Source organism: Wocania arenilitoris, from assembly GCF_021728535.1.
Lineage (GTDB): Bacteria > Bacteroidota > Bacteroidia > Flavobacteriales > Flavobacteriaceae > Wocania_A > Wocania_A arenilitoris.
Map to the genome: position 1 here is coordinate 57,672 of NZ_JAKKDU010000003.1, position 57,671 is coordinate 115,342.

The window sequence follows — 57,671 nt, forward strand, 5'->3', positions numbered from 1 at the left end:
ACACATCTAAGATATCTTTTAAGATACTCTTGATAGGTAGCTGAAGTGTACTCATCTTCTGTCATATCATCGTTAATGTACTTGGTTTTGTCAAAATCAAGATTGGATTTTGTGATATGATCCCACAATCTCTGTCCTTTGTGTCGGATATGATTTCTTCTTGAAACTGAAGAGCCTATAACGTGAATTAATGAATCGTTAACGCCCCTTACAGCTACTGAACCATGATTCCCAGCTTCATACAGGCTGGCTGGCTCAGGTATAAATGTATCTTCAAGGTATTCATGATACCTAGGAGCATAGTCAAAATCATCGTGTGGTGCTTTGAAATGATGCATAAGAAAAAATGGTTTTTCTTTATTTCTGTTTTTTAACCATTCTATGCTTATATCGGTAATCACATCACTTGAATGACCAGACTTTTGAATTGTATTTGTAGGCCAAGGTTTATTACCTCTAACCCTGAAAGTAGGATCATGGTATTTGCCCTGTCCAGGTAACACGGTATAGTGATCGAATGCTGCAGGTTCATTCTTAAGATGCCATTTGCCAATAATTGCAGTTTGGTACCCAAGCTTTTTGAATTCCTGAGGCAAATATTGCCTTTCTACAGGAAGATTACCATCCAGATCAAGTACTCCATTTGTTTGGCTGTATTGACCAGTCGTTATTGAAGCTCTACTGGGTGTACAAATGCTGTTGGTAACAAAACAATTTTCAAAAACCATGCCTTCATTAGCAATCTTATCCAAATTTGGAGTTGGATTGAGATCTGCAAGACGACTTCCATAAATACCAAATGCCTGTGTGGTATGGTCATCGGACATTATGAAAATGATGTTTGGTTTTTGTTGAGGCTTACTACACGATAGCCCAAACATTAATATGCTCATTAACCCAATCAACACATACTTTTTACTTTGAAAGTCTTTGTAGCGTTTCTTTAATTGAAAATCGGTAATGATGAATGTTTTCATACTAAATCATTTTTTTACGATATATATCTAATTTTTTTAGTGAACTCATCTTGACTTTTTCTATTTCCTAAAAAAATGGCTGAAATTCACCCATGTTTTATTACTTTTCTTACCCGTAGCACTGCTATGGATTTCAAAAAGTGCCTCATCTGGTCAAATTTCAACTCATTTTCAGTTAAAAACAAAAAGTCAAGATGAGTTCAGTAATAAATGTAATGTATAGATAAGGTTCGTTGGTAATGAACTTTATCGGTTGTTAAACAAACATATAGTTTTTTTCTGATAAAGCCAAGTTAACAAAGGCATTAAATTTTAGATATGATTCCTGCCCTAGCAGAAAGATATCATTTCTCAACCACAACCCATTTACCTTTTGTTCTAACCAAATATTCATTATCGTACATCGCTTCAGCTTGAATTCCTGGTAAATAATACGTGCCTAAATACGATGCATTAAGCATCACATTAAATGTTTTGGTACTGTGTTTTCCTTTTTCAGGTAAATCAAAATAAAAGTTTACACGGTCGTCTCTAATATCTGTAAATCTAGCTTGACTCTTTGTTGCACTACTAAAATCTGTAAATCGGGTATTTACAATTTCCCAACCCGATGAAAAAATTTGTGTTAAAGCTACATTGTTAACACGCTCATTTTTTAAATTGCTAACGCTAACAGTTGCTACAAAATCTTGTCCTTGTTGTAGTTTTGATACATCAATTTTATTACCTTTTAAATCTTTATAAGCGTACGATACACTTAACCCGCGTTGTTCGGCAAGTTCTTCGCCTAAAGGTAATTTCCCTGAGTTTAAAACACGCACGTAAACCACATTGTCTTTTTGGTTTGTAAATAGCACCCTATTTGCACCATCATTTACTTGTAACTCACGTTGTGCAATGGCACTTTTGGTGTCTATACTTTCCGTTTTTCCGTTAATGGTATAATTTACTTTTAATGCTTTTCCGCCATTAGCATTTACCATTTTTGCCATAGCCAATAAACTATATGCTGCTGTTTGTGTACTCATCCAGAGGTTACTCGATAAATCTTTGGCAATATATTCGGCAAGTTCTCTAGTTTTCGGGTTTTTGGTAAGGACCATAGTTTCTAAAGCCATAGCACGATTTCTATCTCTTGAGCCATAAGTGTAATAATTATACTTAACAGGTTTAAATTTAATATTTGCAGATTGCGAAATATTATCACTCGCTTCTTTTTGTCCTGCTAAAGCATAAGCTGCAGCGAGCCGCCATTTGGCCTCGTTTGAAATTTCAGAGAACTCACGCAATCTATTCATACTTGCTAAATCTGGACTTCCTGCCAATGCCAATGTATATAATCTGTAAGCTTGTGCTAAATCAGAATTGTGAGTTCTATAACTTGGTCGCCAATTGCTTGCGGCTTGTTTTTGGTAGGTAATCCAACTGCTTTTAAAGGTTAATGGCAATACATAACCTTTCTTTTCGGCTTCAATCATAAAATGTCCTGCATAACTAGTGCCCCAATCATCGGCGGTGTTTTCTCCCATCCAGTAGCTTAATCCGCCATTTGATGTTTGGAAATGCCCTAGTCGTTTAATGCCGCTTTCAATATTATTTTGAATGGCTTGTTTTTTCTTGAGCGTTACATCAAAAATATCGGCTAAAAATAACTGCGGAAACACGCTCGATGTGGTTTGTTCTACACAACCATGTGGATACTGAATTAAGTACTGTAATCTGCGTGAAAAATCCATTGGCGGTAAGGTTGAAAATTCTAAAGTAGCCGAATTGCTACCAACGACACCAAAGGTTGATAATTCTAAATTTTCAGTAGCATTAGCAGCTATTGTTTTATCGATAGTTTTTGAGGTAATAGGATTCGGGTTAACCACATTCAACTCTACTTTATAGGATGATTTTTCTCCGTTTCCAGAAGCAATAACTTTAACCGTATTACTGCCTTTTGCCTTGCTTACATCCAATTCAAAATATGTCATTTTTTCATCAGGTTTTGCAAAGTTTAAAGTTTTTGTTTTTTGACCAATAATTGAAATCCCATCGCTTAGTTTCAGGCTAATGCTAACATTTTTTACTTTTGGTTCCATCGCAAAAATAGTTACCGGAAGTGTTACTTTTTCTCCAGGGCTTAATTTCCGCGGAAGTGTTGCTAAAACCATCAAGGGCTTTTTAACTTCAACAGATTTATCGGTGCTTCCGTAAGCTTCATTTTTGTTATCTCCAGCAATAACCATTGTGCGTACAGCGCCAATGTAGTTTGGGAGTTTTATAGTATGCGATTTTTGTTCGCCTGCATTTAAATTAAAAGGCCCTAAATAAGTCACTACAGGTTTAAAGCGGTTGGCTTTTTTGTTCTTTCCTTTAGCAGCACTTCCGTCGCCACCAATGGCAAAAACTTGATCAATGCTACCAGAATATGCGCCAATAACATCATCAAAAATATCCCAGGTTTTAACACCCAAAGCTTCACGTTTGTAAAACTCATCCCAGGCATTTGGGGTTTTAAATCGGGTTAAATCGAGTAAACCTTCTTCAACCAAAGCTATGGTATAGGTCATGGATTTCTTGTTTTTTTCTGAAATCGTTACTTTAAAAGTTTCCTTGGGACGCAATACATCAGGCATTTTTAGCTGAGGTTCTAATTTGGTGTTTGGGTCTTCCACCATTATAGGAATAACACCAAATAAGCGAATTGGTAAATCGTTTGCCGAAATTGCGTGTGGTTGTAAAAGCGAAATATTTACAAATACATTTGGTGCCATTTCTGAAGTGATAGGCACATTAACAGTAGTTTCACCTTGTTGTGTTTTTACCCATTTGTAATCTAAAACTTCGGTGCCATTTTCAATACTTACTAAAGCACGACCTTCGCTACCCGATTGAAAAGTGATTTTTGCTGTTTCGCCAACATTGTATTTTTCTTTATCTGCAGAAAACACAAGCATTTTTGCAGCTTCTTTATCTCCAGTACTAGAGTTGCCCCACCAATTTTTATAAAAATAAGCGGTTCGTCCTGTAGCGTGACCACTTACGGGATCGATAATTCTGATGAGGTAACGACCGCGATCATTATCTGGAATATTTATTTTGAATGTGCTTTTTCCGTTAGTATCAGTGTTTATTTTCTGGCTTAAATAAGGTCTGTGATAACTACTAGACACATAGCTTGATAGGTTATCGTAAGAGGAATTCCACCACCAGCGCCATTCAATTTTATATACTTTTACTTCAAGATTGTTTCGCTTTACTGGTATGCCTTTTGCATCAACCACAACGACATCAAATGTTTGGTTTTCATCCGTAAAAAACGAACCATAGGCATTTCCTTTTGGAGAACCTAGGCCAACAAACGACTTGTAAGGCGCGTATTGTTTTGTAAAGGCATCCATTGAGAAATCACCACCATTTTCAAATGCACGAACCAAAAATTGAGCATTTAGCATTCCTGGAGCATTTTTGCCAACATTTAATTTAGCGTTTATTTTTGCTAAACCATCAGCATCAACGTTGCCTTTAAAAACATTAATTTCTTCGGTATTAAATTTACGAGTAGGGTCGTTAAAGATGTAATTTTTATAACCTTTAAAGCTGCTGTAAGACGGTGTGAATTTCGCTTTAATTTCTGCTTTTAAATTTTTTCCTGGCGAACCGTGAAGCCATTTTACATCTAACCCCCCTTTTAGTGGCGCTGTATTTGTTAGGATGTCGTTTTCAAAATCTACTTTAATTTTTAATCGATTTGGCTTAACAGTTTCAATTTTTAAACCTTTATAAAAGGTCGCACCACCAACCGAAACTTTAGCATTATAGTTTCCTGTTTTATCCTCTTGAGATGTTGGTACTGTGAATTTGTAGAAATTATTAAGATGATCGGTAGCAACATTTTTATAAACTAATTTTCCATTTGGGTTTGTAATTTCCATTTTAACGGGATGCCCCTTGGGGAGTTTGTTGTCAGTATCATTTAGCATAAAAGTTAAATGTAAGGTGTCACCTGGTCGCCAAACACCACGTTCGCCATAAACGTAACCTTTAAGTCCGCGTTGTAAACGATTTCCAGAAACATCAAACTTGCTTAGCGATAACGAATTGCCATCTTGAAGCTTCACGTAGGATGTGTTTTGTCCTTTAGAAACAATGGCAAAATTTGCATGCTTATTAGCATCTATTGTAATTAAACCTTGTTCGTCAGTGGTTCTGCTTGCTATTTCTTGTTGCTGAAAATTATAAAGCGTAACCTTTACACCGGCTTCTGGATTTGTGTTTAAAATATTAGTTATCGCAAAATAATAGGAGTTGTTAGTGCCTCGTTTTGCAATAACACCAAGGTTTGAAGCGAGTAAGTTTTGAGAGACTATTTTGTGCTCGTTGTAATACGCATCATGACATGGGTTGTTTTCTTCTCGCCAATTATAATTGTAGTTTTTGTAGCGATATATTAAATTATCCCAATACTGTTCTTCGCGTAAATCTTCATTCTCTAATGATATTTCGTCTAAATCATTTTCATAATAATCATCTTCGTAATATTCATCGTATTCATCATTTTCGGTGTTTTTAATATTTGTGTTAGCTTCGCAATCGAATAAAGAATAACTCTTATTGTAGCTTAATTCAATGCGGTAAATGGCTCCAGCATCAGCTTTAAAAAACTTAGACAAATCTATGCTATACGCTTTCCACTTACCTGTATTTTCTTCTGCTGTTTGGAGTTGAATAGTTTGTTTTGCTATACGTCGCCCCACTTTTTTAATGTCGTATCGGTTATTACTATTTAAATTATTGTCTTGTAAAAATTGAAGCACATTATCTTCAAAAATTTTAATAACCCTTACATTAACAGCACTTAAATTAACAGCTTCAAAATTAAATTTTAATTCTTGAGAATTAGGTAAAATGGAGCCATTACTTATTAAACGCACTTGTGGTTTTAATTCTTCAAAAGCAATAATTTCTGAAAACGGTTTCTTTAGTTTGTAATCATCGGTATTTTTTATGCCTTGAAAAATGGCTACCTGAATATTGCCCACTAATTTGCTGTCTGGGTATACTTTTAATATGTTTCCGTCTACAATATATTTTGGATTTTTAACCTTTTGAATAGTTACTAAGCCCTCAAAATTTTGTTGTTTTTTTAGGGGATCTGAGAAATTAATTGATAGGTGTTGTTCTGGCGATTGAATAACATCAAGATTAATAATAGTAAAATTATTTATTCCAGGAATGTTAATGGTGTTTTCGCCTTTATTTGATGTTTTTATGTGTTTTCCATTCCATTTTATATCAATTTTACTGTCTTCTATTTGTCGATTGATACTATCAATTTTAAATTCAAAATATTTTGAGTTTTTGTTGGCTTCGTTAAAAACAAGATTCAGGCTTTTGCCATTTTGAGATGCTTCAACTAAAGTTTTAGCATCATTAATTGATATTACATCAGCAGATTTTATAACGCCCTCAAGATATTGCCACTTTTTGCTGTAAGATTGTAAATGATTTGTAACAACGTTAAAATTTGGTGTAATGGTTTTAAACTGAAACGTGTAATAGCTAAAACCATTAGGCATGTTTTTATAAATAGCTCCAAGCTTAACGGTAACGGTATATTCGGTATCAGGTTCTAAATGTTCATCTGGAGTAAAAAGTAAGGTGTGTTTATTAGCAATGGTTAGATTTCCTTGAACATGAGGTTTAATAGAAACAATTTCATCGGTAATTTCAGCACCCATTTCCCAGCCTTTAACATTGTTAACTAGGTTAATTTGAATAGGGCTAGCAACTGATGTCATTCCCGAAGTGGTATAACTTATATAGTCTCTAAATTTGAAAAGATTATCGGTTTCTGTTACTTTCTTTTTACAGGAAGAAACTAGTGTAAGAATTAATACGGTGGCAAAAAACTTTTTAAATAACATAGGCAGAGGTTTAAATGTACAAATTAATTAAAATAACCGAAAGAATAGGTGTGGTATCGTTAAATAAATTACGTTATAAAAATGCCATTTAGTCTTTTCGATATGTTAAATAAGTCTTAAGATTATACTCAATAATTGAGACTAAATAGTATCAAACTAAAGTTAATTATTAAACCATTTTCAAGATTATTTCCAAATAAAATTATCGACAAAATACCGGTTTAATCGATAACAAGTATTTTAAAATTAAATTTCATCGATCTATTATTGTTTTTTAGTCTGTGAAAGGAAGATATGTGTATAATTACACAAAATTAAATATTTATGAAAACCTACTATTATAAAGCATGTTTTATTTTCTTATGGTTTACGGTATTGTCTTGTATTGTTTCATGCTCTAAAGAAGACTCGTTAGAAGATATAGAAAAGCTTGAATCACTTTCTGTAAGCGAAGAAATTCTTGAGCTACTAAATGTACATAGAGCTAGTATTGGTGAAGATCCCCTTGCTAAAAACGATTTAGCAACCCAGTTAGCTGAAGAACATACGCGTTATATGATAGCGCAAAATGATATTAGCCATGATAATTTTAATGAAAGATCTGACAGATTGTTTAATGAAGAAAATGCTACAAGAACAGGAGAGAATGTTGCTTATGGTCAGCAATCTGCTAAATATGTTATGGAAGCTTGGATAAATAGTAGTAGTCATCGCACAAATATCGAAGGAGATTTTACGCATATTGGCATTGCTGCTATAAAAAATAGTTCTGGGGTTTATTATTTTACACAGATTTTCTTGAAGAAAAAGACAGAAACAAATATTTAGTTTTTAAAAACACCAATAGTTAATTCGCCTTTATCATTCATTGTAGCTCGGTACATACCCGCAGTGTTAAATTTGGCGACCATATATTTCCATTTTTATCAACAGCAACAATCCCGCCATTGCCAACAAGTTAGTTTAGTTAATTTGTTTTGAATGACTTCTTTTGAAGCATCTTTAAGCGATATCCCCTTGTATTCCATTAGTGCAGAAATATCGGCGACCATTGCTCGAATAAAATATTCGCCCCAAACCAGTACTAGATACGGCACAAGTGTTGTTATTTGCATAAGTGCCAGCTCCAATTATTGGTTCATCGCCAATGCGCCCCCAGCGTTTGTTAGTCATGCCTCCACTAGAAATTCCTGCATTTAACGTTTTTCCATCCATAATAGAAGCATCATGTTCATTGGTTTCTTTATGAGTAAAAACAGCACCCTTACCTGCATTAAATAGGAGTGAATCTTCCATAACATTTATAGTTTTGGTAACAGCGTCTAAACTTGTACCGCCATCTTTTAAAACAGAATAACCCACTCTAATGGCTTTTTCTAATTTCTGCTTATAAGCAGCTTCCATTTCGTTAGACATGTTTTTTTCAAAATAGTTCCTGCTCCACTATGAATAATAATTGCAAATTACTGTTTAGAGTTTTCTTTTAGTAGTGCCTCGGCTTTATTTTCAATAGTATTACAAGCGCTAAAGATTAATAAAAAAGAAGTAGACAAAATTTTCATAATAAAATAAGTCAAACAATTTTAAAGACTGTGCTTAATGTATAATTCTGAAATATAAAAACTATAAATTAGTATATTCGCAACAAATATGAATAATAATATTAAAAATATAAAGACATGAAAGTGGTAGCAACTGATTTTGGAATAAAAGAAGCCTTGAATGAGTTGGGGTTAAGTGCAATTAATGAAGGAACTTCAATAGGGTCAAATAATTTTTCTAATGGAGAAATTATTGAATCATATTCTCCTGTTGATGGAAAATTAATTGGAAAAGTAAAAACGACAACAAGAGCAGATTACGAAAGGGTAATGGATGCTGCAACAACAGCCTTTTTATCTTTCAGAGATATACCAGCTCCACAACGTGGAGAAATTGTGCGTCAATTTGGAAACAAATTAAGAGACTTAAAAGAACCATTAGGAAAATTAGTTTCATACGAGATGGGTAAGTCTTTACAAGAAGGATACGGAGAAGTTCAAGAAATGATTGACATTTGTGATTTTGCTGTTGGACTATCAAGACAATTAAACGGGCAAACCATTCCGTCGGAACGCCCTGGACATGTTATGCGAGAGCAATGGCATCCAATTGGCGTTGTTGGGATTATCTCTGCTTTTAACTTTCCAGTTGCAGTTTGGGCTTGGAATACAGCTTTAGCATGGATTTGCGGTGATGTATGTGTATGGAAAGCTTCAGAAAAAGCTCCATTATGCTCTGTTGCTTGTCAAAACATTATAGCAGGAATTTTAAAAGAAAACAACTTGCCAGAAGGCATTTCTTGTATTATTAATGGTAATTACAAAGTTGGTGAAATGATGACTACAGACCCTAGAATTCCTTTGGTTTCTGCAACAGGTTCTACAAGAATGGGACGACTTGTTGGCACAACAGTAGCTGAGCGTTTTGGAAAATCGTTATTAGAGTTAGGAGGCAATAATGCCATAATAATTACACCAACTGCTGATTTAAAAGTAGTTGTTCCTGGTGCGGTATTTGGTGCTGTTGGAACTTGCGGACAACGTTGTACATCAACTAGAAGATTAATTATTCACGAATCGGTTTACGATAAAGTAAGAGATGCTATTGTTGGTGCTTATGGTCAATTAACTATTGGCAATCCTTTAGATGAAACCAATCATATAGGACCATTAATAGATAAAGATGCTGTAAACACTTATTTGGCAGCTATTGAGAAGGCAAAAGCTGAAGGTGGAAACGTATTAGTTGAAGGCGGTGTTTTAGAAGGTGAAGGTTACGAATCTGGATGCTACGTAAAACCGGCTATTATTGAAGCTGAAAATCATTTTGAAATTGTTCAGCATGAAACTTTTGCACCTATTTTATACTTAATGAAATATTCTGGAGAGGTAGAAAACGCCATTGCTATTCAAAACGGTGTTGCTCAAGGATTATCATCTTCAATTATGACTAACGAAATGAAAGAAGCAGAAAAATTCTTATCCTACGCTGGTTCAGATTGTGGAATTGCTAATGTAAATATAGGAACTTCTGGTGCCGAAATTGGTGGTGCTTTTGGAGGTGAAAAAGAAACTGGTGGCGGACGTGAATCGGGTTCTGATGCTTGGAAAATTTATATGCGCCGTCAAACTAATACGATTAACTATTCTGATGAATTGCCTTTAGCACAAGGGATTAAATTTGATTTGTAAAGAACTTCGTATAAAAAAACCTTGTCTCAAATTCCAGAAATGTACTGGCAGAAACAAGGTTTATATCTAAAAAGATTAATAGCAGTGCAAAAATGCTTATAATTAATAGTTTATGCAATAGGCGAAAGTTAAATTAACATTAATTTTATCAACAATAAATTAACTGTATTTTACTTTTCTTAAAATTCGCAAAGCTTCTTTATATAAGCTATATATTTCTTCACTGTAGTTTTTTAAGTAAGGCTTTGCTTCGTTAAGTTTATCTATAGCATCATGAAAAAGGTTTAGATAACAAATTAAATAGGTTACTGGTAAATTTTTTAAATCTTGCTCTTCATTTCTTGTAAAAGGAAGCCCTTTTTTTAATTTTTCTAAAATAGCATTATTAGCATTGTAAATATGATGCAATACTTTTTTATCAAATTGAGGTGGCTCAAATAATAACTTGGTTTCAATATTATAGTTGGCATTGTCTTCAAAATAAATAATGGTTTCTTCTAAAGGGTAATATTTATTGGTGTTTTGAAGCCCTAGATTTACATATTCAATAATTTTAAAACTATCGTTATTAATAGCAATTGAAACTTCGTCTAAAGCTGAAAAAAACAATCGCACTTGTTCGTTAATCAATTCAATATCAACTCTGGAAAAAAAAGTTTCGTCTTTCACTGTTTTTTTTTGACCAGCCCAACACACCACAAAATATTCTTTAAAAACTTTGTACTGTGCATTGTAATCTTTACGGGTATTCATAAAATAAAAAACAGAATCAAGTGTGTGTTCAATATTGTTTTGGGCATGATTTTCAATGGCTTCAACAATTTTAGAATTGATGTCTTTTATTTCTACATCAAACACCTTAGGCATACTCATGCTACCATCTCTAAAAAACACTGAGCCACCATAATATTTCCAAATGTTTTTTCGTAACGATGTTATTTTACCTGTTGGCCTTATAGTTACCAACCCAACTACTTTATCGTCTGGTAAATGCGGAAACGGAATATTTTCGTATTGTACAATGGGTGGATGACTTAAATAGGCATTGATGAGGTTTTGAATTTTACTATCGTCAAAAAAATCGACACCAATAATGTTATTGTCTTCATCTTCAACTCCAATAACTATGTATGAGTTATTCTTTGGATTACTGTTTGAAAGTGCACAAATATGTTTTAAAAATTTAGCTTTTCCTTCTTTATGGCTAATATCTATTTTACGCTTTTTATCATAAAAACTATTCTCATCGTTATGAGCTAAAAGGTGTTTTATAAGTAAGCGTTTGTTAATCATAATTTTTATTCCTGCGAACAGAGAAATCAAATAAGGTTAAAATTAAATTGTTTTCGTTACAATAGTTGAACTCGCCTGCGCAGTCGGAAACACTAACAAATCTGCAATATTCACATGTGGCGGACGCGAAATCGTAAAATAAATAATTTCTGCAATATCTTTTGCTTGTAAAGCTTTAAACCCTTTGTAAACATTATAGGCAATAGCATCACCTTTAAAACGTACTTGCGAAAACTCGGTTTCAACCAACCCCGGGTTTATAGCACCAACTTTTATTCCAAACGGGTTTAAATCAATACGCATACCTTCAGTAATGGCTAAAACAGCATGTTTGCTGGCGCAATACACATTGCCTTTTGGGTAAACTTCTTTACCTGCAGACGAGCCAATATTGATAATGTGTCCCGATTGTCTTTCTGTCATTTGTGGAATAATAGCTTTACTAACATAAAGCACCCCCTTTACATTAATATCCATCATAGCATCCCAATCCTCAATACTTCCAGTTTGTATTGGGTCTAATCCGTGAGCATTTCCTGCATTATTAATTAAAATGTCAATGTTTTTAAATTCTTTTGGAAGAGAAGTGATGCCTTTTAAAGTTTCATCTTTATCGCGTACATCAAAATTTAAAATATGCACATTACTTAACCGCTCTAAAGTTTTTTGTATAGTGTTTAAACGTTCTAATCGCCTTCCGCAAAGTACTAAATTTATGCCTTTTTTTGCAAATTCGTATGCTGTAGCTTCTCCAATGCCACTTGTTGCTCCTGTTATTAGGGCTGTTTTTGTCATATTCAGTAATTTATTTATAAAAATACTTAAACATATTAAATAGTTTTTATTAAAAAAACGACATTTATTATAAACTTATCATAATTATACGCTAAACGTTACAACCATTATATTTCACTCAACTTTTAACCAATTTTTAACAGCTTTACAATAAAAATTTTAACAATTTGCAATGCTTAAAATAAGAGTAGTATATTCGAGCTTTTAAAAACTAAAAAATATAATGGAAGAGACAGGTACAATTGATATTAAAACAATTAACGAGAAGATTGAAAAGGAAAGCGCTTTTGTTGATTTATTGATGCTTGAAATGAACAAAGTTATAGTAGGGCAAAAGCATATGGTAGAGCGTTTGCTTATTGGTTTGTTAGGACAAGGGCATATTTTACTTGAAGGTGTTCCTGGTTTAGCAAAAACCTTGGCTATTAATACCTTGGCACAAGCTGTAGATGGGAGTTTTAGTAGAATACAATTTACTCCAGATTTATTACCAGCTGATGTTACAGGAACATTAATTTACAACATGAAAGTGAATGACTTTTCAATTAAGAAAGGTCCAATTTTTGCCAATTTTGTGTTGGCTGATGAAATTAACAGAGCACCAGCAAAAGTACAATCGGCTTTATTAGAAGCTATGCAAGAAAAGCAAGTAACCATTGGTGATGAAACTTTTATTCTGGACAAACCATTTTTGGTAATGGCAACCCAAAACCCAGTTGAGCAAGAAGGCACATATCCATTACCCGAAGCTCAGGTTGACCGTTTTATGCTAAAAACAGTTATTGATTACCCAAAATTAGACGAAGAGCAACTCATTATGCGAGCTAATTTAAAAGGTGCTTGGGATAAAGTAAATCCTGTAGTTTCTGTGTCACAAATATTAAAAGCACAAGAGGTAGTTCGAGAAGTTTATATGGATGAAAAAATTGAAAAATACATCTTAGATATCATATTTGCTACACGTTACCCAGAAAAATATAAACTAGCCGATTTAAAACCATTAATTTCATTTGGTGCATCGCCTCGTGGTAGTATTAATTTAGCAACTGCTGCAAAATGTTTTGCGTTTATTAAGCGCCGTGGTTATGTAATACCAGAAGATGTTCGTGCTGTGGTTCAAGATGTTTTAAGGCACAGGATAGGGATTACTTACGAAGCTGAGGCTGAAAATGTAACTTCAGAAGACATCATCAACAAAATTGTAAACGAAATAGAAGTACCATAAAACTAGTTCTCAGTATTCAGTGGCAGTTAAACAGTTTTTCTGATTACTAAAACTGAATATAATTTACTGCAAACTGAGACTGTAAATTGTTTACTAAAAGGGAATGGATACTAAAGAATTACTAAAGAAAGTACGAAAAATTGAGATTAAGACACGCCGATTGTCTGATCACATTTTTGGAGGCGAATATCATTCGACTTTCAAAGGACGTGGTATGACTTTTTCTGAAGTACGTCAGTATCAATTTGGAGACGATGTAAGAAGCATCGATTGGAATGTAACCGCACGCTATAACGAACCTTTTGTAAAAGTTTTTGAAGAAGAGCGAGAACTTACCATGATGCTTATGGTTGATGTTTCTGGCTCAGAATTATTTGGTACTCAAGAGCAATTTAAAAATGAAGTGGTAACAGAAATAGCAGCAACCTTAGCGTTTTCTGCAACTCAAAATAACGATAAAATAGGGTTGATTTTATTTTCTGATAAAGTAGAACTTTATATTCCTCCAAAAAAAGGGCGGTCTCATGTATTGCGTATTATTCGTGAGTTAATTGAATTTCATCCAGAAAATAAGCAAACCAACATAGCTGAAGCATTAAAGTTTTTATCGAATGTGATGAAAAAGAAAGCCATTGTATTTGTAATGTCTGATTTTATAGCAGACGATTATCATCAAACCATGAAAATTGTTTCGGGAAAACATGATGTTACAGGCATAAGGGTTTACGATAAACGCGAAGAAGAAATACCAAACTTAGGCATGGTACAAATGCAAGATGAAGAAACAGGCGAGTTGATGTTGGTTAACACATCATCAAAAACAGTAAGACGTAATTACGGAAAATTCTATCGAGAAAAAGTAGGTTATTATAAAGAAGCATTCACAAAATCTGGAGCGGGAACCATTGATTGTTGTGTAAATGAAAGCTATGTAAAAAAGCTGTTAGGATATTTTAAAAGAAGATGATAATTATTAAAAGAGATGTCAGGTTGAGCGTAGTCGAAACCTTTTAAAATGAAGAACATAAATTCAAATATAATAGCATCAAGAATCAAAAATCAAAAATCAAAAAGGTTTTTATTTTTAAAAAAAACTACTTTGTCTTTTGTCTTGGTTCTAACATCTTGGTTCTTAAACGCCCAAGTTACTTCAGCAATAGATTCAGCTGCAATAAAAATAGGCGAACAAATCACCTATCACATTCAAGTTGAAACCGATACTACTAGCTTGGTGGTATTCCCAGAAGGGCAAACATTTACGCCTTTAGAAATGATCGATTCTTATAAAATAGACACTTTAAAAAATAATAACAAGTACAACCTTATTAAAAAATATGGTTTAACTCAATTTGATTCTGGAGTATATACTATCCCGAGACAAAAAGTTATTATTGGAGAAAAAACATTTTTTACAGATTCGCTAAAAGTTGAAGTTAATAATATTGTTGTAGATACGACAAAACAAGGGCTTTACGATATTAAGCCGATTATAGAGGTTGATAAAAAAGGGAGTAATTGGTGGAAATATTTACTGTTTACATTATTAATAATCGGTATTGCTGCATTTTTAATCTATTGGTTTGTTTGGAGAAAAAAACCACTTACAGAAGAAGAGGTAATAGCATTATTACCCCCTTACGATAGAGCAAAATTAGCTTTAAAAAAATTAGATGAAAGTCATTATTTAGAGCACGAAAACTTAAAAGACTACTACTCGGAGCTCACATTTATTATCAGGAAGTATCTTGATGAAAAGGTATACGATCGCGCTTTAGAAAGCACAACCGATGAGTTAATTAGCAGACTAAAACTCCTCAAAGAAGGTAATCAAGTAGATATAAGTAAAGAAGATATTAAAAATTTAGAAAGTATTTTAAAACGTGCCGATCTAGTAAAATTTGCTAAAGGCGCACCAGACGTTGAGCTAGCCAAAATAGACAGAAATACGATTGATATTGAAATAGATCATGTAAAAGAAGCATTACCAGAACCTACTGAAGAAGAAAAACTTTTAGATCAAAAATATAAAGAAGAACAAGAGCGTAAAAAGAAGCGCAAAAAAGTTATAATTACTGTAGCTATTGGCGTGCTTCTTTTATTAGGAACTTTTGTTGGCTTTGGTGTAAAGTATGGTTTTAGTTATGTTAAAGACACTATTATAGGTCATGAAAGTAAAGAACTTTTAGAAGGCAATTGGGTAACTAGCGCATATGGGTTTCCGCCAGTAACTATTTCTACGCCAAAAGTTTTAAAGCGAACAGAATTAGCAGTTCCAGACGAAGTGAAGGCTCAAGTAGATATGACATCTTTCATTTATGGTACCTTGTTAGATATTTTTAGTGTTACGGTTAATACCTCTGCATATAAAAATATGGGTGAAAATAAAATTGATTTAGAGCAAGCTTCAGAAAGGAGTATAAAGTCAATGGAAGGCCTTGGAGCCAAAGACATAGTGGTATTGCGAGATAAGTTTGTTACACCTAATGGTGCCGAAGGCTTAAAAACTTCGGGCACAATGCAAATACCTGGTATAGCTTCAAAAGAGCTTAGAAGTGCAAAATATGTTTTACTACAGTTTGCTTCAGAAAATGTAATTCAACAAATTATAATTACAAGTCCTGAGGACGACACCTATTCAGAAAAAATAGTTGAGCGTATTTTAAATTCAGTCGAACTTAAAGCAGTAGAAGAATAATGTTTGAAGGAATTCAATTTTTAAATAAAGAATTGTTTTGGTTATTGCTACTCTTACCACTAGCCATAATTTGGTATGTGCTAAAATATAAAAAGCAAACGGCAGAACTTAAAATATCAAGTTTAAAAGGTTTTAAAATTACTAACTCGTGGTTGCCAAAAGTAAAACACTTATTATTTGCTTTAAGATTACTTGCTTTGGGGCTATTAATAATAGCAATTGCAAGACCTCAAACGGTTGATGTCTCTACTAAAACAAAAACAACCAAAGGGATAGACATTGTAATGGCTATTGATGTTTCGGCAAGTATGTTGGCTAGAGATTTAAAACCAAACCGATTAGAAGCTCTAAAAAAAGTGGCTGGAGAGTTTATTAAAGGTAGACCTAATGATAGAATTGGTTTAGTTGAATATGCTGGAGAAAGCTTTACGAAAACACCAATTACTAGTGATAAATCTATAGTTTTAAGATCGTTAAAAGATATAAGATACAATAACATTATTGAGGGAGGAACAGCAATTGGCATGGGTTTAGCAACCGCTGTAAATCGCTTAAAAGACAGCAAAGCAATTAGCAAAATAATTATTTTATTGACAGACGGTGTTAATAATTCCGGATTTATTGACCCCAAGATTGCTAGCGAATTAGCTTTAGAATACGATATAAAAACCTATACTATTGGTATAGGCACCAACGGAACAGCCTTAACACCAGTAAGCATACTATCCAACGGGAATTTTCAATATGCTCGTGCACAAGTAGAAATTGATGAAGAATTACTTAAAGAAATAGCTGAAGTTACTGGAGGAAAATATTTTAGAGCAACAGACAATAAAAAGTTAGAAGAGATTTATAATGAAATAAATAAACTCGAAAAAACGGAGATAGAAGAATTTAAGTTTTATAATTACGAAGAAAAATATCGCTCATTAGTTTTATTAGCAGGCATACTATTGCTATTAGAGTTATTATTGCGTTTTACATTTTTTAGAAGTTTTATTTAGAAAAATAAATGATTATTAGTGAATTCGTGGTAAAACGACTAAATAAATCCACGAAAAACAAATAAACAATACATGCAGTTAGAAGAAAAAATATGGTTTTGGGCACTGGGAATTATACCAGTAATAATGCTATTCTTTTTAGTGCTTCAAGTTTGGAAACAAAAAGCGCAAAAAAGGTTTGCCGACAAAAAGCTGCTAAAAAGGCTAAGCCCAAACCAATCTTTATTCAAATCCATTTTAAAAATAGTAGTACTAAGTTTAGCTTTTGCGTGTTTAGCAATCGCTTTAGTTAATCCAAAAATTGGTACAAAACTTGAAACTGTAAAACGCGAAGGCGTCGATATTGTTTTCGCAATTGATGTTTCAAAAAGTATGCTGGCTGAGGATATTGCACCTAACCGTCTAGAAAAATCGAAACAATTGGTTACGCAAATCATAAATAATTTAGCGAGCGATCGTGTAGGAATTATTGCGTATGCAGGAAAAGCGTTTCCGCAGCTACCAATAACTACAGATTACGCTTCGGCTAAAATGTTTTTAAGCAGTATGAATACCGATATGCTTTCATCTCAAGGAACAGCTATTAACGAAGCGATTAAATTGGCTAAAACATATTTTGATGATGAAGAGCAAACCAATCGTGTACTTATTATAATTTCTGATGGCGAAGATCACAGCGAAGAAGCTGCTGCAGTAGCTGAAGAAGCAAACGAAGAGGGTATTAGGATTTTTACTATTGGCGTGGGCGATGTAAAAGGAGGTCCAATTCCAGAAAAACGTAATGGCATAGTATTAAATTACAAAAAAGATAGCCAAGGCGAAACGGTTATTACCCGCTTAAATGAAGAAACCTTAAAAGGTATTGCCGAAGAAGCTAATGGCGCATATATTAATGGAAAAAACACTACTAACGTTGTTGAAAACATAAGAGAAATATTAAACAAAATGGATAAAACAGAGTTTGAAGCAAAGCAATTTGCCGAATTTAAAGATCAGTTTCAATGGTTTTTAGGCTTTGGTATTTTCTTTTTACTATTAGATATTTTTCTTTTAGAACGAAAAACGGAGTGGTTAAAAAAGTTGAATTTATTTAATGAGAATTTATAAATTTTTTAACTAACATAAATTGAAAGGTTTTCTATATTAGAATTTAATAAAAGATGAAAAACTTAGTAATATTCATATTAAGCTTATTTACAGTCTGTTCTTTTTCACAAGAAAAGGAACAATTATTAGCTCAAAAAAACGCCAATAACTTTGTTTATGAGGGTAACGCTTTAGTAAATGAAGATGATTTTGTTTCGGCTGAAATGGCATATAGAAAAGCCATATCAGAGCAGCCAACAAGTATAGCAGGTATTTATAATTTAGGAAACTCCTATTATAAAAAAGGAAACTACGAAGAAGCATTATACCGTCATCAACAAGCCATAAAAAATGCGGGTTCAAAAACTGAAAAGCATAAAACGTTTCATAATATTGGGAATGTTTTAATGCAAAATAAAAAGTGTAAAGAAGCTGTTGAAGCTTACAAAAATGCCTTAAGAAATAATCCGTCTGATGACGAAACACGCTACAACCTTGGATTAGCAAAAGAATGTGCAGAGCAACAAAAAGATCAAGAAGATCAGGATAAGAACGACGAAAACAAAGATAATAAGGACGATAAAAAAGACCAAGATAAGAAAGAGAACGAAGATAAAAAGGAAAAAGAGGGAGACGATAAAGAAGAGAAGAAAGACGAAGGCGATAAAGATAAAAAAGAAGGGGACGATAAAAAAGATGACGAAGGAAAGCCTAAGGATGAAAAAGAAGATAAAGGAAAAGGAGAAGACGACAAGAAAAAAGAGCAACAAAAACCTAAACCACAACCAGGACAATTATCGCCACAACAAATAAAAAGTTTGTTGGAGGCTATGAATAATCAAGAAAAAAAGGTTCAAGAAAAAATGAATGCCGAAAAGCAAAAAGGCATAAAAATAAAAACCGAAAAAGATTGGTAAAAAAGCTGGAAGTTAGAAGCCAGAAGGCCGAAGATTAAAAAACTTTAATACTAATTATTTTGTCATTCCTGCGTAGGCAGGAATCCATTTTGGAAAAAGAGATGAAATTTAAGAAATACATATCGATTTTATTATTAATACTTGTAACAAGTTTTACTTTTGCACAGGTAAAATTTGAAACAAAGGTTAGTAAAAAGAAATTAGGCATTAATGAGCGGTTGCGTGTCGATTTTGTAATGAATCAGGATGGGGATAATTTTATTCCGCCAAGTTTTGAGGGGTTTACCGTTGTTGGCGGCCCAAACCAATCGGTAAGTAATTCATGGATTAACGGTGTTAGAACTTATAAAAAAACATACAGTTATTTTTTAGCGCCAAAAAAGCGGGGTAATTTTACAATTAATCAAGCTACCATTTCTATTGATGACGAAACCTATAAAACTTTACCTGTTAAAATTGCTGTTACAGCCGCGGTTGATAAACCAAAGGACCCCAACGACCCTAATTATCTTGCCTCCGAAAATATTCATTTAGTTACTGAGGTATCAAAAACCAACCCGTATTTAAATGAAGCTATTACGGTAATTTATAAGCTTTATGTCGCACCAAATACGGGTGTTAGTAATTGGCGCGAAATTGATAGCCCAAGATATAACGATTTTTGGAGTCAGAATATTGAAATAAAAGGCTTAAAAGAGGAACATGGAACTTATAAAGGAGAAGATTACAGATTTGTAGTACTTCGTAAAACAGTACTTTACCCTCAAAAAACAGGAAAGTTAAATATTGAGCCACTAAGCCTAGACCTTTCAGTACAAGTACCAACTAACAGACGCGATATTTTTGGTAGTCGTTTAATGACACGAGTAAACAAAACAATCTCCGCTGGAAATAAAACCATTACGGTTAAACCCTTGCCAGAAAACGGCAAACCAATTGATTTTACTGGAGCTGTGGGTGATTTTAATTTTAATGTTTCGGCCTCAAAAACTGAGTTGGATGCTTCAGAATCACTTCAAATAAAAGTTGGTGTAAGCGGTAAAGGAAATTTAAAACTGTTTAAGTTGCCTAAAGTGTCTTTACCAAGTTCTTTAGAAGTTTATGAGCCAGAACATACTGAAAATGTAAAAACAAATTTAGCAGGCATGCAAGGTCGTATTTCTGATAGTTATACAGTTGTACCTCAATATAAAGGAAAATACCCAATACCTAGTATTTCATTTTCCTATTTCGATTTAAAAACAGAAAGCTATAAAAGATTATCTTCTAATGAAATTGTAATTGATGTTTTAGATGGACCAACTAATGATGATAATTCAAATTCTGTTGCTATAAATTCAGGTAAACAACAAGTTGTTTTGAGCAACGACCAGTTTGCGTTTATAAAAACAAAAACAAATTTTACGCCACTAATACAAACCTATTTCTTTAAAACACCGTTGTTTTGGAGCGCTTTATTGTTGCCTTTTTTAGCTATTCCGTTAGCCATAGCTATCAGAAAGAAAAAGACATCTAGAGATGCAGATGTTTATGGTAATAAAATAAGAAAAGCCGATAAATTAGCTAGAAAATATTTAGGTAATGCTAAAAAAGCATTAGGAAAAAAAGAAGCTTTTTATATCGCCTTAGAGAAAGCATTGCACAATTATTTAAAAGCAAAATTACGTATTGAAGCAAGTGATTTAAGTAAAGATAGAATCGTTAATTTACTTAAAGACAAACAAGTTGAGGATAGTGTGATTTCAGACTTTGTAAGCATTATTAAAAATTGCGAATTGGCACGTTATACGCCAATAACAAATGTAGAAATGCAGCAAGATTATGAAAAAGCTGCAAAAACCATTTCGTTAATTGATAAACAAGCACGTTAAAAATGAAAAACCTTATATACATTTTTACGTTTTTATTTAGTACAGTGATATTTTCTCAAAATAGCACCCTTTTTGAGGAAGCAAACACTTTATATAATCAAGGCAAATACGCCGAAGCTATAGATAAATACACAGCGATTTTAGATACTGAAAATCACTCTTCAGAATTATATTTTAACCTAGCTAATGCCCATTATAAACTAAATAATATTGCGCCAAGTATTTATTATTACGAAAAAGCATTACAATTATCACCTAATGATAGTGAAATAAAAAACAATATGGCATTTGCAAAAAACATGACTATTGATGCTATAGATGTTATTCCAGAAACAGGGTTATCTAAACTCATAAAAAATATAACAAACATGATGAGTTTTGATGCCTGGGCAAAAACATCGGTTGCTTTTGTATTCTGTTTTGTGGTACTTTTTTTAATTTACTATTTTGCTTATTCAACCCTAAATAAACGGCTTACATTTATAGGTAGTTTAATAAGTTTATTTCTACTATGTGTTTCTTTATCTTTTGCTTTTCATAAATTTAATATTGATAAAAATGATAGACCAGCTATCATTTTTGCACAAGAAAGTAAAATTAAGAACGAACCAAACTCAAGAAGCGAGGAAGTCTTTAGATTACACGAAGGCACTAAAGTTCAGGTTTTAGATACCGTAAACAATTGGAAAAAAATAAAATTAGACGATGGCAAAACGGGTTGGGTCATTTCTGAAGACATAAAATTGTTGTACAATTTTTAATATATATTAAACAAAATAAATTTAAAGTGTTATATTTGTAACCATTCAAAATTTCAAAACTTAATGTATAGAAAAGTTGTTTCTACATTTTTTTTAATAATTTTTACAGCTTTTGTATCAGGACCAACCATCATTCTTATGGTTGATGATACGATAGATGTTTCTGCCTTTTATGCATCATCTGAAGAAGAAGAAAAAGGGAATGAAAAGGAAAAAGACAAAGAGCTTTTGTTTTTTGAGACACTAGATAGCGATTCTAACATATATTCTAACAGAGAAACTATTGGACTCGTTTATTTTTTTAAAAAATATTCTAAGCCTCATCTTAATCTTATCTTACCACCACCAGAGCATAGCATTATTTAAAAACAGGTTTTATAGGCATCTAAGCCTTTTATTTAATTTTTAATTGTTCTAAAATTTAATTAGGACATAAATATTTATTGTTATGTTTAAAACAATCAAAAATGATTTACCGGCAAGTATTGTCGTATTTTTTGTAGCATTACCCTTATGTTTAGGTATTGCTTTAGCAAGTGGAGCACCACTTTTTTCAGGGCTTATAGCAGGAATTGTTGGTGGTATAGTTGTAGGTTCGTTAAGCGGATCTAAAATAGGTGTTAGCGGACCTGCAGCAGGTTTAGCAGCTATTGTTTTAGCAGCTATTACAACTTTAGGAAGCTATCAGAACTTTCTTTTAGCAGTCGTGCTGGGTGGAGTAATTCAACTATTGTTTGGAGTATTAAGGGCAGGTGTTATAGGATATTATTTTCCATCTTCTGTAATTAAAGGCATGTTAACTGGAATTGGGATAATAATTATAATTAAACAAATTCCACATTTTTTTGGATATGACAAGGCCTTTACTTTTTTCAATTCAACCGAAAGTTCAGCTTCTCAATTATTTAACATTGTAGACCATATTCAATTAGGCTCTACAGTAATAGGGTTTATTGGACTTGCTATTTTATTGCTTTGGGATAAGGTTTTGTTGAAGAAAGGTAAAATATTTCAACTTATTCAAGGACCAGTAGTAGCTGTAGTTATTGGTATTATTTTTTATTTATTAACAGGTAATAATGAAAGCCTTGCTATTGAACAGTCTCACTTAGTAAGTGTACCCGTTCCAGAAGACACTACTTCATTTTTAGCACAATTTAGCTTTCCTAATTTTGAAGCAATATTGAACCCTGATGTTTGGATTATTGCCTTTACAATTGCCTTAGTGGCGAGCCTAGAAACACTTTTATGTGTTGAGGCTACAGATAAATTAGACCCACATAAAAATGTAACCCCTACAAACAGAGAGTTATTGGCCCAAGGAACTGGAAATATTATTTCTGGAATGATAGGAGGTCTTCCAATTACACAAGTAATTGTTAGAAGCTCGGCTAATATTCAATCTGGAGGAAGATCAAAAATATCTGCAATAATTCATGGTTTCTTTTTGTTAATATCAGTGATTCTTATTCCTAGATTATTAAACATGATTCCTCTTTCCGTTTTAGCTGCTGTTTTATTAATAGTAGGATATAAATTGGCTAAACCAGCCTTATTTAAGAAAATGTACAATCTGGGGTGGAAGCAGTTTATTCCTTTTACTGTTACAGTCTTAGGAATTATTTTTATAGACTTACTTTACGGCATAGGCTTAGGTTTGGCTGTAGGGATTGTAGTTATTTTAATTAAAAGCTTCCAGAATTCTCATTTTTTACACATTGAAGATAAAAGTAATGGTAAGCATAAAATTAAGATGACATTAGCAGAAGAGGTTACTTTTTTCAATAAAGGAGCTATTTTAAGAGAGTTAGATAGTTTGCCAATTGACACTTATTTAGAATTAGATGTTAGGAAAACCAGATATTTAGATAATGATATTATTGAAATTTTGGAAGACTTTGCATATAAAGCTAAAGAAAGGCACATAGATATTAAATTAATTTCGGAGCGCGGTATTATTGAAAACCCAGAAAGTTTTATTGAGTTTTTTAAATTAAGACCAAAATCTGCATAAAAAAGCATATTATGAAAAATATAAAATATAAAATTTTACTACTTTCAGACTTAAAAAATAACCCTGATACAATTATAAAAACGACTGCTAATTTGGCTAAAGCAATTGGTGGTAATATTGATCTTTTACATGTAAAAAAACCTGTAGATATTGTTGAAAGCGATAATCAGTTATCTTCAATGCGAACTATTAGCAGAGATTATTTAAAAAGTAAAGGGCATATAGATAGTATTATTAAATCTGTAGATAGCGCCATAAATATAAGTTACGGCTTAACTTATGGTAATGTTAAGCGAGAAATAGAAGAACATATTAATAAAACTAACCCTGATATTATAGTTTTAGGAAAGAAAAAGTTTAGCACTTTAAAAGTAGGTGGAGATAAGCTTACTAACTTTATTATTAAGACATATAAGGGAATCGTTTTAATAACATCTAACGATTATGTTTTAGGCTATAATGAAAATTTATCATTGGGTGTTTTTAATGGTTTTGAGCAATCATCAATTGAAGATATATCAAAAAAGCTCGTCAGTTTAACTAAAAAACCGATAAAGTCATTTAAAATCGAAAAGGCTGAAGCAGCTTTAGCCAAACAGAAAGATAATTTAACACCTAAAAACACCGTTGAATATATCTTTGAACCAAACGATCAAGCAGTCAATAACATTTCTAGTTATATGTTAAAGAATAAAATTGACTTATTATGTATTAACAGAGATAAAATTAACTCCAAAGGTATTAAAACCGACTTTGGTAATATAGATTTAAATAACATAATGAAAAAAGTTAATGTTTCTCTATTACTTACTGGCTAATGGCTAAATAACAATAAAAATAATTTTATGACAAAGAGGTTGTTCGCAATTAATAAGGTAGCATTAATAATTATATTAATGCTACCTTTATCTGCTAAAGCACAAGACAGTAATTTTGGTAATTGGCTAATTTATATAGGTAATAAAAAGCTTGATAAAAAATGGAATCTACATCATGAAGTTCAATATCGTAACTACAATGCTGTTGGAGACTTAGAGCAGTTACTTTTAAGAACGGGTTTAGGCTATACCTTTAATGAAGGGAATAATAATATATTATTAGGATATGGTTATATTCTTTCTGAAAATTATATAGGAAATACAAACAGCAAAATATCTGTTAATGAGCATAGAATTTTCCAGCAGTTTATTTCTAAACAAAAGGTTGGAAATGTTAGTTTAAGTCATCGTTATAGATTTGAGCAACGCTTTGTTGAGAATGATTTTAAAATGAGATTTCGATATTTCTTAGCCTTTAAAATTCCTTTTAAAAATAAAGAAAAAGAAAACAGTAAATTATTTTTATCTGTATACAACGAGATATTTTTAAACACTAAAAGTTCAGTTTTTGATAGAAACAGGGTGTATGGTGGTTTAGGGTATAATTTAAGTAAGAATATTAGAATTGAAGCTGGATATATGAATCAGTTTTTTGATACAAGTGGAAGAGATCAGTTTAACATAATTACGTTTGTTAATTTCTAAGCCTTGTAAGAAAAACTTAAAAGTACTATCTTAATCGTTTACTTTTTAGTATTAATTAAATACAGACTATGATGAATAAGTTATTCTCTAACATTAAAGGAGATGCTTTTGGGGGTATTACAGCAGGAATTGTTGCATTACCATTAGCATTAGCCTTTGGAGTATCCTCTGGATTAGGACCAACAGCTGGATTATATGGCGCTATTTTTATAAGTTTTTTTGCTGCCCTTTTTGGCGGTACAAGTACGCAAATTTCTGGCCCTACTGCTCCAATGACGGCTGTAAGTATGGTTGTTATTGCAGGTATAGTAGCAGCCAATGATGGCGATGTAAACAAGGCATTACCAGTTATTTTAACTGTTTTTCTGCTTGCTGGCCTAATGCAAATAGGCTTAGGAATAATGGGCTTAGGTAAATACATAAGATATATTCCCTACCCCGTAGTTTCTGGATTTATGACAGCAATTGGAGTTATTATATTACTTACACAAATTTTACCTTCACTAGGATATTATCCAAAGGAAGATATGGAGTTTGTAAATCAATTTAAACCCCAAGCAGAAGAAGTAATTCTTGAAAATATTTTAAAAGAAGAAGCTGGCGAAGGTATTTTGGTCCTTGAAGATTTTAAAGAAACTATTGCTAGAGCTGGTGAAGTTTCCCAAGATGCTATTTTAAAAGAATCACAAACTCTTGCAGCAAAAGAAGCATCAGGTGCATTAGGAGCTATTAAAGCTTTTCCTAGAGCAATTCAAAATATTAATTGGTTAGAATTACTATTAGCCTTAGGAACTATTTTTATAATATACGGTTTTAAACGCATAACTAAGGCTGTTCCAAGTACACTGGTGGCATTAATAGTTATGTCTGGAATAGCTGTTGGGTTTGGTTTAAATTATAGACCAATTGAAGAAATTCCTAGCGGACTCCCTATACCAAATTTGGAAATATTTACAGCTTTTAAATTAAGTAGCATAACACCTTATATATTTACAGCATTAACATTAGCACTATTAGGAGCCATTGACTCATTGCTTACAAGTGTGGTTGCTGATAATATGACTAAAACTAAACATAAGCCTAATAAGGAGTTAGTTGGGCAGGGAATTGGTAACAGTATTGCAGCAGTCTTTGGTGGTATTCCAGGAGCAGGGGCTACCATTAGAACAGTTGTAAATATAACTTCTGGAGGAAAAACAAAACTATCTGGTATGATTGCTGGGGTTTTATTGTTTATAATTTTGTTAGGACTTGGTCCAATTGCTTCACAAATTCCGGCAGCTGTTTTAGCTGGCATTTTAATTACTGTAGGTATTGGTGTTATGGATTATAAAGGATTAAGAGCGATACCAAGTTTACCGAAAGACCTAAAATTAGGACCATTAAAATTAAGCTCGGAAGTACTAATAATGTTAATAGTACTATTGCTTTCAACATTTTGGAATTTAGTTTATGCCGTAGGAATTGGATTGGTAATTGCATCCTTAATGTTCATGAAAAAAATCGGTGATTTAACTGCCGAAAGAAGCGATGTAGAATCTTTAAAAGAAAAAGCTTGGGCAGATGAGGTTGATTTCCCTGACAACTTAAAAGAAGAAGTTTTTATAAAACATATAAAAGGGCCTTTGTTTTTTGGTTCAACTAGTGATTTTCAACAATTAGCTGCTCAAATTCCCAATACAGCTAGAACCGTAATATTGAGGTTGGATAGAATGCAATATATGGACCAATCTGGGCTTTATGCCGTTGAAGATATATTACTAGATTTAAAGAAGAATGACGTTGAAGTTCTATTTGTTGGGTTATTAAAACAACCGAGATATATGATGGAACGTATAGATATTATTCCAGATTTTATACCTAGAGAACATATTTTTGAATCTTTTAACGATTGTTTACAATGGGTAAAACAAAATATAGAAGATAATAATTAGAGTTATTAAATAGTAAAAATTAATATTTAAAAAATTAGAAAAAATGAAAAACATTGCATTAAATAAAGAAGCACAATCAGTACTAACTCCAACAGCAGTTTTGGAAGATTTATTAGAAGGGAATAAAAGATTTACAAACAACAATACGCAAGCAGTTGATAATTCGGCATTGGTAAATCAAACAACTGGTGGGCAATTTCCTAAAGCAGTTGTATTATCTTGTATAGATTCAAGAGTACCAGTAGAAACAGTTTTAGATCAAGCTATTGGTGATATTTTTGTAGCTCGTGTAGCAGGAAACTTTGAGAATGCAGATATATTAGGAAGCTTAGAGTACTCATGTAAAGTAGCTGGCAGTAAATTAGTATTAGTTTTAGGTCACGAAGCTTGTGGCGCTGTAAAAGCAGCTTGTGATGGTGTAGAATTGGGTAATATTACGCACTTATTAAGTAATATTATGCCAGCCGTTCATCAATCTTCAGAAGAAGTAGAAGGTGAGGCTAACTCATCAAATAATGCATTTGTAGCAAAGACTGTTGAGAATAATGTAAAACTTACTATTGATCGTATTCGCGAAAAGAGTCCAATTTTAAAAGAAATGGAAGATAGTGGTGAAATAGCTATAGTTGGTGGCGTATATAATTTGCACACTGGTAAAGTAGAAATGTTGTAAAAGTATTATAATTACAAAAAAAGAGGTCGTCTAAAAAAAGACCGTTGCAAATCAGAAAACAGTAAAAAAGACAACCTTTTCAGACAGCCTCTTTAATTTATTCAACAATTATTTTTTTTGTAGATCTTCGCAATCCATCACTTACATTTAAAATGTACATTCCAGATTGCACATTGATTAACGTTAATCTTTCATTAAAATCACCAGCGTCTTTGTATCTGTTTTTATAAATAGTTCGTCCTCTTAAATCAAAAACTTCCACATTAACATCTCTAGACAACGAGCTATTCAGTTTTATAGTAAACTCCCCTTTATTTGGGTTTGGAAATACAGCAAAATTATCAAAACCAAATTCTTCAACTGATAATGAGGCTTGTACGTTAATAGTATAGTCTTCAACTTCTCCATCAAAACCGTTATCGCAAGCAGTAGGTAAACCATCGCCTTTATATTTAGTTGAAACTCTCATAATCGTATTGCCTAAAACAGCATTAACGGGAACTGTAATAGATCGTGGAGAGCCACCTGTAATGCCATTAGAAGTGTTATTAGTATCACCTAAATCATATTCTTCCCCAGCATCATCAAAACTACAGTTTTGATTCCAATCAATCCAAACTTTAGTCGCTGTTGTATAATCACCATCAGTATTCGCATTAATTGTTATGTCGTAAGAACTGTTTCTGTTTAAATCTGTCGAGATTGATGTGTTATCAGTATAGCCAGATGGTTTTCCAGATGATTGATTGATGGTATTAAACAGCACTAAAGTTGTACTAGTTTCATATTCTGTATTGGCAACAGAAATGCAGGAATCATTAAAGAATGGAAAAGGCACATTTTTGTTTTTAGCAGGAGATACAGTTGGTGTTCCAATTATATTGATAATATAGTTGTTTACGGGTACAGCATCAAGGTTAGATATTGTCATAGTTACTGGTCCCGAACTTGTTCTGTTAGTAGGAGAAAAATTTACTATTGAAGCTCCAGGATTTCCAGTAGCACTAAATGTAGTGGTTTCAGAAAATCCGTTTACCGCTTCATAATTAAAAGTAAATGTAGCTGTTGTTTCTTTACATGTTATTGGGGTTAATGTCTCATTAATCATAAAAAAATCTGGATCACTAGAAATTAAAAAATTAAAATCAGAAATATCATAAAAAATATTATCAGCAGCTTCAATTAATATTCTAGCATTTGTAGTATCTGTTAATCCAGGAGGAACAGCATAAACATACGAACCATTATTTGGTACATTTGAAGCAATTGTGGTAAACCCAACACCGCCATCAGTAGATAATTTAATATTAACAGTTTGGCAATTTATAGTCCCGTTTGATGTTTGTCCAACAACCCATTCTATGGTTTGATTTGTTCCTTGAGTCCAAGAGACAGGGTTTATCACTTTAAAAGGGTCTGTACTATTTACAATGATGTCAACAAAATCAACAGCAGTTTGTCCTGCTCCATTTGTACCCATCACATCATTATCTCTAACAGTTAGTGCAAAAGTCATAGTTCTATTAACTGATGGTATTTTTTCCCAAGTTGTAGATCCTCCAGCCGCAACATAATCAGCAAACATTGGAATATTTCTAACAGGGTTAGTTGTACCTTCAAATGAGCGCACTAAAGGGCCAGTAGTATTATTCTCTTGCGGTAATCCAGCAGAACCTAAATCATATTGTTCCCAAGTATAGGTATGCCCAGAAGTACCATCCGGGTCAGTTGAACTTCCTACAAGTTTAAAAGCTGTTGATACAGGGATAGTATAGTCAGGTCCAGCATTTGCTGTTGGAGCATTATTTGTTACACTAGTTTCTGTGCCACAAGTACTTAATCCAGTTGTAATATTATCCCAAATCATTTGAATACTTTTTTGATGAAAATAAGCGTCACATTGATTCTGTACATTTTGCGGAGTACAAATACCTGCATAAGCCATAATAGTTGTTCCGCTACCTGGTTCGTAGGCATTACTTGCAGTTCTGTTTCCACCAGCACAATTTCCTGCATCACCATTAAATGTATGAGGTGCTCCAAATTGATGTCCTATTTCATGAGCTACAAAATCAATATCATACGCATCGCCAACTGGATTTGGTAATCCAGTAATTCCCTTAGCTTTTCTTGCAGCTACACAAGGAGAGTTTAATGAGGCTAAACCACCACCTCCAGTGCTAAAGGTATGCCCAATATCATAAGTAAAAGGCGTTGATGCAGCAGCAGCATCAATTTCTACTTGGCTTTCATCAATTAATAAGTCTGCATCATTATTAGTAAAATTATCAGAATTAATAAAAATGATATTAGTATTATCAACCAATACCATTTTAATCGCTAAATCTCTTTGAAAAATAGTATTTACACGATTCATTGTTACAATCATTGCACTTAATACAGCAGCTTTTTTAGCTGCTTCCGTATCTCCAGCTGATAAACCAGCTGCTTGCCAATGAAACTGAGAATATTCTATAGTTGAAGCTAAAGCTAGTCTGAATGTTCGTAATTTACTATCATTAACATTTCTTTGTAATTTTGAATTTTTACTTGTTTCTCTAGACGTAGTAAACTCATCAGGAACAAGACATATAAATTCTTTTTTTAAGGCTGGAAGATCTCCTTTATCATAAACTATATAAGTGTTGTTTTCTGAATAAGGATCAATAAATTGTGTGCCAGTTTTAGAAGATAATGTCATAGCATGTAGCCCTTGAGGAGTAATACTAAAACTAATAGTAGACGAAGGGTTTTTAATGTTCTGCCCAACATAAGTTCGTATTTCTGGATGCTTTTCTTGATAAGCTGGCTCTAATATTGATGACTCTTTCACTTCAAATTCATCTAATTCACCTTCACTATTTGGAAACTTAATAATTTGTGTAGCTATATTTTTACCTAATGAACTCTTTGAAACTGTATTTAAACTGTTCTTTAACTCATTAATATTTAATTGATAATAAACAGATTTTGAAGGCTCTGTTTTTCGTAACATTTTTTTGCCTTGAATAGCTTCTTTTTTAGAAACCTTTGACCAAACTTCTTTATTTTGAGCAAAAACGGTTGTTAGAAATAATGAAAATAATAGCAGACATAAATTGTTTTTTGGGGTAAAAATTCTCATAACAATTAAGATTTACATTTTTCTTAGCTTGCTAAAAGTACTCTGTTAATGTAACAATTACAAAAAATATGCTGCTATTTTAAAATAACATATATTTGTTTATGAGGTATTTTTATGTATTTTTTTTGATAATTTGTTTGCTGTCATGCAAAGCTAAAAGTAAGATAGAGTCAGCTGTAACAAAGGAAGTTTTAAATATGGAGTGCCCTAAAGATGGTAGATGTTTACTTGAAACAATCGAAAATAAAATCCTACAAATTAATACCGATAATCTAGGAAGTATTTATCCAGAAGTAATAAATGGCGATGAATCTGTGTTGAAATTTGAATATAAGAAGCTAGGAAACAGTAATCATCAAGACAGTGGTTATAGGGAAGAAATTTTTATTGAAATAGATAAAAGTAACCCTGAGATTAAAACAGAAGATTTAAAAAATAAAAAACTCTTTTTTGCAAGGTGGTGTTATTGTAAAGGACAAACGGGTTATTATAAAATTAATAAAGGCAAATTATCAATAACTAAAGTGGATGAAAATAGTTTTCGGATTCAATTAAATTTTAAAATTGAAGAAGTCCCACAAATTATAAATAGAATAGATTATATATTTAGCTTACAATAACGCTTTAAGGTTTGTTTTAAGTTTCATTATAACTAATTTTGTGTAAAATAAAAAGCTTGAAAACAAGGCGTAATTTTAACACTCTAAATAATCAACCAACAGTTGTAACAATTGGTACTTTTGATGGTGTACATATTGGGCATCAAAAAATTGTTAAACGCTTAATTAATGCTGGGAAATTAGAAGGATTAAAATCTGTAATTCTTACTTTTTTTCCACACCCACGCATGGTGTTGCAAAAAGAATCTTCAATTAAACTTATTAATACTATTAATGAACGTTATGCCATATTAGACGCATTAGGTTTAGATTACTTGCTAATTAAAAAATTTACCAAAGAATTTTCTAGACTTTCAGCCGAAGATTTTGTTAAACAAATTTTAGTTGATAGGTTAAATGTAAAAAAAGTAATTATTGGTTACGACCATAGATTTGGCAGAAACCGAAACGCTAATATTGAAGATTTAAAACGTTTTGGAAATGAATATAATTTTGAGGTTGAAGAAATTTCGGCTCAAGATATTAACGATGTTGCAGTAAGCTCTACCAAAATAAGAAATGCTTTAAATGAAGGCGATATCGCTAAGGCTAATATGTATTTGGGGTATAATTTTATGATTACTGGAATTGTAACTAAAGGAAAAGGATTAGGTAGACAATTAAGTTTCCCGACTGCAAATATTAAAGTTGAAGAAGACTACAAGCTTATACCAAAATATGGATCTTATATTGTGAGTTCTATTATTAATAACAAAAAAGTGTATGGCATGCTAAACATTGGTATTAACCCAACTGTTGATGGAAATACTGAAAGTATCGAGGTTCATTTTTTTAATTTTAATAAAGATATTTATAATAAAACGATTCAAATAGATTTACATGAACGTATTCGTGATGAGCAAAAATTCGACTCTATTGAAGCGTTAAAAAATCAATTAGCAAAAGACCAAGAAACCGCACAAGCATACATTGCAAAGCATCATGCTAAATAAATGGCTATTTAAACATATTGACAATTCTGCTTTAATAGTTTTTAGAATTTTTTTTGGATTACTTTGTTTTTTAGAATCTGTTGGAGCCATTTTCACAGGTTGGGTTAAGCATGTTTTTATAGATGCCCAATTTACCTTTTCTTTCATAGGATTTGAGTGGCTGCAACCATTGCCTAGTAGTGGTATGTATTTTTACTACACAGTTATGGGCATATTTGGTCTTGGCATTATGCTAGGTTACAAATACAGATTTAGCATTATAAGCTTCACACTTTTATGGTCTGCAACCTATTTAATGCAAAAATCGTCGTATAACAATCATTATTATTTATTAATGTTAATAAGTAGTATTATGGTTTTTATGCCAGCAAACACTTATGCTTCAATTGATACTAAACAAAACCCAAATATTAAAAGTTATGCTATGCCTCAATGGTGTAAATGGGTTTTTGTGCTTCAGCTATTAATTGTTTATACCTACGCATCGGTTGCCAAATTATACCCAGATTGGTTAAACACTTCGGTGATTGAACTAATGATGAAAGGCAAGCAAAATTATATGTTAGTTGGCGAGTTACTTCAACAAAAAGGGGTGCATTATATTTTAGCTTACGGCGGTATTGTGTTTGATGGTTTAATCATTCCGTTATTACTATTTAAATCCACTAGAAAATGGGCGTTAATAGCAGCTATTTTCTTTCATTTGTTTAATTCTGTGGTTTTTCAAATTGGTATTTTTCCATATTTGGCGTTAGCTTTTACGTTGTTTTTTTTCAACCCAAAAACCATTCAACAATTATTTTTAAAAAAGAAGGTTTTTTATGATTCGGATAAAGTCATTATTCCAAAATATAAAACACCATTAATCGTATTATTTTCAATTTATTTTTTAGTACAAATCGCATTACCATTACGTCATCATTTTATAGAAGATAATGTGCTTTGGACTGAAGAAGGCCACAGACTATCGTGGCGCATGATGCTTAGAATTAAAGGCGGAGTAATAACTTACACCGTTAAAAATAATAAAAATAGCGAAAGCCATATTGTTAATTTAGATGGTTATTTAACAGAAAAGCAAAAACATTCAGTGAGCACAAAACCAGATGTAATTTGGCAATTTGCTCAAAAATTAAAAGAACAATTTAAAAAAGAAGGTCAAGACGTTTCAGTTTATGTAAATTGTAATATTAGTGTTAACGGAAAACCATATAGACAGCTCATTAATCCAAATATAGATTTAGCCAATGTCTCATGGAATTATTTTAAGCACAACCAATGGATTTTACCATCTAAATAAAGAGTTTATATCTGTAATTCATTAAATTTCTTCAGTAAGAATTAAATTTTGTTTTATATAAAACACAAAATTTAGTTTCACTTCAGGAACCACTTTATTAGTACATAATTTTATTTCATTTGAGTTTTTCGGAAACATAAAAATGAAAAAAATCATGTACTTTTGTCGCTTAAATTTTTTACTCATGTTACAAGTCCCTTTTATAAGAAAAAATAAAGATTTGGTAATTGAACGATTAGCAAAAAGAAATATTGATGCAACAAAAATGATTGATGAGGTTATTGCTTTTGATGAAGATAGAAAAAAATTGCAATCAGAACTAGATAATACGCTAGCCGAATCTAATTCATTATCAAAAGAAATAGGGAACTTATATAAATCTGGCGAAGCCCAAAAAGCTAGTGTTTTAAAAGAAAAAACTAGCCAATTAAAAGAAAAATCTAAATCACTTAATGAATCGCTAAATAATAAAGTTGAGGCACTAAATGAACTTTTGTACAAGATACCAAATGTGCCAAATAAAATTGTTCCTTCTGGTAATACCGATGAAGATAACGAAGAAGTTTTTAAAGAAGGCGATATACCAGTGTTACATAACGATGCATTGCCACATTGGGAGCTTGCAAAAAAATACGATATTATAGATTTTGAACTCGGTAATAAAATTACGGGTGCTGGATTTCCCGTATATAAAGGTAAAGGCGCAAGATTACAACGTGCTTTAATTGCTTATTTTTTAGATAAAAACACTGCAGCTGGTTATACCGAATATCAATTACCCCATTTGGTAAACGAAGCTTCGGGTTTTGGTACAGGGCAATTACCAGATAAAGAAGGACAAATGTATCATGTTACCGAGGATAACTTATACTTAATACCAACAGCCGAAGTGCCAGGAACAAACATTTTTAGAGATGTTGTTTTAAGTGAAAGCGAATTGCCCGTTAGCATTACAGGCTATACACCATGTTTTCGTCGAGAAGCTGGAAGTTACGGCGCACACGTTAGAGGATTAAATCGATTGCACCAATTTGATAAAGTTGAGATTTTACGTGTAGAACATCCAACAAAATCTTATGAAGCTTTAGATGGTATGGTAAATCATGTAAAAACTATTTTACAAGAATTAAAATTACCATACAGAATTTTAAGACTTTGTGGTGGCGATTTAGGTTTTACATCGGCATTAACATATGATTTTGAAGTATTTTCAACTGCGCAAGACCGTTGGTTAGAAATATCATCCGTTTCTAATTTTGAAACCTTTCAAGCTAATCGTTTAAAACTACGTTTTAAAAATAGTAATGGCAAAAACGAATTAGCCCACACATTAAACGGAAGTGCTTTAGCTTTACCAAGAGTACTTGCTGGAATTTTAGAAAATTACCAAACTAAAGATGGCGTAGTAATTCCAGAAGTATTACAATCTTACACAGGGTTTTCAATTATTGATTAAAATTTAGATTCAATTTTTGTAATTAAATATTTTCTGAAGAAACATTAGTTTTTGTAATTTAAATCGATAAAAATCGAATGCTTAAAAAGAAATAAAATCTTACAAAATAAAACTTATTGATTAAATTTTATCGATTAAATGCGTTTAAATCCCGCTGTTTAACGATTTTGTATTCATTTCTTTTGCAAATCAAAATATATTTTAGAAGTTAGCTCCAACCAAACAAGTAAACTTAACCTATCTATGAAAAATATTAAGCGCTTAGTCCTTTTAATTGCATTAGTTTTAGTTGCTGGTAAAGTGTTGTTTTCAGATTTCGAAATATCAAAAACAGAAAATAATGCTACTGCTGCAGTAGTGAATAAATAAGTATTTGCTTATAAAATTAAGCTTTCTTAAAATAGTCATTCTCATATTTTGAGAATTTTAAGACTGTCCCCAATCTTGTATAATATTGTTTTTAATTTAACAGATGTTAATAGAAAAGGTATTGTTGGTTGGTTAGTGCCCGAATTTTATTCGGGCATTTTTTATAATAATATTTACAATTTCTAATAAGCACATTTGTTATATTTACATAATGAGGATTATTTTTATTTCATGTTTGTTTTTTTGTACAAGTCTGTTTTCGCAAGATGATGCCTTGGCAAAGGAATATTTTAATAAAGGAGATTTTAAAAAAGCACTTTATGAGTATAAACTGCTTTATAAAAAATCACCTTCAAACCCCATTTATATAAATCAAATTGTTACGACACACCAACAATTAGAGCAGTATAATGAAGCCGAAGAATTTCTTTTAAGGGTAATAAATCGTATTAAATATCCAGCTTTTTTTGTCGAGTTAGGGTATAATTACCACCTTAAAAACGATTTAGTAAATGCTAATTTATACTACCAAAAAGCCATAAATAGTTTAGATGAAAATGTTAATAATGCCTTTTCTGTTGCGCGAAGTTTTCAAGATCATAATTTATTGAATAAAACGATTATGGTTTATGAAAAAGCCATGATTTTAAAACCTGAATTGAATTTTAAATTTCAATTGGCTGTAATATATGGTGAGCAAGGAGATGTTGAAAAAATGTTTGATAGCTATATTGAGTTTGCCGAGAAAAACCCTGTACAATTAAACAATATTAAGCGACGTATTAATGATTTTATAAGTGAAAATAGTGCCAATGAAAATAACATTTTATTCAAAAAAGTATTGTTAAGAAAAATCCAGCAAGAACCTAATTTACTTTGGAATGAGATGTTGAGCTGGTTATTTATTCAACAAAAAGATTTTAAAAAATCATTTATACAAGAAAAGGCTATTTTTAACAGGCAACCAGAAAGTTTAAATAGAATTGAAGAGCTGGCAAATATTGCAGTTAATGAAAACAAAAATGAAATAGCTAAAGAAATATATACGTTTTTAATTGATACAGCACAAGATTTAGAAACACAGCTATATGCCCATTATAATCTTTTACAACTTGAAACTAAAACAAGTTCGGTTGAAAATTATGAGTCTATAAATAATAAATATTTAGAGTTATTTAAGGCGTTTGGAATATTCCCTCAAACACTAAAACTGCAAGTGGCTTATGCTCATTTTTTAGCCTTTTATAAAAACAAAACAGATGACGCTATTGATTTTTTAGAAGACACTTTAAAACTACCTTTAACCGAATTTGAAAAGGCAGAAGTTAAATTGGAACTAGGAGATATTTTAGTACTTCAAGAAAAATTTAATAAAGCCTTAATTTATTACACACAAATACAGCGCAGTTTAAAAAACAGTACGATTTCGCAAGAAGCACGTTATAAAGTTGCAAAAACAAGTTATTATAAAGGGGACTTTAAATGGGCAGAATCGCAGCTTAAAATTTTAAAAGCATCTACATCGCAACTTATTGCTAATGATGCGCTCCATTTAAAATTATTAATTACCGATAATAAGTATGAAGACTCCCTACAAACAGCATTAAAGCTTTATGCTAAAGCAGATTTATTAGCGTTTCAAAATAAAGATAATGGAGCCATTTCTCTTTTAAATACCATTTTAGAAAATCATAAAACCCAACCCATAATTGCCCAAGCTTTATTTAAACAAGCACAATTGTTTGAAGAAAACGCACAATTTGAAAAAGCGCAAGCTAATTACGAATTGATAATAGCAAATTACAGAGATGGTATTTTGGTTGATGATGCTTACTATAAATTAGCTAATATATGTGTAAATCAGCTAAATGATCCAGAAAAAGCAAAAGCATTGTATGAGCAAATTATTTTTAATCATGTAGACAGTATCTATTTTGTTGAAGCAAGAAAAAAGTATCGAACATTAAGAGGCGATGCTATAAATTAAATAAACACCAATATTTAAATCATAAAAAATAAAGACAAAAAAACATCCAACTTTGAAATTTTAAATGATGATAGCCAAAATAGAGTGCTTATTAATTTCAAAATTCACCCTTATTTGATGCATCTTTCTTTTTGCTATTAACAAATTTACCCAATTGCCGAAATATACTTGCAAGATAAAGCCATTAAAAGTTATAAGGGTTTCGGGTTTAGTTTTTGAAAAAACGGTAAATTCCTTTGATGAAGACAAAGAACTCCTGTTATTTGCAAAAGATTTATAAAAAAATAAATTCTAAATAGCGCTATTAACTTATTGAGCAGTTTTTGGAATTTGGGTATTAATTTTTTTTAGAATTTTTAAACTATGTATATATACAACGTAACCGTAAATATAGACGAAAGCATTCACGATGAATGGTTGCTATGGATTAAGGAGCATATTCCGCAAGTATTGAGCACAGGTAAATTTGAAAAAGCAACACTAACCAAGGTTTTGGTTGAAGAAGATATGGGCGGGCAAACCTATTCCGTTCAATACCATTCGTATTCACGCCAAGCTTTAGATGCGTATTATAGAGAAGACGCAGAAAAATTACGAACTGAAGGCCTAAAAAAATTCGCAGATAAAATGTTGGCCTTTAGAACCGAACTACAAATTATAGACGAATATGCGGTGAGTTTTAAATAACTTTGTTATTCCTGCTAAGGCAAGAATCCATTTTATTATCTTATCTTACTTTATCTAAACACTCATAAATTTGTGGTATACAAAACAAATCAACATCAAGTAAAAGCTAAAAAGTACCTAGGGCAACATTTTTTAAAAGATGAATCTGTCGCACAAAAAATTGCCAATACAATAGGATTAAAAGGTTATAAAAATGTTTTAGAAATTGGTCCAGGAATGGGTGTGTTAACCAAGTATTTACTTAAAAAAAATATTGAAACTTTCGTTATTGAGATTGATACAGAATCGGTAGAATATCTGCAAGCTAACTACTTAAATCTTGCACCTAGAATTATAGAAAAAGATTTTTTAAAGTATGATTTAAATCACATTTTTAAAGGTGAATCTTTTGCTATTATTGGTAATTTTCCTTATAATATTTCAACTCAAATCGTTTTTAAAGCTTTAGAAATGCGCAATCAAATTCCAGAGTTTTCTGGAATGTTTCAAAAAGAGGTAGCGCAACGCATCTGCTCAAAAGAAGGCTCAAAAGTCTATGGCATTCTTTCTGTTTTAGCACAAGCCTTTTACAATGCAGAGTATTTATTTACAGTACCACCATCAGTTTTTAATCCGCCTCCAAAAGTAGATTCAGGTGTTTTAAGGCTCACAAGAAAAGAAAACTACACGTTGCTCTGCGATGAAAAATTATTGTTTAAAGTGGTAAAAACAGCTTTTCAGCAACGCAGAAAAACACTTCGTAATAGTTTAAAAACCTTCAATTTATCTGATAATTTAAAAGCAAATGTTATATTTGGCAAACGTCCGGAACAATTAAGTGTTGAAGCTTTTATTGAGCTTACACAATTAATTGAAAATGATGCTAAAGACTAAATAACTTTTTGTCATTTCGACAGAGTGCAACGACGAGAAACCTCATGTCTGAAGAGAAAGAAAACATACAATTCGAGCTAACAAAAGAACTTGTTGAGCAAGTAGAGCACCTTATTGAAACGAATGAAGATAAGGAGCTTCGCAAACTGCTTAACGAGTTTCATTATGCCGATATAGCCGAAATTCTAGATGAATTAAATCTAGAAGAGGCGGTGTATGTTATTAAGTTGTTAGATTCAGAAACTACTTCAGATATCTTAATGGAACTCGATGAAGATAATCGAGAAAAAGTATTAAAAAATTTATCGGCCAAAGAAATTGCAGAAGAAGTTGAAGAGTTAGATACCGATGACGCTGCAGATATTATTTCTGAACTTTCAGAAGAACGACAAGAGGCCGTTATTTCTCAGATTGAAGACGAAGAACACAAAGCAGAAATCACAGAACTTTTAGCTTATGATGAAGATACGGCTGGTGGTCTCATGGCAAAAGAGCTGGTTAAAGTTTACGAAACTTGGACAGTTGCTGGTTGTATGCGTAGAATTCGTGGTCAAGCTAAAGAAGTAACGCGCGTACATTCTATTTATGTGGTAGATAAAGAAGAAAAACTTATCGGTCGTTTATCTTTAAAAGATTTAATTGTAGCGAAAAGCGAGCAAAAAATTTCAGACTTAGTAAAGGTTAATGTAGATTCTGTTAATGTATATGACGATGCCGAAGATGTTGCAAAAGTTATGGCTAAATATGATTTAGAAGCTATACCTGTAGTAGATGATAATCAAACACTATTAGGAAGAATTACCATTGACGATATTGTAGATGTATTAAAAGAAGAAGCCGATAAAGATTATCAATTAGCAGCAGGTATTACACAAGATGTTGAGGCCGATGATAGTATTTTAGAGCTTACAAGAGCACGTATACCTTGGCTTTTTTTAGGACTTATAGGTGGTGTTGGAGCATTTCTAATTATGGGAGGTTTTGAAGAATCTTTCACAGGAGACGCTTTTAAAATATTCTTTTTTACGCCATTAATTGCTGCAATGGCAGGTAATGTTGGTGTTCAATCTAGTGCGATTATTGTACAAGGTTTAGCAAACGACGATGTTAAAGGGAGTGTTAATAGTAGGCTTATTAAAGAAATGCTTTTAGCAACACTTAATGGTATTATTTTAGCTGTTTTTCTTTTCTTTTTTGTGTGGATATACGAATCAAAAATCGATTTGGCATTAGCAATTTCTGTATCGTTAGTTGCTGTAATTATAGTAGCAGGTTTAATAGGTACATTTGTGCCATTATTTTTAGATAAACGCGGTATTGATCCAGCAATCGCTACAGGACCGTTTATTACAACTAGTAATGATATTTTGGGGATTTTACTCTATTTTTGGATTTCTAAAATGATTTTAGGAATTTAAATTCTCGTTTTACTGTCCCGAAAGCTTTTCAGGATTGTTTTAGTATCTCATAATATTTTTAAAATGAAAATCCTTCACCTCGATACAAATCACGAATTATTAATAAATCAACTCAACGATTTTGGTTTTATAAATGATCAAGATTACAAATCTTCAAAACAAGATATTGAGTCTGTAATTCATAATTACGATGGGCTAATAATAAGAAGTCGTTTTACAATCGATAAACCATTTTTGAATGCTGCTACTAACTTAAAATTTATTGGTCGTGTAGGTGCAGGTTTAGAAAACATAGATTGTGATTATGCCGAAAGTAAAGGTGTTTATTTAATCTCTGCCCCAGAAGGCAACAAAAATGCAGTTGGCGAACATGCTTTAGGAATGCTTTTATCTTTATTCAACAATTTAAATAAGGCCGATAAAGAAGTAAGAGAAGGTAAGTGGTTACGTGAAGAAAATAGAGGTATTGAGCTTGAAGGGAAAACGGTTGGACTTATTGGTTATGGCAATATGGGTAAGGCCTTTGCTAGAAAACTTCGAGGGTTTGATGTCGAGGTACTATGTTATGATATTAAAGATAATGTTGGAGATGAAAATGCGAAACAAGTGTCAATACAAGAATTATGGCATCACACAGATGTTTTAAGCTTACATACACCCCAAACACGTTTAACCTTAAATATGATTAATACGGAATTTATAAATCAATTTACAAAACCATTTTGGTTAATTAATACAGCACGTGGTAGAAGTGTGGTGACTAAAGATTTAGTTTCTGCATTGCAATCTGGAAAAATTTTAGGAGCTGGTTTGGATGTTTTAGAATACGAAAAAGCATCATTTGAAAACCTTTTTTCTTCAACAATGCCAAAAGCTTTTAATTATTTAATAAAAGCAGAAAATGTTTTATTATCTCCACATGTTGCTGGTTGGACCATTGAAAGTAAAGCAAAATTAGCTCAAACTATTGTAGATAAAATTAAAGCAAAATTTTGTTAACTTTCTTTAATGAAGAAAACCATTTTAGTTTTTTCATTACTCATTTTAGCATTATTACTATTATTTTGATTTGGCAAGTACACTTTAATAAGTGTCGATTTGCAAATTGAATACATGATGGCAGCTATAGCTATTATTTTTTTAGGACTCGGCCTTTTCATAAATAAAAGATATCAGAAACAAGGAAATTAGGAGCATTTTCTGCAAGCTTAAGTGTAAAAGACTTAAATAAATAGAAAGCATTTTATGAAACTTTGTGGTTATAGTTTTTGCTGACGATATTAAAATGAATTATTTAATTATGAAAAAGAACAATGCATTAATTTGGTCTTTTTCAAGGGGTGTTTGCGCAAAACATTTTAACCTTTGAATTAACTGCAAAAATAAGTGCTAAAGAATAGATTGAGATTTATGAAAATGCGATTAAAAATAGTAAAAAAATGAAAAATCGAGTAACAGGAATTGTAAGGTTGTTTTTTAAAACAAAAAACCCAAGCTAAACCAAAGGTAGTATAAAAAACATCTAGGTTTTAATACAGATGATTACAGATGCACCTTTTGGCAGAAAGATAAAACAGGAAATGATTGCTCCACACAATGGAGTTCCTTTTCTGAAAAAACTGACTATTATGAGCCCTCAAAAAAACTTTATGTATAGAATTTAGAGGCGTTATTATGAGTTTTAAAAAAAGAAGGTGTAACTATTGTTGGCGAAATACAGGAGTTTGAATATGGAAAGTCTGGTTGGATTTTAGATGATGATAGCAATAAAATTGAACTTTTGGAACCAATAGACAACCCTTTTTTGTAAATTCACTGTTTCTAAAAATTAATATAAATTTTTATTGTCTTATTTAGAAATTTTACAATCTTATAATTTATCTATATTCCAATGGACTGCAATTTGTTTTGCAGTTTTTTTGTTGGGTGTTTCCAAAGCTGGTGTAAAAGGCATAGGCATTATTATTGTTATCATTTTGGCCTTTGTTTTTGGTGAAAAAGCATCAACAGGTATTTTACTACCTATGCTTATAGCAGCAGATATTTTGGCAGTAATATATTATAATAGGCATACACAATGGAGATACATTAAAAAACTACTACCTTGGATGGTAATAGGTGTTTTAATAGGAGTTTGGATTGGTAATGATGTTTCAGAAATACTTTTTAAAAGAATAATGGCCGTCATCATAATAGTATCTGTACTCGTTATGTTCTATACCGAAAAGAGACAATCAACAGCTATTCCAAATAACAAATTCTTTTCCAGTAGCGCAGGATTTTTGGCTGGTTTTACAACCATGGTAGGTAATTTGGCAGGGCCAATTTCAAACATTTATTTTTTAGCAACAAGATTGCCTAAAAATGAATTTATTGGTACAGCAGCATGGTTGTTTTTTATTATAAATGTGTTTAAATTACCTTTTCATTTTCTTGTCTGGAAAACAGTAACCACCCATACTTTAATCTTAAATTCAGTATTAGTGCCAGTAGTTTTTATAGGATTTTTTCTAGGAGCTTATATTGTTAAGCTAATTTCTAATGTAAATTACAGACGGTTCATTTTAATTGTTACAGCACTTGGTGGCGTGGTTATGTTATTTAGATAGTATACCTAAAATTGTAACAAATATGTTATTTTACATACCTATAGTTTAAGGAGTTATTAATAAATATTTTATTAACTTTATAGTCTAACCTAAATTACAACACAAAATGTCTGACAATAACAAAAATTTAAGCGATGACCTAAACGATATGTTAGGTGATGCTAAAGAAGGAGCAAAAAAAGCTGCCGATAAAGCAGGAGAATTTGCAGAAGAAGCTAAAGAGAAAGCTAAAGAATTTGCAGAGGAAGCTAAAGAAACAGCTTCAGAATTTGCAGAAAGTGCCAAAGAAACTTTTGCTTCTGGTGAGAACAAAAAAGTTTTAGCAGGAGTTTTAGCAATATTATTAGGTTCATTAGGAATACATAAATTCATTTTAGGATACAACAAAGAAGGAATTATTCTTTTAGTAATAACATTAGTTTTAGGGTTTATTACCTGTGGGATTGGAGCAAGTTTAGCTGGAATAGTAGGCCTTATTGAAGGAATAATATACCTAACTAAGTCTGATGAGGAGTTTTATAACACCTATCAAGTTGGAAAAAAACCTTGGTTTTAATTGAAAAGTAATTCCTCGATTTTTTATAGAGGTTTCCGTTGAACATGTCATTCCCGTTTTAACGGAAATCTAAATAAATTTACGCTTTAACAAAGCAATGAAACTATAAAAAGTCAAAGTATATTCATTTTGGCTTTTTTAATTCAATTTAACATCGTAATATTGCAATATTAAAATATAATTTATGGGAATTACAAAATCACAAATATTTACAGAACATCAAAACGATCTTGCTCAGTTTTTTAAAGTGTTGGGTCATCCAGCTCGCGTGGCTATTTTACAATATATATCTAATCAAAATGCCTCTATTTGTAATGATTTGGTTGAAGAAATTGGTTTAGCACAAGCCACCATTTCTCAACATTTAAAAGAACTAAAGAGTATAGGTTTATTACATGGTGAAGTAGAAGGAAAAAGCATGTGTTATTGCATTAATGTGGAGCGATGGACTGATTTGCAAAATCAATTAAACACGTTTTTTAATAATACAAAATCAAACTGCTGCTAGTTGGTTTTGTTGTCATTCCCGTGAAGGTGGGAATCCAATTTAGAGTATTAATATCAAAATAAAAATTATGAAAACACAAGAATTATTTAATCTTTTAGAACAAAATAAAGACAAATCTTTATTATTCGAATATGCTCCAAATCAATTCGTCGGAGCTAATTATCATATAACCGAAGTTAAACATGTTACTATAGATTCGGTTGATTGTGGATCGCAAACTGATGCGTGGAAAGAAACTATTATTCAGCTTTGGGAAAGTCCAAACGAAATTGGAAAAACCGAATACATGTCGGTTTATAAAGCCATGGCAATTCTTAAAAAAGTTGGTAAAATGAAACCATATACTTTAGATGCTGAGGTAAAGTTTGAATATAGCAATACTACATTTAATACCGCACAATTATTTGTTAACGATTTTGAAATAAGAGGCAACGATTTAATTGTTAAATTAGCCATCGAAAAAACAGATTGTAAAGCTAAAAGCACCTGTGGCATATCAGATGAAAAGGAGCTAGTTTTAGCAAACGATGAACCTTGTTGTTCACCAGATGGGAATTGTTGTTAATTAAAAAGTGTATGAGTAATAAATCATTATTTGAAGCTATATCTAAAACAATTGAGTCTTTAGATGTAGCTTTAATTTCTAAAGAAAGACAAGTAATACTTAATCCTCTTACAGGTTATTTAAAAGACAAAATTAAAGCAAATAACCCAATACGCTTAAACTTTATTTGTACACATAATTCACGCCGCAGCCACTTGTCTCAAGTTTGGGCTCAAACTATGGCAGCGTACTATAATGTTAATAATGTGTCATGTTATTCTGGAGGAACAGAAGCTACTGCCATGTTTCCTAAAGTAGGTGAAACGTTAATCAATCAAGGATTTCAAATTTTAAAATTATCAGATGGAAACAACCCTATTTACAATATTAAATTTTCTGAAAACGAACCTGGAGTAATTGCATTTTCAAAGGAATTTGGTTCTGATTTTAATCCGTCGTCAGACTTTGCAGCGATAATGACTTGCTCATCTGCAGACGAAGCTTGTCCAATGGTTTCAGGATGTGATAAGCGCATAGCTATAACTTACGGAGATCCAAAAAAATCTGACGGAACACCTCAACAAACCGAGGCCTATTTTGAAAGAAGTTTGCAAATAGCCACAGAAATGAAGTTTGTTTTTTCTAGTTTGAAATAGTATTTAGTTTTGTAAACCATAATCAAAAGGCAACATTTCGCCAACGCGTTGGTTTGCCATAACACCAGAAAAAAGCACTTTTTCTACATCGGTATAATTACCATAAAAACACTTACAAAAAATAATAATTTAAGTAGTTTCATTACTTTCTGTGAATTTACGTTCCAATTCTGCTTGAAATTCTTCCATAACAGGTCGTACAGTACTTTCGGGTAAGTCGGCAATTTTAATATACATCAATCCGTCAACAGCATTATTAAAAAGCGGATCCACATTAAAGGCCACCAATCTTGCGTTTTGTTTTATGTACTTTTTAAGTAGTACAGGCAAGCGTAATGCCCCAGGTTCAACTTCATCAATAATTTTATCAAATTTGTTTAAATCGGCTTCGGTAGCATCAAAAACAAAGTCTTTATCGGCGTCTTTTAATTTTACCTTAAATTCTTTTTTAGGATGAACGTATTGCGCAATATATGGGTCGTAGTAATGCGATTTCATAAACTCAATCATTAACGATTTTGAGAAATTTGAAAACTGATTGCTAATACTAACGCCACCAATTAAAAATTTATGCTTTGGGTAACGCAATGTGGTGTGTACAATACCTTTCCAAAGTAAAAATAAAGGCATTGGTTTTTGCTGATATTCTTTAATGATGAAAGCACGACCCATTTCAATAGATTGGCTCATCATTTTATACAATTCGGGTTCAAATCGAAACAAATCTTGCAAGTAAAATCCGTCAATGCCATAGCGTTCAAAAATTTGTGAACCTAATCCCATTCTATAGGCACCAGCAATTAAATTTCTTTCATTATCCCATAGAAACATATGGTGGTAATAGCTATCAAAATCATCTAGGTCTATAGATTCATTGGTGCCTTCTCCAACCTCGCGAAACGTGATTTCGCGTAAGCGTCCAATTTCTCTTAAAATATTAGGAATACTTTTGGCAGGTGCTAAATAAACCTCGTAATTTTTACTAGTAAGTAATTTGCAGTCTTCTTTTTTAAGTTCGTTAACTTCAGAAACCATCGTCTCAGAGTTAACAGGTGTTACAATTTTTTTTGGTGCTTTTGGAGTTTTAAGAGTTGATGAAAGATTGTCTAAAATCTTCGATTTGTCCTCAAAAGCATTTGATAGTATATAGGTTTTTCGTCTTAAAAAAGCAGAGAAACCATCAAGCGTAGTGTGCTCTTTTTGGTCGTTTACCGAAATGGCTTTACCAATACGCACCTTAATAACACGGCGTTTTTGAGTTAATAATTCTGATGGTAATTTGGCGGTTCTAAACGTATCACTAATTTTAGAAAGCTTATAAAACAATTTACTATTTTTTGCATGAAAATAAATTGGAACAATAGGAACTTCGGCTTTTTGAGCTAGTTTCATTGCTGCCTCTTCCCAAGGTTTATCAACAACTAATTTACCATCACGATAAGTTGAAACTTCACCTGCTGGAAATATACCAAGAGGGTGACCTTCTCTTAAATGAAGAATAGCATTTTTAAAACCTGCTACACTAGATTTTACATCTTTCCTATCCTCAAAAGGATTAACAGGCATAATGTATGGCTTCATAGGCTCAATTCTGTGCAATAAAAAGTTGGCTATAATTTTAAAATCACTACGTTGTTCTAGCATTAATTTTAAAAGTAGAATGCCATCAATACCACCAAGTGGATGGTTTGAAACGGTTATATAAGCACCATTTTTAGGAAGTCGTTTTAAATCTTCTTGAGGTATTTCAAACTTTATTTGAAATTCATCTAAAATACTGTTTAAAAATTCTAAATGGCTTAAATGTTTATTCCTATTATATATTTTATTAAGTGTAGATATTTTAAGAAGCTTCATTAAAATCCAACCCAAAAAAGTGCCAATAAACCCATATTTATTTAATTGTATGGCTTTAGCTACTTCTTTGGCGGTTACCAATCCAGTATTTTGTTGTTTGGTCATGAGCGTAAATGTACTAAATAAACTATTTAGTTACTATTTGAACGGTTTCTGGGGTTAATTGTTTTAGTAACACGGTTTTACCTTTTTCAATTTGTTTAATAGCATCGTTATTATAATGCCTGATAGTATAAAGAGCAACATTTTTTACAGATGTTACTTTAAATTTTGCTTTTAAATGATGTAATAATTTTTCGAGATTATTATAAATATTATCAACACAAACCGAAAAGCTAATGGCTGAGTTTTGGATGACATCGACTTTCATTTTATACAGATGTAAAAGTTTGAAAATGTCGCTAATATTGTTTTCAACTATGTACGAAAAATCTAGAGAAGATAAAGAAATAAGGACTTGGTTTTTTTTTACAATAAAGCAAGGAATCATGGGCTCTAAAATGGTGTTTTTTTCAACCATTGTTCCAGCTTCTTCTGGTTTTAAAAATGATTTTACATATAACGGAATTTCTTTACCTTGCAGAGGTTGTAAAGTTTTTGGATGAATTACAGAAGCCCCATAAAAAGCGAACTCTATAGCTTCACGATACGATATTTTATTAAGCAATTGTGCGTTTTCAAAATATCTAGGATCTGCATTTAAAACACCCGGAACATCTTTCCATATGGTAACGCTTTCGGCATTTAAACAATAAGCATAAATGGCTGCCGAATAATCGCTCCCTTCTCTTCCTAAAGTAGTTGTAAAGTTATTTGAATCACTACCTAAAAAACCTTGTGTAATATTTAAAACGTTGTTGTTAAACTGTTTGGTTATTAATTGCTGTGTCTCACCCCAATTTACATTAGCTTGCCTATAATAATTATCAGTTTTTATTTGATTACGGACGTCTATCCAGTTGTTTTTTATGCCAATTGTGTTTAAATATTCGCTAATTATTGTGGTTGAAATTAACTCTCCATAACCAATAGTTTGATCGTAAACAAAGTTGTAATCTGGAGATTTATTAGTTTTAAAAAATGAGCTAAATTCATCAAAAAGCAACCCAACTTTTTTGAAAATGGAGTGATTTTCGTTATCAAATAAATCTAAAAGGATTTCATTATGAAATTTTTTAACATCTTGAATTGAACTTTGTAATTCTGTTTTATTATTAAAATAGTTATTCACAACAAGCTCGATGGCATTGGTGGTTTTTCCCATTGCCGAAACAATAATTAGTGTGTTTTTATAACCTACTTTTTGTAATAGAGCAGCTAAGTTTTTTACACCATTAGTATCTTTAACTGATGCGCCACCAAATTTAAATATTTGCATATTATAAGTTTGCTATATAGTTTTTAATACCCAATTCATTTAAATGTACCACAAACCAATTGCGTTTTACATCAGCACCTTTTTTTTCATAAAATTTAATAGCAGGCTCATTCCAATCTAGTACTTCCCAATTAACACGTTTTACACCTAATTGATGAGCATATTTTATAACTTCATCTAATAGGGCGGTTCCTAAGCCAGTTCCTCTCATCGTGTCGCTTACAATTAAATCTTCTAGATGTATTGTTTTTCCTTTCCAAGTCGAGTAGCGATTGTACACCAAGGCAATGCCTTCTACTTTATTATTTATTTCGGCAACAAAACATTCAAATAAAGGCGATTCTCCAAAGCCATCATTTTCTAAATCTTCAACAGTAATTTCAACAGCATCAGCTTCTTTTTCAAAAATGGCTAAAGCATTAATCAATTGATGTACTTCTGGCATGTCTTTTTTTACAGCTTTACGTATAATATAATTCATAGGCATAATAATTACATCAAATATAGTTTAAAACAGATTATTTAAAGAGATGAAAACAACAAATTAATCTTAAGCGAAAACGTTGTAGTTAGTTAAAAATTAATAGATATTTGCATAAACAAATAGTGTTGTAATATTATGGCTTATAAAAAACAAACCTTAGGTGAGTTTATTATTGAAAATCAATCGTCTTTTAAGTATTCTTCTGGTGAATTATCAAGTCTTTTAAATTCAATTAGATTAGCTGCAAAAGTTGTTAATCATGAAGTTAATAAGGCAGGTTTAGTTGATATTATTGGGGCTGTAGGCGATACTAATATTCAAGGTGAAGACCAACAAAAGTTAGATGTATATGCTAATGATAAGTTTATACAAACCTTAACTAAAAGAAATATTGTTTGTGGTATTGCTAGTGAAGAGGAAGATGATTTTATAGCTATTAATAGTCAAGATGAAAATCACCAGAATAAATATGTGGTTTTAATTGATCCGTTAGATGGTTCATCAAATATAGATGTAAATGTTTCTGTAGGAACTATTTTTTCAATTTACCGTAGAGTAACTCCTGTTGGAACACCAGTACACCTTAAAGATTTTTTACAAAAAGGTAGCGAACAAGTAGCTGCAGGTTATGTGGTTTATGGCACATCAACTATGTTGGTTTACACTACCGGCGATGGTGTAAATGGGTTTACATTAAACCCTGCTATTGGTTCTTTTTATTTATCGCATCCAGATATGCAATTTCCTGAAGATGGCACCATTTATTCTGTAAATGAAGGTAACTATATTCATTTTCCACAAGGGATAAAAGATTATATTAAATATTGCCAAAAAGAAGAAGAAGATAGACCATATACTTCCAGATATATTGGGTCTTTGGTTTCAGATTTTCATAGAAATATGATAAAAGGAGGCATTTATTTATACCCACAAAGCTCTAAAAATCCTAACGGAAAACTACGTTTGCTATATGAGTGTAATCCTATGGCATTTTTAGCAGAACAAGCTAATGGAAAATCTAGCGATGGATTTACAAGAACTATGGATGTTGAACCAACTGAGTTACATCAGCGTGTGCCATTTATTTGTGGCAGTAAAAATATGGTTGAAAAGGCAGAAGAGTTTATGCGTAATGCACGATAAAAACTATACAATAAAAGACGAACTAATTAGTTCGCCTTTTTTTATCAAATTATCTTATAAGTTACACGCCAACTAAATCTCCAGCTGCATTTTTAGTAGGTAAATCAGATTTCCCCATTAAATAAATATCAACTTGTCGCGCAGCTTCTCTACCTTCAGAAATAGCCCAAACAATTAATGATTGTCCGCGACGCATATCGCCAGCTGTAAATATATTTGGGATATTGGTTTGGTATTTTCCGTATTCTGCTTTGTAATTAGAACGAGCATCAGTTTTAATTCCAAGCTTATCGGCTAAAGTGCTTTCTGGCCCAGTAAAACCTAAAGCTAAAAGCGCTAAATCACATGGCCATGTTTTTTCTGTGCCTTTAATTTCAATGAGCTTAGGCCGTTCTCCAGGAATCATTTCCCATTTTACATTTACAGTTTTAAGTGCCGTAAGTTTTCCGTTTTTGTCTGTTGTAAATTCTTTAGTGTTTATTAACCAATTACGTTCTACACCTTCTTTATGAGAAGATGATGTTTTTAACTGTAAAGGCCAATAAGGCCAAGGGGTAGTAGGCGATCGATGTCCTGGAGGTTTTGGCATAATCTCGAAATTTACTACCGATTTTGCTCCTTGACGATTTGATGTTCCAACACAATCTGATCCCGTATCTCCACCACCTATAACAATCACATTTTTATCTGTTGCTAAAACTTGATTCTCAACTTTTTTACCAAAAACGACTTTAGTTTGTTGTGTTAAAAAGTCCATCGCTTGTACAACGCCATCAGCATCAATACCTGGAGTAGGTAAGCTACGTCTTTCAGTAGCACCACCGCACAAAACTACGGCATCAAAAGCTTTTAGGTCTTCAACATTATAATTAACACCAACATTTACATTGGTTTTAAATGTGATGCCTTCGGCTTCTAAAATGGCAAGACGACGATCGATAATTTCTTTTTCCATTTTAAAATTAGGGATGCCATAGCGTAATAATCCACCTATTTCATCATCGCGTTCAAAAACGGTAACGGTATGTCCAGCTCTATTTAGTTGCTGTGCGGTTGCTAATCCAGCAGGTCCAGAACCTACAACAGCAATTTTTTTCCCGGTTCTTGTTTTTGGTGGTTGCGGCTTAATCCAACCTTCTTTAAAGGCGCGTTCTACAATATTTTTTTCGATATTTTCTATAGAAATAGGGTCTTCTATAATGCCTAAAACACATGCTTGTTCGCATGGTGCAGGACATAAGCGACCTGTAAATTCTGGAAAATTATTTGTTGAATGTAATATCCAAGAAGCTTTTTGCCACTCACCTTGATGCACCATGTGGTTAAAATCTGGGATTAAATTCCCTAATGGGCAACCACTATGGCAAAATGGAATCCCACAATCCATACAACGCGACCCTTGCTTTTTCTGTTCTTCCTCAGAAAGAGGAACAGTAAATTCTTTATAATGCTTTACACGGTCTTTTACAGGCGTGTATGCTTCATCTTGTCTTTCAAACTCTTTAAAACCTGTTACTTTTCCCATCGTATTATGCTATTTCTAATTCTTCAACAATAACTTCTCCTTTTGCTAAACGCTCTAATGCTTTTTTGTATTCTGTTGGCATTACACGAACAAAATCTTTTAAGCTGCTATCCCAATTGGCTAATAATTTCTTACCAAGTTGACTTTCTGTATATAACACATGTTTTTCAACGATACTTTTTAAATCTTTAGCATCTTCATCTAAAATGTCTTCAAATTCAATGGTTTCAGTATTGCATAATCCATTTACAAATTTATTTTCTGGATCATATACATAAGCAATTCCACCACTCATTCCAGCAGCAAAGTTTCTTCCTGTCTTACCAAGAACCACTACTTTTCCGCCAGTCATATACTCGCAACAGTGGTCTCCAACACCTTCTACAACAGCAGTTGCACCAGAATTACGAACTGCAAAACGTTCGCCTGCAATACCGTTTATATAAGCTTCGCCTTCAACAGCACCAAAGAGACAAACATTACCAACTATAATGTTGTTTTCTGCTAAAAAATCTGCTTTTGTTGGTTTCTTTACAATGAGTTTAGCACCAGATAGCCCTTTGCCTAAATAATCATTTGAATTGCCTTCTAACTTAAACGTTAATCCGTGAGCTCCAAAAGCTCCAAAACTCTGACCAGCAGAACCTGTAAAATTAATATTTAAGGTGTCTTCGGGTAACCCTAGATGCCCATATTTTTTAGAAATTTCGTTACTTATAATAGCGCCAACTGTTCTGTTTATATTATTAATTGGATATGCTAAAGTCATTTTTTCTTTTCTATATAAAGCGCGATGTGAATCTTTTAAAATTTGAAAATCCATAACATCATCTAAAACATGATCTTGCTTTTCAGAATTTTTTACATCCAATTCACTATAAATGGCAGGTCTATGTAAGATTGAAGATAAATCTAAGCCTTTTGCTTTATAATGAGTAATAGCTTTATTGGCGTTTATTTTATGAGTTTGACCAATCATTTCATCCATGGTTCTAAATCCTAATTGTGCCATAATAGCTCTTAATTCTTCAGCGATATAATAGAAGAAATTAATAACGTGTTCTGGTGTGCCTTTAAAGTTTTTGCGTAATTCCTTATCTTGAGTTGCGATACCAACTGGACAAGTATTTAAATGACATTTGCGCATCATAATACAACCTGAGGCTACCAATGGTGCCGTTGCAAAACCAAATTCTTCTGCACCTAATAATGTAGCAATGGCAACATCTCTACCTGTTTTTAATTGGCCGTCGCACTCCACCACAATTCTACTTCTTAAATTATTTAAAACAAGGGTTTGTTGGGCTTCGGCTAAACCAAGTTCCCAAGGTAATCCTGCATGTTTTAAGGAGGTTAAAGGAGAAGCTCCTGTTCCTCCATCGTAACCGGCTATTAAAACAACATCGGCTTTTGCTTTGGCTACACCGGCTGCTATGGTACCAACTCCAACTTCTGATACTAATTTGACATTAATTCGTGCTTCGCGATTGGCATTTTTTAAATCGTAAATTAATTGTGCTAAATCTTCAATAGAATAAATATCGTGATGCGGTGGTGGTGAAATCAATCCAACAAAGGGTGTGGAGTTTCTTGCTGCGGCAATCCATGGTAATACTTTTTCTCCTGGTAATTGTCCGCCTTCTCCAGGTTTAGCACCTTGTGCCATTTTAATTTGAATTTCTTTGGCATTGGTTAAGTAATGCGAAGTCACTCCAAAACGACCAGAAGCTACTTGTTTTATTGCAGAGTTTCGGCTGTCGCCATTAGCGTCTGGTTGAAAACGGTTTCTGTCCTCACCGCCTTCTCCAGAGTTAGATTTTCCACCAATACGGTTCATGGCTATGGCTAAATTTTCATGAGCTTCACGAGAAATAGATCCGTAAGACATGGCTCCTGTTTTAAAGCGCTTTACGATTTCTGTCCAAGGTTCTACTTCATCTAAAGGTATTGGGTCTAAATTATCAAATTCAAATAAACCGCGAATAGTCATTAAATTTTCAGACTGCTCATTAACTGCTTTGGCATAAACATCGTAGCTGGCTTGATCGCTTAAACGAACTGCTTGTTGTAATTTAGCAACGGTTGTTGGATTAAACATGTGTCTTTCGCCATTACGCCTCCATCTATAGTCGCCCCCAATATTTAATCCTAAGCGTTTATCTATTAACTTGTCTGGATAAGCATATTTGTAACGATCATTAATTTCTTTTTCAATTTCGTATAAGCCAATACCTTCAATTCTTGAAGTGGTATATGGAAAATATTTTTCTACAAATTGTGAGTTAAAACCAACGATTTCAAAAATTTGAGAACCTCGGTACGAATGCAGTGTTGAGATACCTATTTTGTTCATTATTTTCAAGATGCCTTTTCCAATAGCTTTGTTGAAATTATCAACAGCTTTTTGTTCGTCCATACCAGTAATGAAGCCTTCTTTAACTTGCGTTCTAATAATTTCGTTAACCATATACGGATTAACTGCACTAGCACCATAACCAAATAAAGTGGCAAAATGATGAGGTTCGCGAGGTTCTGCCGATTCGATAATAATATCGAAATACGAACGCTTACGTAAACGATTCATTTGATGATTTACATACGAACAAGCTAATAATGCCGGAATTGGAGCCATTTCTTTATTAACACCTCTATCTGATAAAATAATGATGTTTGTTTTTCTGTCTAGTGCCTTTTCAATTTGAATAATAATATTGTCTAAAGCATCTTCAAGTCCGTTAAGTCCTTGCGCTTTTGGATAAAGCATTTCTATGGTTTCGGCTTTAAAGCTTTCAACCGAAATGCATCTTATTTTTTCTAAATCGGCATTTGAAATTACCGGATTTTGAATTTTTAGTTTTCTACATTGTCTTTCGGTAATACTAAAAATATTACGGTCTTTACCTAAATTTAAACTAATATCCGTTACTATTTCTTCGCGAATACCATCTAAAGGCGGATTGGTAACTTGAGCAAATAACTGCTTAAAATAGTTTGAAATAAGTTGAGGTCTATCTGACAAAACAGCCAAAGGGGTGTCAATCCCCATTGAACCTAAAGCTTCTTTGCCAACTATAGCCATTGGTGTGATAACTTCTTGAATATCCTCGAAAGTATAATTAAATAATCGCTGCCTTGTTTTTAAATCAATAGTTTCAATTGGGCAAGTTTCATTATTATAAGGAATATCTTTTAAGTGTAATCTGGTTTTATCTAACCATTTTTGATAGGGTCTTTCTCTAACAATTTTACTTTTAATTTCTTCATCGTTTATAATGCGCCCTTCATTCATGTCAACCAAAAACATTTTTCCTGGTTCTAAACGACCGTGACTTTCTACATCTTCTGGTGCAATATCAACTACACCTATTTCAGAGGACATAATGAGTTTACCGCTTTTAGTAACAGTGTATCTTGAAGGTCTTAATCCGTTACGGTCTAACAAAGCGCCAATATAATTACCGTCTGTAAATGGCACCGAAGCTGGCCCGTCCCAAGGTTCCATAATACAGCTATTATATTCATAAAAGGCTTTACGCTCTGGCGACATGGTTTTGTGTTTTTCCCAAGCTTCAGGAATCATCATCATCATCACTTCTGGTAACGAACGTCCTGTATGTGTTAGTAATTCTACCACCATATCCATAGATGCAGAATCTGATTTTCCTGGTAAAATAATTGGGAATAATTTATCTATTTGAGGGCCAAAAACCTCACTTTTCATAATTTCTTCTCGCACACGCATTCTACTCACATTACCACGAAGCGTATTTATTTCACCGTTTTGGCACATAAACCTGAATGGTTGTGCCAACTCCCATGTTGGCATCGTGTTGGTAGAAAAACGCTGGTGCACTAATGCAAGTCGAGTTACTAAATCGGTTTCTTGTAAATCTTTATAATATAATCCAATATCTTCAGGCATTATGATACCTTTATATATAAGTGTAGTTGTAGATAAACTCGATACATAAAAATAAGAAGCTTCAGACATTTTTGAGTTAGCAATTGTGTGTTCGGTTATTTTACGAGCAGCATAGAGTTTTGCTTTAAAAACATCTTCAGAAATATCATTAGTTTTCTCTACAAAAAGTTGCTCGATATTTGGTTCTGAAGCTAAAGCAATTTCTCCTAAATGAGAAGCGTCTACAGGAACATCTCTCCAACCTAAAACAGAAAGCCCTTGTTCAATAATTTCTTTTTCAAAAGTGTCTTTACAAAATTTATATTGGTTTACGTTTTTAGGTAAAAACACCATACCTACGGCATATTTGCCTTGTACAGGAATTTTAAAATCGCAAACTCTTTTAAAGTATGTGTGAGGAATGTCAATTAATAAGCCAGCACCATCACCTGTTTTTCCATCGGCACTAACGCCACCTCTGTGCTCTAGTTTTACTAAAATCTCTAGAGCATCGTGTATAATTTGATTGGTTTTTTCTCCTTTAAGATTACATATAAAACCTGCGCCACAATTTTCATGTTCAAATTCGGGTAAATAAAGTCCTTGTTTCTTCAGCATAATCAACAAATTTTAAGTTAAAAAACATGAGTTGAAAAGCTAAGATACGCACTAACATTTGAATAATTACAGGGGATAAATCATTATTTCGATTTTGAAAATTTAGAGAATGTAAAACTAATTATATATCAATCAAACAAAAATATTTTGATAAATATTCAATCAATAAATATGTAAGTGTGCGTTAATAACAATAATACAGGATTTAGATAAAAACAAAATTAATTAACAAACAAAATGGTTTGTAAATATTTAAAAGCAAATTATCAAAATAATAAAATTACAATTAAAAATATAAATACCCTTAAAAAAATAGGGTAAAAATATAAATATGAATAAAAATGAATCAATATACCCTATTTTTTATGGGGTAAAATATTTTTTATATAATTTTGATCTGTTCAAAACACATATTTAAAGAATTAATAATTGAAAAAATGAACATTATGAAAAAAATTACAACTTTTTTAATGCTAGTTATGGTAACTGCATTATTTGCACAAGAAGAAGAAAGTAAAAAGAAATTTGATTTTACGGGTAGCGTAGATGCATACTATAGAGCAAACTTTACTGCGCCTAATGATGAAAACTCTATTGCACCAGGCTCCTCTTTTGCTAATTTACCTGGTTTTGCTTTAGGTATGGCTAACGTAGTAGCTTCATATGAAGGCGAAAAAGTTGGTTTTGTTGCCGATTTAGTATTTGGTCCTAGAGGTACTGATGCTATTTTTGCCTCTCCAATGTATTCTGCTTCAGGGAATATTGTAAATCAGTTATACGCTTACTGGAATGTAAGTGAGTCTGTAACACTTACAATGGGTAACTTTAACACCTTTTTAGGGTATGAAGTTATTTCTCCAGTTGCAAATTTTAACTACAGTACATCTTATTTATTCTCTTATGGGCCATTTAGCCATACGGGTTTAAAGGCAGATATTGCATTGTCTGAAGATTTTAGCTTAATGTTAGGTGTATTTAATGACACAGATTTAACTGAATTTAACCCAACTGGCGATTATGCTTTTGGTGCCCAATTAGGATATGCGGGTCAGTATTTAAACTTTTTGTTAGACCCATCGTTTACAGAAATAGATTTTACAGGTGGATTTGATTTATCTGATGATTTCTTTTTAGGTATTAATGCTGCACA

Annotated in this window: 43 protein-coding genes and 2 pseudogenes (2 of these 45 cut by a window edge); 34 read left to right on the forward strand and 11 right to left on the reverse strand. The window is 32.3% G+C overall.

Annotated elements, in window-relative coordinates:
* On the reverse strand, window positions 1–977 hold the 5' portion of the coding sequence (locus L3X37_RS02960; RefSeq protein ID WP_439654826.1) for a sulfatase family protein. The gene continues 715 nt to the left of window position 1, outside the view; only the first 977 of its 1,692 coding nucleotides appear in the window; its start codon is at window positions 975–977; the stop codon falls past the left edge of the window.
* Between the two features lie 344 nt (window positions 978–1,321).
* Entirely contained in the window at window positions 1,322–6,892 is a 5,571-nt protein-coding gene (locus L3X37_RS02965; protein WP_237238688.1) for an alpha-2-macroglobulin family protein, read from the reverse strand.
* A 324-nt stretch (window positions 6,893–7,216) separates the two neighbouring features.
* Here L3X37_RS02965 and L3X37_RS02970 point away from each other — a divergent pair, with 324 nt between their 5' ends.
* On the forward strand, window positions 7,217–7,720 hold the full coding sequence (locus L3X37_RS02970) for a CAP domain-containing protein (RefSeq protein WP_237238689.1): 504 nt from the start codon (window positions 7,217–7,219) through the stop codon (window positions 7,718–7,720).
* Here L3X37_RS02970 and L3X37_RS02975 read toward each other — a convergent pair.
* Window positions 7,717–8,355 (reverse strand): annotated as a pseudogene (locus L3X37_RS02975) (isoaspartyl peptidase/L-asparaginase family protein); the annotation flags it as partial. The gene L3X37_RS02970 and the pseudogene L3X37_RS02975 sit on opposite strands and share 4 nt — an antisense overlap.
* A gap of 216 nt (window positions 8,356–8,571) precedes the next feature.
* Between L3X37_RS02975 and amaB the strand changes: the two are divergent.
* Window positions 8,572–10,125, forward strand: coding sequence for an L-piperidine-6-carboxylate dehydrogenase (amaB, locus tag L3X37_RS02980; RefSeq protein WP_237238690.1), 1,554 nt, complete (start codon window positions 8,572–8,574; stop codon window positions 10,123–10,125).
* Window positions 10,126–10,284: 159 nt separating this feature from the next.
* On the opposite strand, the gene L3X37_RS02985 is transcribed toward amaB, so the two are convergent.
* Both L3X37_RS02985 and L3X37_RS02990 read right to left on the reverse strand, forming a co-directional pair.
* The gene (locus L3X37_RS02985; RefSeq protein WP_237238691.1) at window positions 10,285–11,418 is read right to left on the reverse strand and encodes an ATP-binding protein; all 1,134 of its coding nucleotides are present in this window, start codon (window positions 11,416–11,418) and stop codon (window positions 10,285–10,287) included.
* A gap of 42 nt (window positions 11,419–11,460) precedes the next feature.
* The gene (locus L3X37_RS02990) at window positions 11,461–12,213 is read right to left on the reverse strand and encodes an SDR family NAD(P)-dependent oxidoreductase (RefSeq protein ID WP_237238692.1); all 753 of its coding nucleotides are present in this window, start codon (window positions 12,211–12,213) and stop codon (window positions 11,461–11,463) included.
* A gap of 223 nt (window positions 12,214–12,436) precedes the next feature.
* Here L3X37_RS02990 and L3X37_RS02995 point away from each other — a divergent pair, with 223 nt between their 5' ends.
* The 14 genes from L3X37_RS02995 (at window position 12,437) to L3X37_RS03060 (ending at window position 27,916) form a co-directional block, all read left to right on the forward strand.
* A complete protein-coding gene (locus L3X37_RS02995) occupies window positions 12,437–13,438 on the forward strand; it encodes an AAA family ATPase (RefSeq protein WP_237238693.1) in 1,002 nt (333 codons plus the stop codon).
* 103 nt (window positions 13,439–13,541) lie between these two features.
* Window positions 13,542–14,405 carry a DUF58 domain-containing protein gene (locus L3X37_RS03000; protein WP_237238694.1) on the forward strand — a complete coding sequence of 288 codons (864 nt, stop codon included), beginning with the start codon at window positions 13,542–13,544 and terminating at the stop codon, window positions 14,403–14,405.
* Window positions 14,406–14,453: 48 nt separating this feature from the next.
* Entirely contained in the window at window positions 14,454–16,133 is a 1,680-nt protein-coding gene (locus L3X37_RS03005) for a BatD family protein (RefSeq protein WP_237238695.1), read from the forward strand.
* A complete protein-coding gene (locus L3X37_RS03010; protein ID WP_237238696.1) occupies window positions 16,133–17,137 on the forward strand; it encodes a vWA domain-containing protein in 1,005 nt (334 codons plus the stop codon). The genes L3X37_RS03005 and L3X37_RS03010 overlap by 1 nt, the downstream gene beginning before the upstream one ends.
* A 72-nt stretch (window positions 17,138–17,209) precedes the next feature.
* On the forward strand, window positions 17,210–18,244 hold the full coding sequence (locus L3X37_RS03015; protein ID WP_237238697.1) for a vWA domain-containing protein: 1,035 nt from the start codon (window positions 17,210–17,212) through the stop codon (window positions 18,242–18,244).
* A 53-nt stretch (window positions 18,245–18,297) separates the two neighbouring features.
* Window positions 18,298–19,140 carry a tetratricopeptide repeat protein gene (locus L3X37_RS03020; RefSeq protein WP_237238698.1) on the forward strand — a complete coding sequence of 281 codons (843 nt, stop codon included), beginning with the start codon at window positions 18,298–18,300 and terminating at the stop codon, window positions 19,138–19,140.
* Between the two features lie 101 nt (window positions 19,141–19,241).
* Window positions 19,242–21,011 carry a BatD family protein gene (locus L3X37_RS03025; protein ID WP_237238699.1) on the forward strand — a complete coding sequence of 590 codons (1,770 nt, stop codon included), beginning with the start codon at window positions 19,242–19,244 and terminating at the stop codon, window positions 21,009–21,011.
* Between the two features lie 2 nt (window positions 21,012–21,013).
* The gene (locus tag L3X37_RS03030) at window positions 21,014–21,772 is read left to right on the forward strand and encodes a tetratricopeptide repeat protein (RefSeq protein WP_237238700.1); all 759 of its coding nucleotides are present in this window, start codon (window positions 21,014–21,016) and stop codon (window positions 21,770–21,772) included.
* A 63-nt stretch (window positions 21,773–21,835) separates the two neighbouring features.
* Complete coding sequence (locus L3X37_RS03035) at window positions 21,836–22,138, forward strand: hypothetical protein (RefSeq protein WP_237238701.1); 303 nt, start codon at window positions 21,836–21,838, stop codon at window positions 22,136–22,138.
* Window positions 22,139–22,220: 82 nt separating this feature from the next.
* Complete coding sequence (locus L3X37_RS03040; protein WP_237238702.1) at window positions 22,221–23,786, forward strand: SulP family inorganic anion transporter; 1,566 nt, start codon at window positions 22,221–22,223, stop codon at window positions 23,784–23,786.
* An 11-nt stretch (window positions 23,787–23,797) separates the two neighbouring features.
* Window positions 23,798–24,604 carry a universal stress protein gene (locus tag L3X37_RS03045; protein ID WP_237238703.1) on the forward strand — a complete coding sequence of 269 codons (807 nt, stop codon included), beginning with the start codon at window positions 23,798–23,800 and terminating at the stop codon, window positions 24,602–24,604.
* 78 nt (window positions 24,605–24,682) lie between these two features.
* The gene (locus tag L3X37_RS03050) at window positions 24,683–25,309 is read left to right on the forward strand and encodes a DUF2490 domain-containing protein (RefSeq protein ID WP_237238704.1); all 627 of its coding nucleotides are present in this window, start codon (window positions 24,683–24,685) and stop codon (window positions 25,307–25,309) included.
* Window positions 25,310–25,380: 71 nt separating this feature from the next.
* Window positions 25,381–27,243 carry a SulP family inorganic anion transporter gene (locus L3X37_RS03055; protein WP_237238860.1) on the forward strand — a complete coding sequence of 621 codons (1,863 nt, stop codon included), beginning with the start codon at window positions 25,381–25,383 and terminating at the stop codon, window positions 27,241–27,243.
* 43 nt (window positions 27,244–27,286) lie between these two features.
* Entirely contained in the window at window positions 27,287–27,916 is a 630-nt protein-coding gene (locus L3X37_RS03060; protein ID WP_237238705.1) for a carbonic anhydrase family protein, read from the forward strand.
* A 97-nt stretch (window positions 27,917–28,013) separates the two neighbouring features.
* Here L3X37_RS03060 and L3X37_RS03065 read toward each other — a convergent pair whose 3' ends face one another.
* Entirely contained in the window at window positions 28,014–31,040 is a 3,027-nt protein-coding gene (locus L3X37_RS03065) for a reprolysin-like metallopeptidase (RefSeq protein ID WP_237238706.1), read from the reverse strand.
* 197 nt (window positions 31,041–31,237) lie between these two features.
* Here L3X37_RS03065 and L3X37_RS03070 point away from each other — a divergent pair, with 197 nt between their 5' ends.
* The 16 genes and pseudogenes from L3X37_RS03070 to L3X37_RS03140 all read left to right on the forward strand — a co-directional run bounded on the left by L3X37_RS03070 (window position 31,238) and on the right by L3X37_RS03140 (window position 45,615).
* On the forward strand, window positions 31,238–31,660 hold the full coding sequence (locus L3X37_RS03070) for a hypothetical protein (protein ID WP_237238707.1): 423 nt from the start codon (window positions 31,238–31,240) through the stop codon (window positions 31,658–31,660).
* Window positions 31,661–31,716: 56 nt separating this feature from the next.
* Window positions 31,717–32,652 carry a bifunctional riboflavin kinase/FAD synthetase gene (locus L3X37_RS03075; protein ID WP_237238708.1) on the forward strand — a complete coding sequence of 312 codons (936 nt, stop codon included), beginning with the start codon at window positions 31,717–31,719 and terminating at the stop codon, window positions 32,650–32,652.
* Window positions 32,642–33,952 (forward strand): HTTM domain-containing protein, encoded by a 1,311-nt coding sequence (locus L3X37_RS03080; RefSeq protein ID WP_237238709.1) that lies wholly within the window; start codon window positions 32,642–32,644, stop codon window positions 33,950–33,952. The genes L3X37_RS03075 and L3X37_RS03080 overlap by 11 nt, the downstream gene beginning before the upstream one ends.
* Window positions 33,953–34,136: 184 nt before the next feature.
* Window positions 34,137–35,408 carry a serine--tRNA ligase gene (gene serS / locus L3X37_RS03085; RefSeq protein ID WP_237238710.1) on the forward strand — a complete coding sequence of 424 codons (1,272 nt, stop codon included), beginning with the start codon at window positions 34,137–34,139 and terminating at the stop codon, window positions 35,406–35,408.
* Window positions 35,409–35,651: 243 nt separating this feature from the next.
* Window positions 35,652–35,777 (forward strand): hypothetical protein, encoded by a 126-nt coding sequence (locus L3X37_RS15220; protein WP_262910775.1) that lies wholly within the window; start codon window positions 35,652–35,654, stop codon window positions 35,775–35,777.
* Between the two features lie 211 nt (window positions 35,778–35,988).
* A complete protein-coding gene (locus tag L3X37_RS03090) occupies window positions 35,989–37,764 on the forward strand; it encodes a tetratricopeptide repeat protein (protein WP_237238711.1) in 1,776 nt (591 codons plus the stop codon).
* 363 nt (window positions 37,765–38,127) lie between these two features.
* Window positions 38,128–38,451: a DUF4286 family protein gene (locus tag L3X37_RS03095; RefSeq protein ID WP_237238712.1), complete on the forward strand. Its 324-nt coding sequence runs from the start codon at window positions 38,128–38,130 to the stop codon at window positions 38,449–38,451.
* Between the two features lie 72 nt (window positions 38,452–38,523).
* A complete protein-coding gene (gene rsmA / locus L3X37_RS03100) occupies window positions 38,524–39,324 on the forward strand; it encodes a 16S rRNA (adenine(1518)-N(6)/adenine(1519)-N(6))-dimethyltransferase RsmA (RefSeq protein ID WP_237238713.1) in 801 nt (266 codons plus the stop codon).
* 44 nt (window positions 39,325–39,368) lie between these two features.
* Window positions 39,369–40,742 (forward strand): magnesium transporter, encoded by a 1,374-nt coding sequence (gene mgtE, locus L3X37_RS03105; RefSeq protein ID WP_237238714.1) that lies wholly within the window; start codon window positions 39,369–39,371, stop codon window positions 40,740–40,742.
* 63 nt (window positions 40,743–40,805) lie between these two features.
* Entirely contained in the window at window positions 40,806–41,741 is a 936-nt protein-coding gene (locus tag L3X37_RS03110) for a 2-hydroxyacid dehydrogenase (protein ID WP_237238715.1), read from the forward strand.
* 440 nt (window positions 41,742–42,181) lie between these two features.
* A pseudogene (locus L3X37_RS03115) lies at window positions 42,182–42,552 on the forward strand (VOC family protein).
* 34 nt (window positions 42,553–42,586) lie between these two features.
* Window positions 42,587–43,351, forward strand: a complete 765-nt coding sequence (locus L3X37_RS03120) for a sulfite exporter TauE/SafE family protein (RefSeq protein WP_237238716.1) — start codon at window positions 42,587–42,589, stop codon at window positions 43,349–43,351.
* Between the two features lie 106 nt (window positions 43,352–43,457).
* Window positions 43,458–43,907 (forward strand): TM2 domain-containing protein, encoded by a 450-nt coding sequence (locus L3X37_RS03125; protein ID WP_237238717.1) that lies wholly within the window; start codon window positions 43,458–43,460, stop codon window positions 43,905–43,907.
* Window positions 43,908–44,091: 184 nt separating this feature from the next.
* Window positions 44,092–44,415, forward strand: a complete 324-nt coding sequence (locus L3X37_RS03130; protein WP_237238718.1) for an ArsR/SmtB family transcription factor — start codon at window positions 44,092–44,094, stop codon at window positions 44,413–44,415.
* Window positions 44,416–44,482: 67 nt separating this feature from the next.
* Window positions 44,483–44,980 carry a DUF6428 family protein gene (locus L3X37_RS03135; protein ID WP_237238719.1) on the forward strand — a complete coding sequence of 166 codons (498 nt, stop codon included), beginning with the start codon at window positions 44,483–44,485 and terminating at the stop codon, window positions 44,978–44,980.
* A gap of 11 nt (window positions 44,981–44,991) precedes the next feature.
* Complete coding sequence (locus L3X37_RS03140; RefSeq protein WP_237238720.1) at window positions 44,992–45,615, forward strand: arsenate-mycothiol transferase ArsC; 624 nt, start codon at window positions 44,992–44,994, stop codon at window positions 45,613–45,615.
* Between the two features lie 129 nt (window positions 45,616–45,744).
* Here L3X37_RS03140 and L3X37_RS03145 read toward each other — a convergent pair whose 3' ends face one another.
* Genes L3X37_RS03145 through L3X37_RS03155 form a run of 3 tightly spaced genes read right to left on the reverse strand, consistent with a single transcriptional unit; the run spans window position 45,745 to window position 49,331 of the window.
* On the reverse strand, window positions 45,745–47,577 hold the full coding sequence (locus L3X37_RS03145) for a GNAT family N-acyltransferase (RefSeq protein WP_237238721.1): 1,833 nt from the start codon (window positions 47,575–47,577) through the stop codon (window positions 45,745–45,747).
* A gap of 22 nt (window positions 47,578–47,599) precedes the next feature.
* Complete coding sequence (locus L3X37_RS03150) at window positions 47,600–48,850, reverse strand: aspartate kinase (protein WP_237238722.1); 1,251 nt, start codon at window positions 48,848–48,850, stop codon at window positions 47,600–47,602.
* 1 nt (window position 48,851) lies between these two features.
* Complete coding sequence (locus L3X37_RS03155; RefSeq protein ID WP_237238723.1) at window positions 48,852–49,331, reverse strand: GNAT family N-acetyltransferase; 480 nt, start codon at window positions 49,329–49,331, stop codon at window positions 48,852–48,854.
* Between the two features lie 138 nt (window positions 49,332–49,469).
* Here L3X37_RS03155 and fbp point away from each other — a divergent pair, with 138 nt between their 5' ends.
* Complete coding sequence (fbp, locus tag L3X37_RS03160; RefSeq protein WP_237238724.1) at window positions 49,470–50,477, forward strand: class 1 fructose-bisphosphatase; 1,008 nt, start codon at window positions 49,470–49,472, stop codon at window positions 50,475–50,477.
* Between the two features lie 61 nt (window positions 50,478–50,538).
* Here fbp and L3X37_RS03165 read toward each other — a convergent pair whose 3' ends face one another.
* Both L3X37_RS03165 and gltB read right to left on the reverse strand, forming a co-directional pair.
* On the reverse strand, window positions 50,539–52,002 hold the full coding sequence (locus L3X37_RS03165) for a glutamate synthase subunit beta (protein ID WP_237238725.1): 1,464 nt from the start codon (window positions 52,000–52,002) through the stop codon (window positions 50,539–50,541).
* A gap of 4 nt (window positions 52,003–52,006) precedes the next feature.
* Window positions 52,007–56,521, reverse strand: a complete 4,515-nt coding sequence (gltB, locus tag L3X37_RS03170) for a glutamate synthase large subunit (RefSeq protein ID WP_237238726.1) — start codon at window positions 56,519–56,521, stop codon at window positions 52,007–52,009.
* 446 nt (window positions 56,522–56,967) lie between these two features.
* Here gltB and L3X37_RS03175 point away from each other — a divergent pair, with 446 nt between their 5' ends.
* Window positions 56,968–57,671 carry the 5' portion of an outer membrane beta-barrel protein gene (locus L3X37_RS03175; RefSeq protein ID WP_237238727.1) on the forward strand. The gene runs 322 nt beyond the window's last position, so 704 of the gene's 1,026 nt are visible here — the first part of the coding sequence; the start codon lies at window positions 56,968–56,970; the stop codon falls past the right edge of the window.

What these genes read in the sequence shown, in the direction of transcription:
- fbp (WP_237238724.1), top strand. Translation starts at nt 49,470, where the DNA reads ATGGCTTATAAAAAACAAACCTTAGGTGAGTTTATTATTGAAAATCAA.
- L3X37_RS03015 (WP_237238697.1), top strand. Translation starts at nt 17,210, where the DNA reads ATGCAGTTAGAAGAAAAAATATGGTTTTGGGCACTGGGAATTATACCA.
- L3X37_RS03060 (WP_237238705.1), top strand. Translation starts at nt 27,287, where the DNA reads ATGAAAAACATTGCATTAAATAAAGAAGCACAATCAGTACTAACTCCA.
- L3X37_RS03125 (WP_237238717.1), top strand. Translation starts at nt 43,458, where the DNA reads ATGTCTGACAATAACAAAAATTTAAGCGATGACCTAAACGATATGTTA.
- mgtE (WP_237238714.1), top strand. Translation starts at nt 39,369, where the DNA reads ATGTCTGAAGAGAAAGAAAACATACAATTCGAGCTAACAAAAGAACTT.
- L3X37_RS03145 (WP_237238721.1), bottom strand. Translation starts at nt 47,577, where the DNA reads ATGACCAAACAACAAAATACTGGATTGGTAACCGCCAAAGAAGTAGCT.
- L3X37_RS03065 (WP_237238706.1), bottom strand. Translation starts at nt 31,040, where the DNA reads ATGAGAATTTTTACCCCAAAAAACAATTTATGTCTGCTATTATTTTCA.
- L3X37_RS03050 (WP_237238704.1), top strand. Translation starts at nt 24,683, where the DNA reads ATGCTACCTTTATCTGCTAAAGCACAAGACAGTAATTTTGGTAATTGG.
- L3X37_RS02985 (WP_237238691.1), bottom strand. Translation starts at nt 11,418, where the DNA reads ATGATTAACAAACGCTTACTTATAAAACACCTTTTAGCTCATAACGAT.
- L3X37_RS03005 (WP_237238695.1), top strand. Translation starts at nt 14,454, where the DNA reads ATGAAGAACATAAATTCAAATATAATAGCATCAAGAATCAAAAATCAA.
- L3X37_RS15220 (WP_262910775.1), top strand. Translation starts at nt 35,652, where the DNA reads ATGAAAAATATTAAGCGCTTAGTCCTTTTAATTGCATTAGTTTTAGTT.
- L3X37_RS03110 (WP_237238715.1), top strand. Translation starts at nt 40,806, where the DNA reads ATGAAAATCCTTCACCTCGATACAAATCACGAATTATTAATAAATCAA.
- L3X37_RS03140 (WP_237238720.1), top strand. Translation starts at nt 44,992, where the DNA reads ATGAGTAATAAATCATTATTTGAAGCTATATCTAAAACAATTGAGTCT.
- serS (WP_237238710.1), top strand. Translation starts at nt 34,137, where the DNA reads ATGTTACAAGTCCCTTTTATAAGAAAAAATAAAGATTTGGTAATTGAA.
- L3X37_RS03020 (WP_237238698.1), top strand. Translation starts at nt 18,298, where the DNA reads ATGAAAAACTTAGTAATATTCATATTAAGCTTATTTACAGTCTGTTCT.
- L3X37_RS03025 (WP_237238699.1), top strand. Translation starts at nt 19,242, where the DNA reads ATGAAATTTAAGAAATACATATCGATTTTATTATTAATACTTGTAACA.
- L3X37_RS03165 (WP_237238725.1), bottom strand. Translation starts at nt 52,002, where the DNA reads ATGGGAAAAGTAACAGGTTTTAAAGAGTTTGAAAGACAAGATGAAGCA.
- L3X37_RS03080 (WP_237238709.1), top strand. Translation starts at nt 32,642, where the DNA reads ATGCTAAATAAATGGCTATTTAAACATATTGACAATTCTGCTTTAATA.
- L3X37_RS03040 (WP_237238702.1), top strand. Translation starts at nt 22,221, where the DNA reads ATGTTTAAAACAATCAAAAATGATTTACCGGCAAGTATTGTCGTATTT.
- amaB (WP_237238690.1), top strand. Translation starts at nt 8,572, where the DNA reads ATGAAAGTGGTAGCAACTGATTTTGGAATAAAAGAAGCCTTGAATGAG.
- L3X37_RS03070 (WP_237238707.1), top strand. Translation starts at nt 31,238, where the DNA reads ATGGAGTGCCCTAAAGATGGTAGATGTTTACTTGAAACAATCGAAAAT.
- L3X37_RS02990 (WP_237238692.1), bottom strand. Translation starts at nt 12,213, where the DNA reads ATGACAAAAACAGCCCTAATAACAGGAGCAACAAGTGGCATTGGAGAA.
- L3X37_RS03090 (WP_237238711.1), top strand. Translation starts at nt 35,989, where the DNA reads ATGAGGATTATTTTTATTTCATGTTTGTTTTTTTGTACAAGTCTGTTT.
- L3X37_RS02965 (WP_237238688.1), bottom strand. Translation starts at nt 6,892, where the DNA reads ATGTTATTTAAAAAGTTTTTTGCCACCGTATTAATTCTTACACTAGTT.
- L3X37_RS03035 (WP_237238701.1), top strand. Translation starts at nt 21,836, where the DNA reads ATGTATAGAAAAGTTGTTTCTACATTTTTTTTAATAATTTTTACAGCT.
- L3X37_RS02970 (WP_237238689.1), top strand. Translation starts at nt 7,217, where the DNA reads ATGAAAACCTACTATTATAAAGCATGTTTTATTTTCTTATGGTTTACG.
- L3X37_RS03010 (WP_237238696.1), top strand. Translation starts at nt 16,133, where the DNA reads ATGTTTGAAGGAATTCAATTTTTAAATAAAGAATTGTTTTGGTTATTG.
- L3X37_RS03055 (WP_237238860.1), top strand. Translation starts at nt 25,381, where the DNA reads ATGAATAAGTTATTCTCTAACATTAAAGGAGATGCTTTTGGGGGTATT.
- L3X37_RS03095 (WP_237238712.1), top strand. Translation starts at nt 38,128, where the DNA reads ATGTATATATACAACGTAACCGTAAATATAGACGAAAGCATTCACGAT.
- L3X37_RS03130 (WP_237238718.1), top strand. Translation starts at nt 44,092, where the DNA reads ATGGGAATTACAAAATCACAAATATTTACAGAACATCAAAACGATCTT.
- gltB (WP_237238726.1), bottom strand. Translation starts at nt 56,521, where the DNA reads ATGCTGAAGAAACAAGGACTTTATTTACCCGAATTTGAACATGAAAAT.
- L3X37_RS02995 (WP_237238693.1), top strand. Translation starts at nt 12,437, where the DNA reads ATGGAAGAGACAGGTACAATTGATATTAAAACAATTAACGAGAAGATT.
- L3X37_RS03000 (WP_237238694.1), top strand. Translation starts at nt 13,542, where the DNA reads ATGGATACTAAAGAATTACTAAAGAAAGTACGAAAAATTGAGATTAAG.
- L3X37_RS03030 (WP_237238700.1), top strand. Translation starts at nt 21,014, where the DNA reads ATGAAAAACCTTATATACATTTTTACGTTTTTATTTAGTACAGTGATA.
- L3X37_RS03045 (WP_237238703.1), top strand. Translation starts at nt 23,798, where the DNA reads ATGAAAAATATAAAATATAAAATTTTACTACTTTCAGACTTAAAAAAT.
- L3X37_RS03135 (WP_237238719.1), top strand. Translation starts at nt 44,483, where the DNA reads ATGAAAACACAAGAATTATTTAATCTTTTAGAACAAAATAAAGACAAA.
- L3X37_RS03155 (WP_237238723.1), bottom strand. Translation starts at nt 49,331, where the DNA reads ATGAATTATATTATACGTAAAGCTGTAAAAAAAGACATGCCAGAAGTA.
- L3X37_RS03150 (WP_237238722.1), bottom strand. Translation starts at nt 48,850, where the DNA reads ATGCAAATATTTAAATTTGGTGGCGCATCAGTTAAAGATACTAATGGT.